Origin of the sequence: Limnohabitans sp. Rim8 (assembly GCF_945869175.1) — a bacterium.
Classification (GTDB): domain Bacteria; phylum Pseudomonadota; class Gammaproteobacteria; order Burkholderiales; family Burkholderiaceae_C; genus Limnohabitans_A.
On record NZ_CAMBNZ010000010.1, the window covers coordinates 1 to 43,979 of the forward strand.

General features: G+C 59.7%; 40 protein-coding genes. 30 read left to right on the plus strand and 10 right to left on the minus strand.

What is annotated here, in order from left to right; genetic code table 11:
• Positions 1-3 precede the first annotated feature (3 nt).
• Complete coding sequence (pyrF, locus tag Q0O19_RS02895; RefSeq protein WP_295519972.1) at positions 4-846, plus strand: orotidine-5'-phosphate decarboxylase; 843 nt, start codon at positions 4-6, stop codon at positions 844-846.
• A gap of 12 nt (positions 847-858) precedes the next feature.
• Here pyrF and Q0O19_RS02900 read toward each other — a convergent pair whose 3' ends face one another.
• The gene (locus tag Q0O19_RS02900; RefSeq protein WP_295519908.1) at positions 859-2,043 is read right to left on the minus strand and encodes an acyl-CoA dehydrogenase family protein; all 1,185 of its coding nucleotides are present in this window, start codon (positions 2,041-2,043) and stop codon (positions 859-861) included.
• A 218-nt stretch (positions 2,044-2,261) separates the two neighbouring features.
• Between Q0O19_RS02900 and Q0O19_RS02905 the strand changes: the two genes are divergently transcribed.
• Positions 2,262-2,882, plus strand: coding sequence for a glutathione S-transferase family protein (locus tag Q0O19_RS02905; protein WP_295519909.1), 621 nt, complete (start codon positions 2,262-2,264; stop codon positions 2,880-2,882).
• On the opposite strand, the gene Q0O19_RS02910 is transcribed toward Q0O19_RS02905, so the two are convergent.
• Positions 2,883-4,502 (minus strand): long-chain-fatty-acid--CoA ligase, encoded by a 1,620-nt coding sequence (locus tag Q0O19_RS02910; RefSeq protein WP_295519911.1) that lies wholly within the window; start codon positions 4,500-4,502, stop codon positions 2,883-2,885.
• Between the two features lie 27 nt (positions 4,503-4,529).
• A complete protein-coding gene (locus Q0O19_RS02915; protein WP_295519913.1) occupies positions 4,530-5,705 on the minus strand; it encodes a serine hydrolase in 1,176 nt (391 codons plus the stop codon).
• A 192-nt stretch (positions 5,706-5,897) separates the two neighbouring features.
• On the opposite strand from Q0O19_RS02915, the gene Q0O19_RS02920 reads away from it, so the two are divergent.
• Complete coding sequence (locus tag Q0O19_RS02920; RefSeq protein WP_295519915.1) at positions 5,898-6,305, plus strand: PaaI family thioesterase; 408 nt, start codon at positions 5,898-5,900, stop codon at positions 6,303-6,305.
• Positions 6,306-6,329: 24 nt separating this feature from the next.
• Here the strand turns inward: Q0O19_RS02920 and Q0O19_RS02925 are convergent, their stop codons facing one another.
• Positions 6,330-6,728: a glutaredoxin gene (locus Q0O19_RS02925; RefSeq protein ID WP_295519917.1), complete on the minus strand. Its 399-nt coding sequence runs from the start codon at positions 6,726-6,728 to the stop codon at positions 6,330-6,332.
• Between the two features lie 55 nt (positions 6,729-6,783).
• The gene (gene uvrA / locus Q0O19_RS02930) at positions 6,784-9,699 is read right to left on the minus strand and encodes an excinuclease ABC subunit UvrA (RefSeq protein WP_295519974.1); all 2,916 of its coding nucleotides are present in this window, start codon (positions 9,697-9,699) and stop codon (positions 6,784-6,786) included.
• 318 nt (positions 9,700-10,017) lie between these two features.
• On the opposite strand from uvrA, the gene ssb reads away from it, so the two are divergent.
• From ssb to tcuB, 6 genes are all read left to right on the plus strand, one after another.
• Complete coding sequence (ssb, locus tag Q0O19_RS02935) at positions 10,018-10,521, plus strand: single-stranded DNA-binding protein (protein ID WP_295519919.1); 504 nt, start codon at positions 10,018-10,020, stop codon at positions 10,519-10,521.
• Between the two features lie 102 nt (positions 10,522-10,623).
• Positions 10,624-11,583 carry a LysR substrate-binding domain-containing protein gene (locus tag Q0O19_RS02940; protein WP_295519921.1) on the plus strand — a complete coding sequence of 320 codons (960 nt, stop codon included), beginning with the start codon at positions 10,624-10,626 and terminating at the stop codon, positions 11,581-11,583.
• Between the two features lie 116 nt (positions 11,584-11,699).
• Positions 11,700-12,455 (plus strand): SDR family oxidoreductase, encoded by a 756-nt coding sequence (locus tag Q0O19_RS02945; RefSeq protein WP_295519923.1) that lies wholly within the window; start codon positions 11,700-11,702, stop codon positions 12,453-12,455.
• Positions 12,456-12,506: 51 nt separating this feature from the next.
• A complete protein-coding gene (locus tag Q0O19_RS02950) occupies positions 12,507-13,499 on the plus strand; it encodes a tripartite tricarboxylate transporter substrate binding protein (RefSeq protein ID WP_295519925.1) in 993 nt (330 codons plus the stop codon).
• 24 nt (positions 13,500-13,523) lie between these two features.
• The gene (gene tcuA / locus Q0O19_RS02955; protein ID WP_295519927.1) at positions 13,524-14,966 is read left to right on the plus strand and encodes an FAD-dependent tricarballylate dehydrogenase TcuA; all 1,443 of its coding nucleotides are present in this window, start codon (positions 13,524-13,526) and stop codon (positions 14,964-14,966) included.
• Positions 14,953-16,119, plus strand: a complete 1,167-nt coding sequence (gene tcuB, locus Q0O19_RS02960; protein WP_295519929.1) for a tricarballylate utilization 4Fe-4S protein TcuB — start codon at positions 14,953-14,955, stop codon at positions 16,117-16,119. The genes tcuA and tcuB overlap by 14 nt, the downstream gene beginning before the upstream one ends.
• Position 16,120: 1 nt before the next feature.
• On the opposite strand, the gene mnmA is transcribed toward tcuB, so the two are convergent.
• Positions 16,121-17,293, minus strand: a complete 1,173-nt coding sequence (mnmA, locus tag Q0O19_RS02965; protein ID WP_295519930.1) for a tRNA 2-thiouridine(34) synthase MnmA — start codon at positions 17,291-17,293, stop codon at positions 16,121-16,123.
• 74 nt (positions 17,294-17,367) lie between these two features.
• Between mnmA and Q0O19_RS02970 the strand changes: the two genes are divergently transcribed.
• A complete protein-coding gene (locus Q0O19_RS02970; RefSeq protein ID WP_295519932.1) occupies positions 17,368-18,096 on the plus strand; it encodes a lytic transglycosylase domain-containing protein in 729 nt (242 codons plus the stop codon).
• Positions 18,097-18,155: 59 nt separating this feature from the next.
• On the opposite strand, the gene Q0O19_RS02975 is transcribed toward Q0O19_RS02970, so the two are convergent.
• On the minus strand, positions 18,156-18,650 hold the full coding sequence (locus tag Q0O19_RS02975; protein ID WP_295519934.1) for an NUDIX hydrolase: 495 nt from the start codon (positions 18,648-18,650) through the stop codon (positions 18,156-18,158).
• 93 nt (positions 18,651-18,743) lie between these two features.
• Between Q0O19_RS02975 and Q0O19_RS02980 the strand changes: the two genes are divergently transcribed.
• From Q0O19_RS02980 to Q0O19_RS02990, 3 genes are all read left to right on the plus strand, one after another.
• On the plus strand, positions 18,744-20,345 hold the full coding sequence (locus tag Q0O19_RS02980; RefSeq protein WP_295519935.1) for a Re/Si-specific NAD(P)(+) transhydrogenase subunit alpha: 1,602 nt from the start codon (positions 18,744-18,746) through the stop codon (positions 20,343-20,345).
• Positions 20,346-20,402: 57 nt separating this feature from the next.
• Positions 20,403-21,821, plus strand: coding sequence for a Re/Si-specific NAD(P)(+) transhydrogenase subunit beta (gene pntB, locus Q0O19_RS02985; RefSeq protein ID WP_295519937.1), 1,419 nt, complete (start codon positions 20,403-20,405; stop codon positions 21,819-21,821).
• A gap of 129 nt (positions 21,822-21,950) precedes the next feature.
• The gene (locus Q0O19_RS02990) at positions 21,951-23,633 is read left to right on the plus strand and encodes a long-chain-fatty-acid--CoA ligase (protein ID WP_295519939.1); all 1,683 of its coding nucleotides are present in this window, start codon (positions 21,951-21,953) and stop codon (positions 23,631-23,633) included.
• 198 nt (positions 23,634-23,831) lie between these two features.
• Here the strand turns inward: Q0O19_RS02990 and corA are convergent, their stop codons facing one another.
• Positions 23,832-24,818 (minus strand): magnesium/cobalt transporter CorA, encoded by a 987-nt coding sequence (gene corA, locus Q0O19_RS02995; protein WP_295519941.1) that lies wholly within the window; start codon positions 24,816-24,818, stop codon positions 23,832-23,834.
• 254 nt (positions 24,819-25,072) lie between these two features.
• On the opposite strand from corA, the gene Q0O19_RS03000 reads away from it, so the two are divergent.
• The 4 genes from Q0O19_RS03000 to hprK all read left to right on the plus strand — a co-directional run bounded on the left by Q0O19_RS03000 (position 25,073) and on the right by hprK (position 28,428).
• Entirely contained in the window at positions 25,073-26,302 is a 1,230-nt protein-coding gene (locus Q0O19_RS03000; RefSeq protein WP_295519943.1) for an MFS transporter, read from the plus strand.
• Between the two features lie 204 nt (positions 26,303-26,506).
• Positions 26,507-26,836: a ribosome-associated translation inhibitor RaiA gene (gene raiA / locus Q0O19_RS03005; protein ID WP_295519944.1), complete on the plus strand. Its 330-nt coding sequence runs from the start codon at positions 26,507-26,509 to the stop codon at positions 26,834-26,836.
• 158 nt (positions 26,837-26,994) lie between these two features.
• Complete coding sequence (locus Q0O19_RS03010; protein WP_295519945.1) at positions 26,995-27,462, plus strand: PTS sugar transporter subunit IIA; 468 nt, start codon at positions 26,995-26,997, stop codon at positions 27,460-27,462.
• A gap of 24 nt (positions 27,463-27,486) precedes the next feature.
• The gene (hprK, locus tag Q0O19_RS03015) at positions 27,487-28,428 is read left to right on the plus strand and encodes an HPr(Ser) kinase/phosphatase (protein WP_295519947.1); all 942 of its coding nucleotides are present in this window, start codon (positions 27,487-27,489) and stop codon (positions 28,426-28,428) included.
• A gap of 13 nt (positions 28,429-28,441) precedes the next feature.
• Here the strand turns inward: hprK and fur are convergent, their stop codons facing one another.
• The gene (fur, locus tag Q0O19_RS03020) at positions 28,442-28,870 is read right to left on the minus strand and encodes a ferric iron uptake transcriptional regulator (RefSeq protein WP_295519948.1); all 429 of its coding nucleotides are present in this window, start codon (positions 28,868-28,870) and stop codon (positions 28,442-28,444) included.
• 85 nt (positions 28,871-28,955) lie between these two features.
• Here fur and Q0O19_RS03025 point away from each other — a divergent pair, with 85 nt between their 5' ends.
• The 10 genes from Q0O19_RS03025 (at position 28,956) to Q0O19_RS03070 (ending at position 40,775) form a co-directional block, all read left to right on the plus strand.
• Entirely contained in the window at positions 28,956-29,495 is a 540-nt protein-coding gene (locus Q0O19_RS03025; RefSeq protein WP_295519950.1) for an outer membrane protein assembly factor BamE, read from the plus strand.
• Between the two features lie 56 nt (positions 29,496-29,551).
• The gene (gene dapB / locus Q0O19_RS03030) at positions 29,552-30,367 is read left to right on the plus strand and encodes a 4-hydroxy-tetrahydrodipicolinate reductase (protein WP_295519951.1); all 816 of its coding nucleotides are present in this window, start codon (positions 29,552-29,554) and stop codon (positions 30,365-30,367) included.
• Between the two features lie 19 nt (positions 30,368-30,386).
• Entirely contained in the window at positions 30,387-31,031 is a 645-nt protein-coding gene (locus tag Q0O19_RS03035) for a MotA/TolQ/ExbB proton channel family protein (protein WP_295519953.1), read from the plus strand.
• A gap of 3 nt (positions 31,032-31,034) precedes the next feature.
• Positions 31,035-31,463 carry a biopolymer transporter ExbD gene (locus Q0O19_RS03040; protein WP_295519955.1) on the plus strand — a complete coding sequence of 143 codons (429 nt, stop codon included), beginning with the start codon at positions 31,035-31,037 and terminating at the stop codon, positions 31,461-31,463.
• A 120-nt stretch (positions 31,464-31,583) separates the two neighbouring features.
• Positions 31,584-34,394 carry a class I tRNA ligase family protein gene (locus Q0O19_RS03045; protein WP_295519976.1) on the plus strand — a complete coding sequence of 937 codons (2,811 nt, stop codon included), beginning with the start codon at positions 31,584-31,586 and terminating at the stop codon, positions 34,392-34,394.
• A gap of 7 nt (positions 34,395-34,401) precedes the next feature.
• Positions 34,402-34,941 carry an LPS assembly lipoprotein LptE gene (gene lptE / locus Q0O19_RS03050; protein WP_295519957.1) on the plus strand — a complete coding sequence of 180 codons (540 nt, stop codon included), beginning with the start codon at positions 34,402-34,404 and terminating at the stop codon, positions 34,939-34,941.
• Positions 34,942-34,963: 22 nt separating this feature from the next.
• Positions 34,964-36,016 carry a DNA polymerase III subunit delta gene (gene holA / locus Q0O19_RS03055; protein WP_295519959.1) on the plus strand — a complete coding sequence of 351 codons (1,053 nt, stop codon included), beginning with the start codon at positions 34,964-34,966 and terminating at the stop codon, positions 36,014-36,016.
• Positions 36,017-36,071: 55 nt separating this feature from the next.
• Positions 36,072-37,352 carry a glutamate-5-semialdehyde dehydrogenase gene (locus Q0O19_RS03060; protein ID WP_295519961.1) on the plus strand — a complete coding sequence of 427 codons (1,281 nt, stop codon included), beginning with the start codon at positions 36,072-36,074 and terminating at the stop codon, positions 37,350-37,352.
• A 125-nt stretch (positions 37,353-37,477) separates the two neighbouring features.
• Entirely contained in the window at positions 37,478-38,773 is a 1,296-nt protein-coding gene (gshA, locus tag Q0O19_RS03065) for a glutamate--cysteine ligase (RefSeq protein ID WP_295519963.1), read from the plus strand.
• Positions 38,774-38,906: 133 nt separating this feature from the next.
• Positions 38,907-40,775, plus strand: a complete 1,869-nt coding sequence (locus tag Q0O19_RS03070; RefSeq protein ID WP_295519964.1) for a potassium transporter Kup — start codon at positions 38,907-38,909, stop codon at positions 40,773-40,775.
• Here Q0O19_RS03070 and asd read toward each other — a convergent pair.
• Positions 40,772-41,629, minus strand: coding sequence for an archaetidylserine decarboxylase (gene asd, locus Q0O19_RS03075; RefSeq protein ID WP_295519966.1), 858 nt, complete (start codon positions 41,627-41,629; stop codon positions 40,772-40,774). The genes Q0O19_RS03070 and asd overlap by 4 nt on opposite strands.
• Positions 41,630-41,699: 70 nt before the next feature.
• Here asd and Q0O19_RS03080 point away from each other — a divergent pair, with 70 nt between their 5' ends.
• From Q0O19_RS03080 to Q0O19_RS03090, 3 genes are all read left to right on the plus strand, one after another.
• Positions 41,700-42,629 (plus strand): ATP-binding cassette domain-containing protein, encoded by a 930-nt coding sequence (locus Q0O19_RS03080; protein ID WP_295519968.1) that lies wholly within the window; start codon positions 41,700-41,702, stop codon positions 42,627-42,629.
• 13 nt (positions 42,630-42,642) lie between these two features.
• On the plus strand, positions 42,643-43,449 hold the full coding sequence (locus tag Q0O19_RS03085) for an ABC transporter permease (protein WP_295519970.1): 807 nt from the start codon (positions 42,643-42,645) through the stop codon (positions 43,447-43,449).
• A gap of 144 nt (positions 43,450-43,593) precedes the next feature.
• A partial coding sequence (locus tag Q0O19_RS03090) for a TorF family putative porin (protein WP_295519971.1) occupies positions 43,594-43,979 on the plus strand: 386 nt, incomplete at its 3' end.

The following is a 43,979-nucleotide window of genomic DNA, read 5'->3' on the forward strand; positions in this document are numbered from 1 at the left end:
GCCATGACCTTCCTCGACATGCTGCGCGCCGCCGAGCGCCAAAACGGCTCCATGCTTTGCGTGGGCCTGGACCCCGAACCCACCAAGTTTCCTGAGCGCTACAAGGGCGATGCCAACAAAATTTACGACTTTTGCGCCGCCATCGTGGACGCCACAGCCGACCTGGTCAGCAGCTTCAAGCCCCAAATCGCCTACTTTGCCGCGCACCGTGCCGAAGGCCAACTCGAACGCCTGATGGAACACATGCGCCGTGTGGCCCCGCATGTCCCCATCATTTTGGATGCCAAGCGGGGCGACATTGGCAGCACCGCTGAACAGTACGCCAAAGAAGCCTTCGAGCGCTATGGTGCCGACGCCGTGACCCTCTCGCCCTTCATGGGCTGGGACTCGGTGGCGCCGTATTTGAAGTACCACGGCAAAGGTGCATTCTTGCTGTGCCGCACCTCCAACCCCGGTGGTGACGATCTGCAAAACCAGCGCCTGGCCTCGGTGCAAGGCCAGCCCCGCTTGTACGAACACATTGCCCAATTGGCGCAAGGCCCTTGGAACCTGAACGGTCAACTCGGTTTGGTGGTGGGTGCGACGTACCCGGCAGAAATCGAACGCGTGCGAGAACTCGCCCCGACATTGCCTCTGCTGATCCCCGGTGTGGGCGCACAAGGCGGCGACGCGGTGGCCACCGTCAAGGCCGGCTGGCGGGCGAATGCCGATGGAAGCAGTGCTGGCTCTGTCATCGTCAACTCATCGCGTGCGGTGCTTTATGCGTCGAGCGCCGACGACTTCGAACAAGCCGCTCGTCAAGTGGCGATGCAGACGCGGGCGACGTTGGAAGCGGCCAAGACATAAAGCCAAGCAGCTTTATGTTTGAGCCGTTTTTGACTGCTGCGCCTTGTAAACCAACTTGCGCGCCATGCTCCAGCGGTGCACTTCGCTGGGGCCGTCATAAACGCGGAAAGCCCGCATGTCCATGAAGATGCGCATCACGGGGGTCTCTGCGGTCACGCCTTGACCCCCCAGAATTTGCACGCAGCGGTCCACCACGCGCCACTCGGCTTCGGAGCAGGCCACCTTGGCCCGGCTTGACTCAAAGCCGCCCTTTTGGCCTTGGTCGAGCAGCCAAGCGGTGTGCCAGATGTGCAGGCGGGCGGTGTGCAGGTCGATGTCGTTGTCGGCCAACATGAAGCCCACGCCTTCGTGTTCGGCCAAGGGTTTGCCAAACGCCTGGCGGCGGCTGGCGTAGTCGAGCGCGATGTCGTGTGCACGGCGCGCCTGCCCGAGCCAGCGCATGCAGTGCGTCAGGCGAGCCGGTGCCAAGCGCACTTGGGCATAGCGAAAGCCCTGTCCCACTTCGCCCAGCACATCGCTGGCGGGCACACGCAAATTGTTCAGGTGCAGCACGCCGTGGCCGCCCGTGAAGCAGTTGTCCATCGCCTCCATGCTGCGCTCAAGCCGAATGCCCGGTTTGTCCATGTCGGTCAAAAACATGGTGGCTGTGCCGTCTTCCATGCGGGCCATGACGATGGCGTAATCCGCCCCTTCGGCGCCTGTGATGAACCATTTGATGCCGCTGATCAGGTAACCGTCCCCGTCGCGTACCGCGGTGGTTTGGAGCATGGACGGGTCGGCCCCTGCGCCTGGAGCAGGTTCTGTCATGGCAAAGCATGAGCGGGTGAGGCCCTGCACTTGAGGGCGCAGCCAGCGCTCTTTTTGAGCCGATGTGGCCACTTCTTCCATCAGGTGGATGTTGCCTTCGTCGGGTGCGTGGATGTTGAGTGCGGTGGGCCCCAAGTTGGAGTAACCGGCTTCTTCAAACACCACCGCTTTGGCGATGTGGCTCAGGCCCAGGCCACCCATCTCCACGGAGGCGTGCGGCGTGAGCAAGCCTGCAGCGCGTGCGCGAGACACCAGTTCTTCGCGCAAAGCTTGGGAGGGGCCGTGTGGGCCATGGCGTGGGTCGCCTTCCAGCGGGATGATTTGCTCGGCGATGAACTGGCGCGTGCGCTCACGCAGCGCAGCAATGTCCGGTGGGATGTCGAAATTCATGGTCAGGCTTTTGGGATGTTTTTATCAAGTTGTGTTGATTGGAAGGCTTGGATCTGTGCCGTGCTGTCCTGCCAGTGACTGCTTGTCGCATGGGTGTCTGGGAGGGTGGTGCGTTGCACACCTGTCATCTGCGTGGCATGCACGTTTTCGGGTCGGTGCTAGTCTGCACACAATGCTGGAGAGACTGTGCATTGATTGCGCTGAACAAAGGACAAGCCATGAAGCTTTACACCGCCCACCGCGCCCCCAGCCCCCGCCGGGTGCTGATGTTTTTGGTCGAAAAAAACATCACGGGCATCGAGATGGTCAACCTCGACCTCAACGGTGGTGAACACCGCAAGCCCGAATACCTGGCCAAAAGCCCGCTGGCCAAAGTGCCCGCGCTGGAGCTGGACGACGGCCGCGTGATCACCGAAACCCGGGCGATCTGCACCTTGTTGGAAGGCCGATTTCCTGAGCCCAACCTGATGGGCGTAGATGGTGACGAGCGCGGTTTCATCGAGATGGCCGACCGGCAGGTGGAGCTGTATTTGCTGGGCGGCATTGCCAACGCGATCCGCCACGGCCACCCGGGATTGGCGGCTTTGGAAAAACCGCAGTTCCCGGAGTTCGGTCGCTCCCAAGCCGAGAAAGTGCGTGAAGTGGCAAGGGGGTTTGACCAGCGCCTGCAAAGCCAGCCCTGGATCGCGGGGGAGCGTTTCACCATCGCCGACATCACCGCGTTTTGTGCGTTGGAGTTTGCCCGAGGCCTGATGAAGTTCGTGCCCGGTGACGAAGGCATGCCCGCCTTGCAGGCTTGGCGCGACCGCATGAACGAGCGGTCCAGCGCCAAGGTGTGATCAGCTGAACACGCCGCCGTAATCTTTGCGCAGGTCGTTCTTTTGCACCTTGCCGGTACCGCCCACGGGCAACGATTCGAGGAAGACCACATCGTCGGGCACCCACCACTTGGCCACTTGTGTGACCAGGAAATCGAGGATTTCCTGCTTCTCGAGGCTCTGGCCCGGCTTGCGCACGATGAACAGCAGGGGCCGTTCGTCCCATTTGGGGTGCTTGACGCCAATCACCGCGGCCATGGCCACAGCCGGGTGACCGATGGCGGCGTTTTCCAGATCGATCGAGCTGATCCATTCGCCGCCGGTTTTGATCACGTCCTTGGTGCGGTCGCGTATTTGCATGATGCCGTGCGCGTCGATGGTGGCGATGTCACCTGTGGGGAACCAACCGTCCACCAAGGCGGTTGTGTCGGCCTTGAAATAGCGCTCGATGATCCACTGGCCACGCACCATCAACTCGCCTTGTGAGCTGCCGTCACGGGGCAAGGTGACGCCGTGTTCATCGACGATCTTGATCTCGATGCCCGAGACGGTTTTGCCCTGCTTGGCCACGATGGCGTGTTGCTCGGCAGCGGGGCGCAAGCGATCAGCACGGCTCAGGTTGCTCATGGTGGCCACGGCGGTGGTCTCGGTCATGCCCCAGCCGTGGCGCACTTCCACGCCGTAGTTGTCCATGAACTTGGCGATCAGCGCCATGGGCATGGCCGAGCCACCCACGCAGGTGCGCTTCATGTGGGCAAAGCGCAAGTTGTTTTGCTCGACGTGTTGGATCAGCCCCATCCAGATGGTGGGCACGCCCGCGCTGATGGTGACCTGTTCGGTCTCCATCAATTCAAACAGGCTGGGGCCGTCGAGTTTGGGGCCAGGCAAGACCAGCTTGGTGCCCGCCACCAACGCGGCATAGGGGATGCACCAGGCGTTGACGTGGAACATGGGCACGACGGGCAAGATGGTCTCTTGGGTGGAGAGGCCGAGCACATCGGGCATGCAGGCGGTGGTGGCGTCCAGCACGATGGCGCGGTGCGTGTACAAAACGCCCTTGGGGTTGCCCGTGGTGCCCGAGGTGTAGCACAGCGCAGCGCCGGTCTGATCGTCCAACTCGGGCCAGTGGAGGGTGTCGCTGTGGCCGGTGATCAGGCTTTCGTAATTCATCACGCTCACTCCGTCGATGGCGGGCGTGTTGGCCGCATCGGCCAGGCACACCCAAGCGCGCACCTTGGGGCAATGCGCGGCAATGCCTTTGACCAGCGGTGCAAAGGTGGCGTCAAACAGCACCACCTCGTCTTCGGCGTGGTTGATCACATAGATCAGCTGCTGCGGGTGCAGGCGCGGGTTGCAGGTGTGCATGACCATGCCGCTGCCCGAAACCGCGTAATACGCTTCCAGATGGCGGTGGTTATTCCAGGCGATGGAGCCGACCGCGCTGCCCGCGTTGAGGCCCATGTGTGCCAAAGCGTTGGCCAACTGGCGAGCGCGTTGGGCGGTTTCGGCGTAAGTGGTGCGGTGCAGCGGGCCGTGCGTCTCGCGTGAGACGATTTCCTGGTCGCCAAATTGCGCAGCGCCGTGTTCGAGGATGCCCGAAATGAGCAGCGGACGGTTCATCATGAGGCCGGATGTGGTCATGGTTTTGTCTTCAGTGGTTTGAAATGTTTACAACAAGGCCGCGTACACCAAGTCGCGGAACAAGGGCCGATAGTAATCTCTTTGGTTGGGTGCCTGAACCATCAACATGGCATGCATGTCGAGCGCTGGGTCCACAAAAAACGTGGTGCCTGCGATGCCGCCCCAGTAATACAAGCCCACCGAGCCGGGCACAGGCGACAGCCCCAAGTGGGTGCGTACTGCAAAACCGAGGCCAAAGCCATGGCCGGGTGGCAGCAAGGTGCCGTCGGACGGTGTGCCGCCCAGGTGGTCGGCCGTCATGTAGTCCACCGTGTGGGGGCCGAGCAGGCGCACGCCATCGAGCGCACCCCGGTTGCGCAGGCAATGCAAAAAGCGGGTGTAGTCCATGGCGGTGGACATGAGGCCACCGCCGCCGCCCTCCATGGCGGGCACTTGGCGCGGCTCCAGAACTTTCATGGGCACACCACCGTCGGGGTCGTGCGCAAAGGGCTCGGCAATGCGGTGGTGTTGCTCGGGTGGCACGGCAAAGCCGGTATCGACCATGCCCAATGGGCCGAAAATCTCCGCCTGCAAAAATGCGCCCAAGCCTTGTCCACTGACCACCTCGACCAGCCGCCCCAACACATCGGTGGCGCGGCTGTAGGCCCACATGCTGCCGGGCTGGAATTGCAAGGGCAGTGCCGCCAGCGTTTGAGAAAACGTGGCATTGCTGCGCTCGCGTGAGTCGATTTTCACTTCACGGTATTGGCGTTGCACGGGCGAATCACCCAAAAACTCATAGGTCAGCCCCGCCGTGTGGCGCAGCAGGTCTTGCACCGTGGCTTCTTGCCGCACAGGCTGCAGACCTTGGGCCGTGGCTACCTGTTGCTTGGCGTACTCGGGCAGCCAACGGCTGACCGGGTCGTTCAAGAGCAACTGCCCACGCTCGACCAACATCATCACCGCCACCGACACGACCGGCTTGGTCATGGAGTAAATGCGGAAGATGCTGTCGGTTTTCATCGGCGCACCGGTGCTGGGGTCCTGCTGGCCCACGGCCTCGAACAAGCCGATTTTCCCGCGCCGGGCGATCATGGCCACCGCGCCGGGCAGTCGGCCGCTGGCCACTTCGCGGCGCAGCACGTCCATCAGGCGCTGCGTGCGCTCGGGACACAGGCCCACATCTACTGGGTTGGCGTGGGGCAAGGCGGTGTGCATGGTCATCGGGGGGCTCCGGTTGAAGGGTGTTTTGTACACCAGCCTTGTGGGGTGGGGTATCACCTGCGGCGCAGCAGCCGATTGGGCTTGTCGCTCATGTGTCAAAAGCCACGACCAGCTCATGAACAAGCAACAAACACTTCGTCAAAAATGGATGGACCACAGCGGGTGGTCCCAAACCCAAACCAGGAGAAAACCATGAGCCCATTGGAGATGCTGAAAAAAATCAACGCCATGGCCGAATTCAACCGCTGGTGCGGCATCGAGGTGACAGTGGCCGAACCCGGCTTTGTGGAAATTCAGATGCCTTGGCGTGCCGAGGTGGGGCAGTATTCGGGCTACTTGCATGCGGGCCTGATCGGCTCACTCATCGACACCGCGTGCGGCTTTGCAGCCGGTACCGTGGCGGGGCCGAATTTGCTGGCCGCCAACTTTTCGGTCAATTGTTTGCGCCCCGCGGTGGGCCACAAGTTCATCGCTCGGGCGCGTGTGGTCAAGCCCGGCAAAGCACAGGTGTTCACCAGCTGTGATTTGTTTGCGGTGGATGCAGAGGGTGAAAAGTTGGTGGCCAACGGTCAGACCTTGCTCACGGTGATCGCCGTGTGACCGGTTCAGCCGGGCAAATGGCCCTCAAGCTTGAGGCGCTGCAAAGCGCTGGCGCAAATACGCCACGATCGCGTCCGAGTCTTGCAGCCAACGGGTTTGGCCATGGGCTTCGGTGATCTTCAGGCACGGTACCTTGCTCGCGCCACTGCCTTCTTGCAATTCATTTCGGTTTGCTGCATGGTGCTGCGCGTCGCGTTTTTCAATGGGCAGCGACAGGCGTCGCATTTCCTGGCGCACTTTGATGCAAAAAGGGCAGGTGCTGAATTGGTACAGCGCCAGGCTTTGGCACTGCTGGTTCACGTTGGCTTGCGCCGCAGCTTCGCGCACCACGCCGGTGGGCTGGCTCAGGCGCTCTTTGAGCAGCATGACGGGGCCCAGCACGACGCGCAGGGTTCGGAAGAAGGCACGGATGACGGTTTTCATGGCGGTTTGAATTCTCAAAAAAGTGATGAATGAAGCGGGCGATGGCGCAGGGCCCTCAAAGCAAACGCGCCAAATAATGGCCCGTGAAGCTGGCCTTGTTCTTGGCCAATTGCTCCGGCGTGCCTTCGCCCAGCACGGTGCCACCGCCAGCGCCGCCTTCGGGGCCCATGTCGATCAACCAGTCGGCGGTTTTGATCACGTCGAGGTTGTGTTCGATGATGACGATGGTGTTGCCCGCGTCGCGCAACTGGTGCAGCACTTTGAGCAGCAGGTCGATGTCGGCAAAGTGCAGGCCGGTGGTGGGCTCGTCCAAGATGTAGAGCGTGCGGCCGGTGTCGCGCTTGGACAGTTCGAGTGCGAGCTTGACACGTTGCGCTTCGCCACCCGACAAGGTGGTGGCGCTTTGGCCTAAGCGAATGTAGGTCAGGCCCACGTCGAGCAGCGTCTGCAACTTGCGGGCAATGTTGGGCACGGCGCTAAAGAACTGGTGCGCGGCTTCCACCGTCATGTTCAAAATTTGCGCGATGTTCTGGCCTTTGAATTGGACTTCGAGCGTTTCGCGGTTGTAGCGCATGCCGTGGCAGACGTCGCAAGGGACGTACACGTCGGGCAAAAAGTGCATCTCCACTTTCACCATGCCGTCGCCTTGGCAGGCTTCGCAGCGGCCTCCGCCAGACGATGCACTCACGTTGAAGGAAAAGCGCCCTGGGCCATAACCGCGTTCGCGAGCCGCAGGCACCTCGGCCATCAGTTCGCGGATGTGCGTGAAAAGGCCGGTGTAGGTCGCGGGGTTGCTGCGCGGTGTGCGTCCAATGGGCGACTGGTCCACGTTGATGACTTTGTCGAAGTGTTCCAGGCCATTGATTTCTTCGTGCGTTGCGGCATCGCCCTGGGCGCGGTGGATTTGGTGCGCGGCGGCGGTGTACAGCGTGTCATTGACCAAGGTCGATTTGCCGGAGCCAGAGACGCCGGTCACGCAGGTGAGCAAGCCTACGGGAAACTTCACATGCACGTTTTTCAGGTTGTTGCCGCTGGCACCGATGATCTCGATGCAATCCTTGCCCGCTTGGTGCCGCTTGGGAATTTCGATTTTTTTTCGGCCCGACATGTACTGGCCGGTGACCGAATCGGGTGCGGCCAGAATGTCGGCGCAAGTGCCTTGCGCCATCACGCGCCCGCCGTGCACGCCCGCGCCGGGCCCCATGTCGATGACGTGGTCGGCCACGCGGATCATGTCTTCGTCGTGCTCGACCACCAACACACTGTTGCCGATGTCCCGCAGGTGCTGCAGTGTGCCGATCAGGCGGTCGTTGTCGCGCTGGTGCAAGCCGATGCTCGGCTCGTCCAGCACGTACATCACGCCCGTGAGCCCAGAACCAATTTGGCTGGCCAGGCGGATGCGTTGGGACTCGCCACCCGAGAGGGTGTCGGCGCTGCGGTCCAGGCTCAGGTAATTGAGGCCCACATCGTTCAGGAACTTCAGCCGCAAGGCAATTTCACGCACCACCTTGTCGGCAATTTCGGCCTTGGCGCCGTGCATTTTCAGCCCCTGAAAATACTGCTGCGACTCGCCCAGTGTGATGTGGCTGATCTCGTAAATGGCGCGGGCTTGCGCGCCTTCACCAATTCGGACATGGCGAGCCTCGCGCTTGAGGCGGGTGCCTTGGCAATCGGAACAGGCTTGCATGTTGCGGTAGCGTGCCAGGTCTTCGCGCACCACGGCCGAGTCGGTCTCGCGGTAGCGACGTGTCATGTTGGGGATGATCCCCTCAAACGGGTGCTTTTTGCTGATCTTCTTGCCCTGCGAGGCACCGGACTCCATCACGTAGCTGAACTTGATCTCTTCCAGCCCCGAGCCATGCAGCAGCACCTGTTGGTGCGCGGGCGCGAGTTTTTCAAAAGGCGTTTCGATGTCGAACTGGTAATGCTTGGCCAGGCTTTCCAGCATGCTGAAGTAAAAGCCATTGCGCCGGTCCCAGCCCTTGATGGCACCGCTGGCCAGGCTGAGCGAGGGGAAGGCCACCACCCGATCCGGGTCAAAAAACGCCATGGTGCCGATGCCGTCGCAAGTGGGGCAAGCGCCCATGGGCGAGTTGAACGAAAAAAGCCTGGGTTCCAATTCGCTGATGGAATAGGTGCACACCGGACAAGAGAACTTGGCATTGAACAGGTGTTCTTTTCCCGTGTCCATCTCCAGCGCCACGGCGCGATGCTCGGCCAGGTGCAGCGCGGCTTCAAAGCTTTCGGCCAGGCGCTGGCGCAGGGCGTCTCTTGCCTTGGCGTCCTCTTCAGAACGAACCTTGATGCGGTCCACTACCACGTCGATGTTGTGTTTCTCGGTTTTTTTGAGCGACGGCAGGTCTTCCACTTCATGAATCTGACCATTGATGCGAAAGCGCACATAGCCCAGCGCCTGCATCTGTTCGAAGACTTTTTCAAACTCGCCTTTTTTCTCTCGCGCAATCGGCGCAAGGACCATCAGCTTGGTGTCTTCGGGCAGGGCCAACACGGCGTCCACCATCTGGCTCACGCTCTGCGCTTGCAGTGGCAGTTGGTGGTCTGGGCAGTAGGGGGTGCCTGCCCTGGCAAACAGCAGGCGCAGGTAGTCGTGGATCTCGGTCACCGTGCCCACGGTGGAGCGCGGGTTGTGGCTGGTGGCCTTTTGTTCTATGGAAATCGCAGGCGACAGGCCCTCGATCAGGTCCACATCGGGCTTGTCCATCAGTTGTAAAAATTGCCGCGCATAAGCCGACAGGCTTTCCACATAGCGGCGCTGACCCTCGGCGTACAGCGTGTCAAAGGCCAGGCTCGACTTGCCCGAGCCCGACAAGCCGGTGATCACGACCAGCTGGTTGCGCGGAATGTCGAGGTCGATGTTTTTGAGGTTGTGCGTGCGCGCCCCCCGCACGCTGATGTGGGTTTGCCTGAGCGCCGACGCCAAATACCGCGCTGCATCGGGTTCTTCGGGCAAAAGTGAGGAGTCAACAAGTTTCACGGTGGGCGGCCAAGTCAGCAAAACCTTCGATTATCCCTGTCAACGCTGTTTTTGCACTTGCGCCAGACCAATCAGGGAGAATCCGGCTTGGGCTTGATGCCGCTGGCAAAAATCGTTGTGGGCGGGAAGGCGCAGGGGCTCTGTTGGCTTGGGTGCCGAAGGCTTGGGTCCATGCAAACTCCGGGCTGGGGTGGTGAGCTTGAGCGGGTGGGCTGGGGTGCCGGGATGACACTCGGCCTGGGCTTGCTGGGGGTCGGATTGGCCCCATAATTCGCACAACATTGAGGAGTTTTCATGGCATCCGTCAACAAAGTCATCATCGTCGGCAACCTGGGTGCCGATCCCGAAACCCGTTATTTGCCATCAGGCGATGCCGTCACCAGCATCCGCGTGGCCACCACCGACCGCTACAAAGACAAGCAAACCGGTGAGATGAAAGAGGCCACCGAGTGGCACAGCATCAGCTTTTTTGCCAAGCTGGCCGAAATTGCGGGCCAGTACCTGCGCAAGGGCAGCCAGGTGTATGTCGAAGGCAGCCTGCGCACCCGCAAATACACCGACAAAAACGGCGTTGAGAAATACGCCACCGACATCCGCGCCGACAGCATGCAAATGCTGGGCAGCCGACAAGGCATGGGCGGACCTTCCGAAGACGGCGGCGGCGGCGGTGGTGGTGCTTATGCGCCTCGTCCAGCGCCGGCGCGGCCTGCTACAGCCCCTGCACAACGCCCATCAGCGCCAGCGCCCAAGCCTGCGGCCAGCAGCTTCGACGACATGGACGACGACATCCCGTTCTAAAGACCAGGCCATAACGCCACGCAGTCCCGCTGCACTGGCGTGGCTTATAGCAAACCCGTTGCACCACCCCGGCTAACCTCAACTTGCGGGTGAACTGAACTTATGGAACTACGACAGCTGCGCTATTTTGTGAAAGTGGTGGAGGTGGGCAGCATCAGCCGCGCAGCGCTGGAATTGGATTTGGTGCAGTCGGCACTGAGCCAACAAATCACGCGCTTGGAGGGTGAATTGTCGACGCGTCTTTTGCAGCGCACCCCCCAAGGCGTCACGCCCACAGAAGCAGGCGTGGCCTTTTTTCGGGAAGCCCAGCTGACCTTGAGACACGCCGAGCAGGCTGTGCGCTCGGCCCAGCAGGCCCGCCTGATCGGCTCTGTCAGTGTGGGCTTGGCCCCCACGACCGCCGCAGTGTTGGGCTTGCCCTTGATGCAAGCCATGCGTGAACGCTACCCGGATGTGCGCCTGCACATGGTGGAAAGCATGTCGGGCCATTTGTCGGGCATGCTCAATGCGCGGCAGCTGGATTTGGCGGTCTTGTTTGACTCGCCCATCCGCGACAGTCAACACCTGCAAACCGCGCGCCGCTGGAGCGTTTGGCCATTGATCGAAGAAGATATTTTCCTGATCGCAGCGCGATCGACGCGTTCGTCCAAGGCACCGCAGAGCTTGTGCATGGCCGACTTGGCTCAAGAGCCTCTGATTTTGCCTACCGGGCCGCATGGCTTGCGCAGCACCCTCAATTCGGCTTTTGCCCGTGCCAAGGTCACGCCGCAAGTCATGCTGGAGATCGACTCCTTGACCATGCTGATGGATGCGGTCAGGTCGGGTTTGGGCGGCACTTTGCAGCCTTGGGCAGCCGTGTCCCGCTTGGGCCCAGAGCGTGACCATTTGTACATGGCCCGCATCACCGACCACCAAGTGCAGCGTGTGAACTTGCTGTGTGGGTTGTCCGACGAAGAGCTGTCGCCGGCCGCATTGGCCACCCGCGTGGTTTTGGCCGATTGCGCCCGATCGTTGGTGCAAGGCGGCGCTTGGCGGGGTTCGTCCATCAGCTCAACGAGATAGACGAGGGTTTGGCTTTGGGTATCACAAAAAGTGATGGCCCCATGCCCTGAAGGGCCTGCACAATCCTTAGCTATGTCTCTAAAGTCGGTTTTTTACAAACAAGAAGGGGACACACCATGGACTTGCAACTCCAACACAAAACCGCCTTGGTCACGGGTGCCAGCGTTGGCATTGGCCGGGGCATTGCCAAAGCCCTGGCCGCTGAAGGTGTGCGGGTGGCGGTGTCGGCGCGGCGTGTGGACAAACTTCAGGAATTGGCCGCTGAGATCGTGGCCGCAGGCGGTCATGCCCCGGTGATCATCGAGTCGGACCTGTATGCCGAAGACGCGGCCAAGCGCTTGTCAGAAGCCGCATTGGCCGGTTTGGGCAGCGTCGACATTTTGGTCAACAACGCCGGAGGCTCGCGCAGTTTCAAGGACTTGCATGTCAGCGAAGAAGCCTGGCAAGAGGCCATGACATTGAACTTTCACCGCCCACGTCAAGTGGCCGACGCTTTGATGGACCAGATGATTGCGCGCAAATGGGGCCGCATCATCAACATCACTGGCAAGAGCGAGCCCGAGCACACCAATGGTGCGTTTTGTGCCAAAGCCGGCCTACACAGTTGGGCGAAGGGCCTGTCGCGCATGGTGGGTAAGCATGGTGTCACGGTCAACTGTGTGCCGCCTGGACGCATCCATTCCGAGCAAATTTTTCGCAACTACACCCCTGAATACCGCCAGTGGCAGTGCGATAACGAAATCCCGATGGGCCGTTATGGTGAGCCTGAAGACATGGCCAATCTGGTGACTTTTTTGGCTTCGCCTTTGGCCAGTTACATCACGGGCGCGGTCATTCCGGTCGATGGTGGCCTGCGCAAGTACCAATTTTGAAGGCACACTGTGTCTGGCAAATTCCAATGGTTGAATAAAACGGAGACACCCATGAACCATCCTCCTCGCCGCTGGGTCCTCAGTGTATGTTTGTCAGCCTTGGCCTTTTGCACATGGCCTTCTTTGGCTCAGTCCCAGAGCGCGCCATGGCCCAGCAAGGCGATTCGTTTCGTCGTGCCGTTTGCTCCGGGAGGGACCAGTGAAATCGTGGCCCGTTCAGTGGCTGCCGAGTTGACGAAGCAACTTGGACAAAGCGTTTACGTCGAAAACAAACCCGGTGGTGCTGGTGTGAGTGCCATGCAAGACGTGGCCAAAGCTGCACCCGACGGTTACACCATGATCCTCACGCATGTGGGGACGCTGGCTGTGAACCCTTACATGCTCAAAAACCAGCCTTACGATGTGAACAAGGATTTCGTGCCCGTGACCTTGTTGGCCAAGGTGCCCAACGTGTTTGTCATCCACCCGGACTTGCCGGCCAAAAACTTCAAAGAGTTTGTGGCTTATGCCAAAGCCCATCCGGGGCAACTCAATTACGGCTCTGCGGGCAATGCCAGCGCAGGTCATCTGGCCATGGAGTACCTCAAGCTGGTCACGGGCATGTACATCACCCACATTCCTTACCGTGGCACGGGCCCGCAATTGACCGATTTGCTGGCTGGCCGCACGCAAGCCTCCTCTGCAGGCATGCCGGCCTTGGGTGCACACATCCGAAGCGGTAAATTGCGTCCCATTGCGGTGGGTACCCAGCAGCGCATCGCGGCCATGCCCAATGTGCCGACCGTGGCCGAACTGGGTTTCAAAGAATTCGAAACCTCGCAGTGGTATGGGATCCATGTGCCCGCAGGCACACCGCCGGAGATCGTCAAGCGCTTGCAAGAAGAGTCGCTCAAAGCCCTCAAGTCGAGTGCCGTGACGGAGCGTTTTGCCACCGACAACGCGGTGGGCGGGGGCGGTCCTTCCAGCGACTATGCGGCCTTCATCAAGAACGAGCAGCGCATCTGGAGCGACATCGTCAAACGTGCGGGCATCAAGCCGGATTGAATTTTCACGGGTATTGGAGTGGGCATGGGCTTGGATGTTTTGGTGATTGGCGGCGGCAACGCGGCCCTGTGCGCGGCCTTGATGGCCCGCGAAGCGGGGGCCAGCGTGATGCTGCTGGAGTCGGCACCGCGTGAATGGCGCGGTGGCAATTCGGGCCACACGCGCAATTTGCGCTGCATGCACGACGCGCCGCAAGACGTGTTAGTCGATGCCTACCCGGAGGAAGAGTTCTGGCAAGACCTGCTCAAGGTCACCGGTGGTTTGACCGACGAGCATTTGGCCCGTCTAGCCATTCGCCACTCGGCGACGTGCAGGCCCTGGATGGTCAAGCATGGCGTGCGTTTTCAGCCGTCTTTGTCTGGGGCTTTGCACACGGCCCGCACCAACGCGTTTTTCATGGGCGGGGGCAAGGCCTTGGTCAATGCTTTTTACCGCAGTGCCGAAAAATTGGGCGTGCAGATCCACTACAACGCCGAGGTGGATACCGTCGAATTGGACGAGGGCCGCTTTGTGGCCGCATCGGTCATGCACAAGCAGGCCGATGGCAGCGTTCGGCGCGAACGCATCGAGGCCCGTGCCTGCGTGATGGCGGCGGGGGGCTTTGAATCCAACCGCGAATGGCTGCGCGAGGCCTGGGGCCAAAACGAGCGGGGCGAATACCCGGCCGATCAATTCCTGATTCGGGGCACGCGTTACAACCAGGGCGTCTTGCTCAAACACATGCTGGAGCAGGGGGCTGACCGCATTGGCGACCCGACGCAGGCGCACATGGTGGCCATCGATGCCCGCGCGCCCTTGTACGACGGTGGCATTTGCACCCGCATCGATTGCGTGTCCCTGGGCGTGGTGGTCAACCGCGAGGGGCGCCGTTTTTACGACGAGGGCGAAGACTTCTGGCCCAAACGCTACGCGATTTGGGGCCGTTTGGTGGCGCAGCAGCCCGGGCAGGTGGCGTATTCCATCATCGATGCCAAGGCCGTGGGCCGATTCATGCCGCCCGTGTTTGAAGGCACGATGGCGGACAGCCTGCCCGAGTTGGCCCGCAAGCTGGGCTTGGATGAAGCGACCTTCATGCAAACCCTGAACGATTACAACGCGGCTTGCCGCGAAGGCAAGTTTGACCACACGGCGCTGGACGACTGCCACACCGAAGGGGTCACACCCGTCAAAACCCACTGGGCCCGGCCGCTGGACATTGCGCCTTATTACGCTTACGCCGTCAGGCCTGGCGTGACCTTCACCTATTTGGGATTGAAAACCGATGAGACCACCGCTGTGCGATTCAACAACCAACCCAGCCCCAACCTGTTTGTGGCGGGCGAAATGATGGCGGGCAACGTGCTGGGCAAGGGCTACACCGCCGGGGTGGGCATGACGATTGGCACGGCCTTTGGCCGCATCGCGGGCGAGCAGGCGGCCAAAGCGGTCATGGCCCAGAAGGAAGGAGCTTCGCATGCAAACGCTTGAAGCCCTGACCCAGGATGCCCGTGCTTTGGCGCGTGGCGAGATGACCGCGCCCGAAGCCGAAGTGGCCCGCCAAATGCAAATTTGCAACGGCTGCCGCTACTGCGAGGGTTTCTGTGCAGTGTTCCCGGCCATGACGCGGCGGCTGGAGTTTGGCAAGGCCGACATCCATTACATGGCCAATCTCTGCCACAACTGCGGCGCTTGCCTGCATGCCTGCCAGTACGCACCCCCGCACGATTTCGCCATTAACGTGCCCAAGGCGATGGCCCAGGTGCGGGGGCAGACCTATGCAGACTACGCTTGGCCACCCGCATTGGGCAGCTTGTACCAACGCAACGGCCTGACCCTGTCGGTGGCCTTGGCGTTTGGGTTGGCCTTGTTTTTGGCCCTGGCCATGTTGCGCCAAGGCACGCTGTGGTCAACCCCAGTGGCAGGTGGTTTTTATGCGGTGTTTCCGCACAATTTGATGGTCAGCTTGTTTGCGCCCATCTTTTTGTTTGCCGTGCTGGCGCTGGCGATGGGGGTGATGCGTTTTTGGCGTGATGTGACACCCGCCACCAGCGGGGCCGGTTTGACCACACCCGCTGCGGCCGAAGCCACAAATGCCGCTTTGCGCCTGAAGTACCTGGACGGTGGACACGGCGAAGGCTGCCACAACGAGGACGACGCCTGGACGCATGCCCGCAAGCGCTACCACCACCTGACGTTTTATGGCTTCATGTTGTGCTTTGCGGCCACCAGCGTGGCCACGCTGTACCACTATGTGCTGGATTGGCCCGCGCCTTACGATTTGACCAGTTTGCCCAAGCTGCTGGGCGTGATCGGTGGGGTGAGCTTGACGCTGGGCACGGCTGGTTTGTGGCGTTTGAACCTGCGCCGTCACCCGGACCACGGCGATGCGGCGCAAAAGCCCATGGACCGCGGGTTCATTGCCTTGCTCTTCTTGGTCAGTGTGACGGGTTTGCTATTGTGGTTGATGGGTCAAACCGCGGCCATGCCTTTGATGTTGGCGGTGCATTTGGGCGCGGTGATGGCCTTGTTCCTGACGTTGCCCTATGGCAAGTTTGCGCACGGTGTTTTCCGCACAGCGTCTTTGCTGCGCTTTGCCATCGAAAAGCGCCAACCCAACCGACTGGGGCTGGGCGGGGAGTAATTCAGCCGGTGGTCTGTGGGCAGGCGCTGGCCGACTGGATCACGCCGCCGCCCAAACACACCTCACCGTCGTACAGCACGGCGCTTTGGCCAGGCGTGACCGCCCATTGGGGATCGCTGAATGACAGCTCAAAGCCCCTTGACCCATCGGGCATGCCCAGCGCTTGCAGGTCGCAGGCTGCATCGGTTTGACGGTAGCGGGTCTTGGCGGCATAAGCGCCCGGCGCCGGGGCCTCGCCGGTGCACCAGCTCACATCGGTGGCTTGCAATTGGGGTGACAGCAGCCAGGGGTGTTCATGGCCTTGCACCACCCACAAGGTGTTGTTGGGAATGTCTTTGCGGGCCACAAACCAAGGGGTGTGTTCGCCCGCGCCCCGCAAACCGCGTGCTTGCAAGGCTTTCATGTCTGCGCCTTTGGCCTTGAGGCCGCCAATGCCCAGGCCCTGGCGCTGGCCCAGGGTGTAAAAGCTCAGGCCCACATGCTGGCCAATGGTGCGCCCTGATGGGTCTTTGATGGGGCCGGGTTCTTTGCTGATGTAGCGGTTCAAAAACTCGCGGAAGGGCCGCTCCCCAATGAAGCAGATGCCGGTCGAGTCTTTTTTCCGGGCGTTGGGCAGGCCAATCTCTTCGGCGATGCGGCGCACCTCGGTCTTGTTCAGTTCACCCACCGGAAACAGTGTGTTGGACAACTGCGCCTGGTTCAGGCGGTGCAAAAAGTAGCTTTGGTCTTTGCTGGGGTCCAGACCCTTGAGCAGCTCGTGGCGACCTGTCGTTGTATTGAGCCGTACCCGCGCGTAATGGCCGGTGGCGATTTTTTCAGCCCCCAAGCGCATGGCGTGGTCCAGGAATGACTTGAATTTGATCTCGGCGTTGCACAGGATGTCCGGGTTGGGCGTGCGCCCTGCTTGGTACTCGCGCACAAACTCCGAAAAAACCCGATCTTTGTAATCGGCTGCAAAATTGACATGCTCGATCTCGATACCCAGCACATCCGCTACGGCAGCAGCATCCACAAAGTCGATGTTGGACGCGCAGTATTCGCTGTCGTCGTCGTCTTCCCAATTTTTCATGAAGATGCCCACGACGTCATGGCCCTGTTGTTTGAGCAAATGGGCAGTGACAGCGGAGTCGACGCCGCCGGACAAACCGACGACCACACGGGTGGAATGGGACATGGCACCATTATCCCGCGATGGCTTGGATGGCCCGACAGGGGTGCAAATTTATAATGCCCAATGGATCCACATCAATGAATCAAAACTGCACTTGGTGCCATTACGGCAGAACTTTCCTGCGCGATGTCGCGCAGGGGATGTTCATCATCACCCACAGTGGATTGGCCATGGTGGGTTTGACCGCGCTCGCATTGGTGCTGGCCTTGTGGCTCCATCCGCAATGGCTGCATTCGGCAGAAGGGGCGGTTGTCAATTGGTTGCGCGATCGCCAAGTGCTGCTGTCCTGGCTGCCCCAAGACACGACAGAGCGTGCCACCGCCATGCGTTTGCAAGATCTGCCCAAGCCCCAGGCTGCGGTGGCCGAGTGGCTGGCCCGCAAATACAAAGTGGCCCCAGAGCCTTTGGCCGCTTTGGTGGCCGAGTCCTATGCTTTATCGAAAAAAACCAAGTTGGCCCCCCATTTCATCTTGGCGGTGATCGCCATTGAGTCGAACTTTCACCCCTATGTGCAAAGTCAAGCCGGGGCCCAAGGCCTGATGCAGGTGGTGACCGAGATCCATGCCAAACGCTACGAAGCATATGGTGGACGCCTCGCCGCCTTCGATCCGATTGCCAATGTGCGCGTGGGTGTGGCCGTGCTCGCCGATGCCGTCAAGATAAGAGGGGGCTCAGTGGAAGAGGGCCTCAAATTCTATTTGGGGGGTTATGCCCTGACACAAGATGGCGGTTACGTGGCCAAAGTGTTGGCCGAGCAGGCGCAATTGGATGGGGTGGCCGCCGGGAACAAACCGGTTTTACCTTGAAGGCGCAAAAGCGGTGGTCACCGTCAGAATGAACGGGGCTTCACTCCTTGATAAGGCGTTCAGGCCTGTAAGGGTGGCAAATGGGCGACAGCCGGGTCGGTGTGGATCACGGTCAGTGGAAAGCGTTGTCCAGCCAAGTGGTCTTCCATACAACGCAAAACCAAGGGGCTGCGGTGTTGGTCGGCACTGGCACGCACTTCGTCAGGGGTCATCCAGAGGGTGCGCACAATGCCGTGGTCGAGCTTCAGGTGGGCTTGCAAGGCCCCGATATCGCCGCAAAAGGCCATGCGCAGGTAGGTGATGTCCTCGCCAGTGGTGGGGCGCTGAAAGCGCGACAAGTAAATACCCACTAACGCTGTAGGCCTGAAAGGATGGGCTGTTTCTTCCAGGGCTTCACGGGCACAGCCCTCAGCAGGCGATTCACCCGGGTCCAGATGACCGGCCGGGTTGTTCAGGCGCAAGCCTTCTGGGGTGTGTTCTTCGATCAACAGGTATCGGCCCTCTTTTTCAATGATGGCGGCGACCGTGACATTGGGTTTCCAGCGTGTGTCCATGCTGGTGATTATCGATGTTCTTGCCAGAAAAACCTTGACATCGGTTAAGCTGGAGGATTGGTTATTTTTGATGGATTGAGCGAGGAGACAAACATGCAATCAGGCGATACCGCCGCCACGCCTCAGCGCATTGGCGTGCCCAAAGAGATTTTCATGGGCGAAAAACGGGTGGCCACGGTCCCCGATGCGGTGACCAAACTGGTCAAACTTGGCTTTGCCGTGGTGGTGGAGCAAGGTGCGGGCGAGCTGGCCGACCTCTCGGATGCGGCTTATGTCGAAGCCGGCGCCACGATTGCGCCCAGCGCAGCGGCCCTTTGGAGCGGCTGCGACATCGTCTTCAAGGTGCGCGCGCCAACGACCGAAGAAGTGGCCTTGATGCACGAAGGCCAGACGCTGATCGGCTTTTTGTGGCCCGCCCAAAACCCCGATTTGATGCAACAGCTCGCGGCCAAAAAGGTCACAGCCCTGTCGATCGACGCCCTGCCCCGCACACTCAGCCGCGCCCAGAAAATGGACGCGCTGACCTCGATGGCCGGTGTGAGCGGTTACCGCGCTGTGGTCGAATCGGCCAATGCCTTTGGCCGTTTCTTCAACGGCCAGATCACGGCCGCAGGCAAAGTGCCCCCAGCCAAAGTGTTTATCGCTGGTGCCGGTGTGGCCGGTTTGGCCGCGATTGGCGCGGCTGCCAGTTTGGGCGCCATTGTGCGCGCCAACGACACCCGTGCCGAAGTGGCCGACCAGGTCGTGTCGCTCGGCGGTGAATTCGTCAAAGTGGACTATGAAGAAGAAGGCTCGGGCGGCGGCGGTTACGCCAAGGTCATGAGCGAAGGCTTTCAGGCCGCACAGCGCGAGATGTACGCCAAACAAGCCAAAGAATGCGACATCATCATCACCACCGCGTTGATTCCCGGCAAACCCGCCCCCAAACTGATCACCGCCGAGATGGTCAAGAGCATGAAGCCAGGCAGCGTGATCGTGGACATGGCCGCCGAGCAAGGCGGTAACTGCGAACTGACCGAGCCGGGCCAGTCGGTGGTCAAGCACGGCGTGACCATCGTGGGCTTCACCGACTTGGCCTCGCGCATGGCACGCCAGTCTTCCACCTTGTATGGCACCAACCTGTTCCGTTTGACCGAGGAACTGTGCAAGACCAAAGATGGCGTGATCAACGTCAACATGCAAGACGACGCCATCCGGGGTCTGACCGTGATCAAAAACGGCGAAATCACCTGGCCTGCGCCGCCTTTGGTCGCTGCGCCCAAGCCTGCGCCTAAGCCCGCTGCTGCGCCTGCAGCCAAAAAAGGCCACGGCCATGGAGAGCCCTCAGGACCCATGCCTTTGGGCCAATTGCTCACCGTTTCGGCCGTGGCCGCTGTGTTGCTGGTGCTGGTGGGTGCCTATGCGCCGGCTGCTTTCCTGTCGCACTTCACGGTGTTTGTGTTGGCCTGTTTTGTGGGCTACATGGTGGTCTGGAACGTCAAGCCTGCGCTGCACACCCCGTTAATGAGCGTGACCAACGCCATCAGCTCCATCATCGCCATTGGCGCTTTGGTGCAGATATCGCCCCTGGCTGCGGCTGGGCGTCCCAACACACTGATCGCCATCTTGGCTGCTTTGGCTTTGGTGCTCACCGCCATCAACATGTTTGGCGGCTTCGCCGTGACCCAGCGCATGCTGGCCATGTTCCGAAAATAATGATTTTGGGGACAGATCTTCAGCTCTGTCCCCAGCTGATTGAGAAAAGAGACCTTCATGACCTCTAGCCTTTCAACGGTCGCCTACATTGGCGCAACCATTCTCTTCATCCTCAGCCTGGGCGGTTTGTCCAACCAGGAAACCGCACGCCGCGGCAACTTCTACGGCATGATCGGCATGAGCTTGGCCGTGCTGGCCACGGTGTTTGGCCCGCAAGTTACAACCGAGGGCATCCCCATGATTTTGGGCGCCATGCTGTTGGGCGCGATCATTGGCCTGTATGCGGCGCGCAAAGTGCAGATGACCCAAATGCCCGAGCTGGTGGCACTCATGCACAGCATGGTCGGCATGGCGGCGGCGCTGGTGGGTTATGCCACGTATGTGGACCCTGAAGCCGCCAAAAATCTGGACAGCGCAGCGCATGCCATCCACGCAGGTGAAATTTACATCGGCATCTTCATTGGTGCTGTGACTTTTTCCGGCTCGGTGGCGGCATTTGGGAAGTTGTCTGGCCGCATCGGCGGCAGCCCTTTGTTGTTGCCCGCTCGCCACTGGCTCAACTTGGCGGGTTTGATTGCGGTGATTTACTTTGGCCGTGAGTTCATGAATGCCCATACGGTGCAAGAAGGCATGCTGCCCTTGGTCATCATGACCGCCATCGCTTTGCTGTTTGGTATCCACATGGTCATGGCCATTGGCGGCGCCGACATGCCGGTGGTGGTGTCCATGCTCAACAGCTATTCCGGCTGGGCCGCCGCGGCCACCGGCTTCATGCTGAGCAACGATTTGCTGATCGTGATCGGGGCCTTGGTCGGCTCCAGCGGTGCCATCTTGTCTTACATCATGTGCAATGCCATGAACCGCAGTTTCATCAGCGTGATCGCTGGCGGCTTTGGCACCACCGCTGCTGCGCCCAAGGCTGCAGGTGATGCGGCTGAACCGGTGGGCGAGGTCAACCCCATTTTGGCTGCCGAAACAGCCGAGATGCTGCGCGAGGCCAAGAACGTGATCGTGGTGCCCGGTTACGGCATGGCGGTGGCGCAGGCCCAACACACGGTGTTTGAAATCACCAAGCACCTGCGCGAAAAAGGCGTGAACGTGCGCTTTGGCATCCACCCCGTTGCCGGCCGCATGCCTGGCCACATGAACGTGTTGCTGGCCGAAGCCAAAGTCCCTTACGACATCGTGTTCGAAATGGATGAACTCAACGACGACTTCCCGGACACCGACGTGGCCATCGTCATCGGTGCCAACGACATCGTGAACCCGGCCGCGCAAGACGACCCGACCAGCCCGATTGCCGGCATGCCGGTGCTCGAAGTCTGGAAGGCCCGCACCAGCATCGTGATGAAGCGCTCCATGGCCAGCGGCTATGCCGGTGTGGACAACCCGCTCTTTTACAAAGACAACAACCGCATGTTGTTTGGCGATGCCAAAAAGATGCTCGACGAGGTGCTGATGGCCCTGAAGTCCTAAGACATCCGCGCATCGGTAAAAACGAGGGGGTGAACATTGTTCACTCCCTTTTTTGGGCGTAAACCCCGAGGTTTTCAATGTCAGTCAGGCGTCAGATTTACGGTAGACTGAACCGCAGGAGAACCCGATATGAACGCAAATCCGATTTGGCTCAAGAGTTACCCCGAAGGTGTCCCCGCCGACATTGACCCGACCCAATACAGCTCCTTGGTCGGTTTGCTCGAAGAGAGTTTTTCCAAGTATTCAGAACGCGTCGCTTACAGCTTCATGGGCAAAGATTTCAGCTTTGCCCAGGTCGACCAAGAAAGCTTAGGCATGGCGGCTTACCTGCAGTCTTTGGGCATGAACAAAGGCGACCGGGTGGCCATCATGATGCCCAATGTGCCGCAGTACCCGGTGGCGGTGGCCGCTGTTTTGCGTGCGGGTTTTGTGGTGGTGAATGTCAACCCTTTGTACACCGCCCGGGAACTGGAGCATCAGCTCAAGGATTCGGGTGCCAAAGCGATCGTGATCATCGAAAATTTTGCAGCCACACTCGAAAAATGCATCGCGCAAACCCCCGTGCAGCACGTGGTGTTGGCCGCGATGGGCGACCGTTTGGGCCTGCTCAAAGGCAGCTTGGTCAATTACGTGGTGCGCAGTGTCAAGAAGTTGGTGCCCGCCTTCAATTTGCCGCAAGGCGTTCGATTCAACGAGGCCTTGAGCAAGGGGCGGCAACTGGCATTTCGCAAACCCGAACTCTCGGCCGATGACATCGCTGTCTTGCAGTACACCGGGGGCACCACGGGTGTGTCCAAAGGCGCTGTGCTGTTGCACCGCAATGTGATCGCCAACGTCTTGCAGTCGGAGGCCTGGAACGAGCCCGCGATGAAACGCCTGCCAGCGGGCCAGCAACCCACCTCGGTCTGCGCCTTGCCGCTGTACCACATCTTCGCGTTCACGGTGAACATGATGCTGGGTTTGCGCATGGGCGGTAAAACGATTTTGATCCCCAATCCGCGCGACTTGCCTGCGGTGCTCAAAGAACTGTCCAAGCACACCTTCCACAGCTTCCCTGCTGTCAACACCTTGTTCAATGGCTTGGCCAACCACCCTGACTTTGGCACGGTGAATTGGTCGAATCTCCTGGTGTCTTTGGGCGGTGGCACGGCTGTCACTCCCAATGTGGCCAAGTTGTGGTTAGAGAAAACCGGTTGCCCTGTTTGCGAAGGCTATGGCCTGTCTGAAACCAGCCCCTCGGCCAGTTGCAACCCCACCATCAGCAAGTCGTTCACGGGCACGATTGGTGTGCCAATTCCTGGCACCTTCATGAAGCTGCTGGACGATGAGGGTCAAGAGGTGACGACACCTGGCATGCCTGGCGAGATCGCCATCAAAGGCCCACAGGTCATGGCCGGTTATTGGCAACGCCCAGACGAAACCGCCAAGGTCATGACGGCCGATGGCTTCTTCAAATCGGGTGATGTGGGCACCGTCGATGAGCGTGGCTACTTCAAGATTGTGGACCGCAAGAAAGACATGATTTTGGTCAGCGGCTTCAACGTCTACCCCAACGAGGTGGAAGAAGTGGCATCGGCTTGCCCTGGCGTGCTCGAGTGCGCGGCCATTGGTGTGCCCGACGAAAAAACCGGCGAGACGGTGAAGTTGGTGGTAGTCAAAAAAGATCCCGCCTTGACCGCCGAGCAGATCATGGCCTACTGCCGCGAAAACATGACCGCTTACAAGCAGCCTCGCGTGATCGAGTTCCGTGATGAGCTGCCCAAGACTCCCGTGGGCAAAATTTTGCGGCGCGAGTTGCGCAACAAAGTTTGACTTTGATCTGACCCGGATGCGCCGGGACAACCTCCAGCGGCCACCATTTCAATGTTAGCCGTTTTCAATGGGCGGCCTGTTTTGAGACAAGCACCAAGGAGTGACCCCCAGTGCAACGTGGCTTGACGGTCGGCGGTGACCGCTTTGACTCGACCACTGCCGAAAGCTTGGCCCTGCGACCACGCAACTGCGTTCGCTTTACTTGAGCCAGCCGCGACGGCGGAAATACCACATGGGCACCACGGCACTGGCCACCATCAGGGCCAATGCGTAAGGGTAGCCCCAGGTTTGCGACAGTTCGGGCATGTACTGGAAGTTCATGCCATACAGGCTGGCAATCAAGGTGGGGGGCAACAAGGCCACGCTGGCCACAGAGAAGATTTTGATGATCTTGTTCTGGTTGATGTTGATGAAACCCACGGTCGCGTCCATCAAGAAGTTGATCTTGTCGAACAAAAAGGCCGTGTGCGAGTCCAGCGAGTCGATGTCGCGCATGATCTGTCGCGCGTCTTCAAACTGTTCGGCGTTGAGCATCTTGGAGCGCATCATGAAGCTCAGAGCACGGCGCGTGTCCATCACGTTGCGACGAATGCGCCCGTTCATGTCCTCTTGGCGAGCAATGGCGCCCAGCACTTCGCTGGCCATGGCGTCGGTCACGTCGCCAGACAGCACGGTATTGCCCACTTTTTCAAGTTGGTCGTAAATGCCTTCCAGCGTGTCAGCCGAATATTCGGCATCGGCGTCAAACAGCTTGAGCAGCACTTCTTTGGCGTCTTCGATCAGCCCGGGCGCTCGGCGCGCACGCATGCGCAGCAGGCGAAAAACCGGCACGTCTTCGTCGTGGATAGAGAACAGCACGCCCTGGCTGCGCAAGTTGGCGTTGTGCTGGTTCAAGATGAAGGCGCAGCGGACGGTGCGGGGCTCGTCATCGTCGGCGATCAAAAAGTCGGAGCGGATGTGCAACTCGCCGTTGTCTTCTTCGTAAAAGCGGGCCGATTCTTCAATGTCCTCGTCCATCGCATCTTCCGGGATGGACAAGCCGAAGTATTGTTTGATCCACCGTTTTTCTTCTACGGTGGGCGACTCCAGGTCGACCCAGATGGGCTGAAAGCGGGAAAGTTCTTCCAGTGACTCGATCTCTTCTTGAAAGAGACGGCCGTTGGCGAGGGTAAAGATGTTGAGCATGGCGAATCCGAAAAATGGCCAAGTGCCAAAAGTTCAAAGGGGCGGCGAAGTGTTCTTTGCAGCTTTCGAACGATGGGCAGGGTGCTCAATGCGTCCGAAAGCTACCGACTCGGGGTAGTTTCCACAGCGTTATGTCTCCAAAAAATAGCTGTTGAATTATCGCACCGGATAGCCCGCCGGTGGGCTTTGCGGGCTGCGATTTCGTGGCCCTGGGCCTCAGGTGTTAGGTTCAGTTCATTCATCTGCACCGACCCATGACCCCTCATTTGACCCCGCGGCGAGAGCGCTGGCTGCTCTTCACGCTGGCTGGCATCCAGTTCACCCATATTCTCGATTTCATGATCATGATGCCATTGGGGCCGCAATTCACGGCCTTGTTTGACATCAGCAATGCCCAATTTGGTTTGTTGGTCTCGGCCTACACCCTGTCGGCAGGCCTGTCAGGCTTGATGGCCTCCACCTACATTGAGCGTTTTGACCGCAAGCCATTGCTGTTGAGCATGTACACCCTGTTTGGGCTGGCCACGCTGGCGTGTGGACTGGCGCCCGACTATGTTTGGTTGATGGTGGCGCGTGTGGCGGCGGGTTTGTTCGGCGGGGTGCTGTCTGCTTTGTCCCAGACCATCGTGGCCGATGTGATCCCTTTTGAGCGACGGGGCCGAGCCATGAGCGTGGTGATGACTTCGTTTTCGGTGTCCACGGTGGCGGGCGTTCCTTTGGGTCTGTTTTTGGCAGCCAACCTGAGCTGGCATGCGCCTTTCTTTGGCATTGCTGTGTTGGTGGGCTTGCTGGCGTTGGGTGCTTGGCAAACCTTGCCCCGGCTGGACGCCCACTTGCACCATCCCGAGCGGGTGAGCGTGTGGCGGGGCATTGGCCAAGTGCTGGTGGAGCCTAACCACCTGAAAGCCTTTGGTGTATCGGGCCTGATGATGTTTGCCGGCTTCACGGTCATTCCTTACATCACGATTTACCTGCAATCGAATGCTGGCATGCAAACCCATCAAGTGCCTTGGATTTACCTGTGTGGTGGCGTGGCCACTTTGCTCAGTGCCCGTTATTTCGGCCGCCTGACGGACCGGGTGGGCAAGGTGAAGGTGTTTCAGCGTTTGGTTTTGGCGGTGACGCTGCCGTTGATGGCCAGCACCCTGTCTCAGGGCTTGCCTCTTTGGGGCTTGCTGGTGGTTTCGACCTTGTTATTTACCATGATGAGTGGCCGCATGATCCCCGGCATGGCCATGATTTCTTCTGCTGTGGAACCGCGTTTGCGCGGGACCTTCATGACCCTCAACTCGGCGGTTCAGTCTGCTTCGATGGGCTTGGCGGCCTTGATCGGCGGACTCATCATTGGTCGCGATTCGCAAGGTCAGCTCACTGGGTACTGGATCGCCGGTTTGTTGGGCGTTGCCGCCAGCTGCCTCAGTGCCTGGCTGGCCGGGCGCTTGCGGATGCACAGTGCGCCCGTGGCATCGAGCAACGTGACTTGACGCAACTCCTGTTTGGTTTCAAACAGCACGATAGCACCAAAAACAGTCTGCAGGCCCAATCGTCATGGTCTTTTCGGGTTTAACCCGCGACGCCTTGCTTTTCGAGTCGACGGGGCGCATAGTGGGCTTGAGCCACCCCGACGGTGGTTTCGGAGCCCTGCTCAGGCAGGGCTTTTTCACCCTGAATCCATGGAGACGACGACTATGAACTTGATCATCAGCGGGCATCATCTCGAAGTGACCCCAGCTTTGCGCCAATACGTCACGGGGAAACTCGACCGAATCACCCGGCATTTCGACCAAGTGGTGGACGTCAAAGTGCTTCTGACCGTCGAAAAGCAAAAAGAAAAAGAAAAACGCCAACGTGCTGAATGCAATATCCATGTCAAAGGCAGCGACCTGTTCGCTGAAAGTGCCCATGAAGATTTGTATGCTGCCGTGGATGAGCTGGTGGACAAACTGGACCGCCAAGTCGTGAAACACAAAGACCGCATCACCGAACACCACCACAGTGCCCCCAAACGCATGATGTGAGAGCGTTGGCTTTGTGTCCAAACCGGGGCCACAATTTGTGGCCCTTTTATATGGGCGAAAAAAATGGGCCAAGGCGCTTCAAATGGCGAGGCAAAAAGTCGCGTCCGGTCACGAAAAAGTGGGGGCCCTTGGACAAGGTGCATAATCCGGCCTCGAACATGAACCGTCTTTCATCCATATTGCCAGTTGCCCAAGTTCTTGTTGGTGTGGAAGCCACCAGCAAGAAACGCGCATTTGAAGAAGCCGGACTTCTCTTTGAGAACCTGCACGGTTTGTCTCGCGCGCTGGTCACCGACAGCCTTTTTGCCCGGGAGCGATTGGGCTCCACCGGTTTGGGTCATGGCGTGGCCATTCCGCATGGTCGCATCAAGGGCCTGAAAGCCCCCATGGCTGCCGTTTTTCAGTTGGCTCAGCCCATTGGTTTTGACGCCCCTGACGAGCAACCGGTCAATTTGTTGATTTTCTTGTTGGTCCCTGAGGCCGCCACACAAAAGCACCTGGAAATTCTCTCGGAGATCGCCGAATTACTGAGCGACACTGTTTTGCGTGACAACATCAAGAACAGCACCGTTCAAGCCAACCTTCACCAATTGATTGCGCAGTGGCAGTCTGCCCAAACCGTCTGATCGACTGAGCACGGTGTTTTGGCGATGAAACCGACCGTCATCAGCGCAGACCTCTTGTTTGAAGACCACCGACACAGCCTCAAGTGGCAATGGGTGGCGGGTTTGGGGGCTTCCGAGCGCCGGTTCGACGAGGTGGCTGTGCGCGAAGCCCGATCGGGTGCCGATTTGGTGGGTTATCTCAATTACATCCACCCGTACCGGGTTCAGATTTTGGGGCCACGCGAAGTGGCCTACTTGAGCAATGCCACGCCCGAAGACTGTGCAAGGCGCATTGCCCGCATCGTCACGTTGGAGCCGCCGATGTTGGTGTTGGCCGATGGCCAAGCAGCGCCCGACGCCCTGCTCTCGATGTGCGAGCGCGCACAAATTCCGATGTTTTCGACCGACCAGTCCTCGGCGTTTGTCATCGATGTGCTGCGGGCCTACTTGTCCAAACACTTTGCCGACCGCACGACCATGCATGGCGTGTTCATGGACATTTTGGGCATGGGGGTCCTGATCACTGGCGAATCCGGCTTGGGTAAAAGCGAGCTGGGACTGGAGCTGATTTCGCGTGGCAATGGCTTGGTGGCCGATGATGCCGTGGACATGTACCGCATCAACCAAACCACCATCGAGGCGCGGTGCCCCGATTTGCTGCAAAACTTGCTCGAAGTGCGTGGCATTGGTTTGCTGGACATTCGGGCCATTTTTGGCGAGACGGCGGTTCGCCGCAAGATGCGCCTGAAGCTGATCGTTCACTTGGTGCGCAAAGAAACGCTGGAACGTGACTATGAGCGCTTGCCTTCGGAGCCCTTGGTCCAGGATATTTTGGGGATTCCGGTTCGGAAAGTGGTGATTCAAGTGGTCGCGGGCCGCAACATCGCGGTGTTGGTGGAAGCCGCTGTGCGCAACACGATTTTACAATTGCGCGGCATTGACACCTACCAGGAATTCATTGATCGGCAGCGGCGCGCCATGGAGTGAGCGCCGCCGGCCCTCAGCGTTGGTGATGAGGGCAGGGTTTTCGTGTGCAATGCGCGTACAGACTCAAGGCGTGGTCGGCGATCACAAAACCTTTGGCTTCGGCCACGGCTTGTTGGCGTGACTCGATCTCAGGGTCGTAAAACTCTTCTACCCGTCCGCAATCCAGGCACACCATGTGGTCGTGGTGCTGGCCTTCGTTGAGTTCATAAACCGCTTTGCCGCTTTCAAAGTGGTTGCGGCTCAAAATTCCGGCTTGCTCAAACTGCATCAGCACCCGGTAAACCGTGGCCAAGCCCACGTCGGTGTTGTCCAGCAACAGGTGCCGGAAAACATCTTCCGCCGTCATGTGCCGTTGCGCGCCACTTTGGAATATTTCCAGAATTTTCAGGCGCGGCAATGTGGCTTTCAGACCATTGTTTTTCAGTTCGTCAATTTGGCTCATGGTCTAGGGCGTCTGGGTGGTTGCCAACGGCGCAGGCTTGGAGCTACCGCTACAATGAGCTGATCATATCGGCCAGTCCTCAACCATGACAGCATCCCTGACTTTCCCTGCGACAGGCGCTCGCCTGGCCATGCTCTACATGTGCGCCGGTTTGGCCGGTTGTGGCAGCATCGCCAACTTCAGCCAGGACACGTTCAAGCCCTATGTTCCTGAGGTGGTACAGGGCAATTTTGTTTCCAAAGAGCAGCGACAGGCCATCGTTGCCGGCATGTCGCGTGCACAGGTCAAGGACATTTTGGGCACGCCTTTGGTGACCAGTCTGTTCCATGCTGACCGTTGGGATTACACCTTCAGCATCCGGCGCCAGGGTGTATCCCCTCAGAGTTTTCAGCTCACTGTCTTTTTCAAGAACGATGTCGTGAGTTCGGTGGACAGTGGCGACTTGCCCAGTGAGTCCGAGTTTGTCGACCGCTTGCGTGTGCAACGCAAAGCGGCTCCCGCGACCAACTTGCAGGCCAGCGAGGAAGACTTGAAGAAATTCCCGGTCAATCCAGCCCCAACCAGTCCCCAGCCTGCGGCCAGCTTGCCCGCCAGTTACCCCCCCTTGGAGCCAGCACCCCGCTGAGGGGTGTATTGCCTTTCTTGGTGTCCGAGGGTGTGCCCCATTTTCATAGAAACGACATGACTCAATTGACTCGCTTGCCCATCGCCGTTGCTGGAGCCTCTGGCCGCATGGGGCATATGCTCATTGAAGCCATCATGGCCACTGAAGACTGCCAACTGGCCGGTGCGCTCGACATCGCCGCCAGCCCAGCGCTTGGGCAAGATGCGGCTGCCCATTTGGGCAAGTCCAGTGGTGTGGTGGTCACCTCGGACTTGCACGCAGGCCTGCAGAACGCCGGTTGTTTGATTGACTTCACCCGGCCAGAAGGCACACTGGCCCATTTGAAGGTTTGCCGCGAATTGGGCGTCAAAGCCGTGATTGGCACGACCGGTTTCACCGATGCGCAAAAAGCCGAAATTGCCGAAATCGCCAAAGACATCGCCATCATCATGGCCCCCAACATGAGCGTGGGCGTCAACGTCACGCTCAAGTTGTTGCAAATGGCCGCCAAAGCCATGTCCACAGGCTACGACATCGAAATCATCGAAGCCCACCACCGCCACAAGGTGGACGCGCCATCTGGCACGGCCCTCAAAATGGGTGAAGTCATGGCGGAGGCACTTGGCCGTGACTTGAAAGAGTGCGCCGTTTACGAACGCTACGGCCACACCGGTGAGCGGGATCCTTCCACCATTGGTTTTTCCACCATCCGTGGCGGCGACATTGTGGGTGACCACACGGTGTTGTTTGCCGGCATTGGAGAGCGCATCGAAGTGACCCACAAATCGTCGAGTCGCTCAACCTACGCGCAAGGCAGTTTGCGGGCTGTGCGTTACCTGGCCACCCAGCAGCGCGGTTTGTTTGACATGTTTGATGTGTTGAACTTGCGCTGATGGCACCACCAAGGCTGCCATGAACCTCAACGACTTTTTGCTCCACAGCGACCTGGTCAGCCGCGTTCTGGCCCTGATTTTGTTGGTTTTGTCTGTGGGCAGCTGGGTGGTGATGGTCTGGAAATGGCGCTTGCTTTCTCGTGTGGGCGTGGACATGCGCCGAAGCATCGCCGCTTTTTGGCAAGCCCCGGCGTTCGATGACGCCCGACAACGGGTGGCTCAGTTTGACCGTGACAACTGCCTTTCCCCCTTGCTCGAAGCCACATTGCTGCCCGTGGGCGGGACGTTGGCTTGTGCCGGTGAACGCCAAGCCCAACTGACCCGGGTGTTGCGCGATGCCCTTCAAACGGTGGTGAAACGCCTGCAGTGGGGGCAGCTTTGGTTGGCTACCGCTGGTTCCATTTCGCCTTTTGTGGGACTTTTGGGCACCGTCTGGGGTATTTTTAACGCGCTCACCGGCATCGCCGATGGCGGCCAATTGACCATCGACAAAGTGGCGGGCCCTGTGGGCGAAGCCCTCATCATGACGGCGGCAGGCTTGGCTGTGGCCATTCCCGCCGTCTTGGGCTACAACGTTTTGGGGCGGCAAGTGAACCAGGTCGAGGCCGAGCTGGAAGGCTTCGCCCACGATTTGCGTGGTCTGCTGTCTGACCCGCAGGACTGAGCCATGGCCTTTGGACGACTGCACACGCACAAACCAGACGCCCCCATGAGCGAGATCAATGTTACCCCCATGGTGGACGTGATGCTGGTTTTGCTGGTCATTTTCATCATCACAGCGCCCTTGATGACCAGCGCGATCCGACTGGATTTGCCCCAAAGCGAGGGTGCAGAGACCGGCGCAGCGCCTTTGGCTGTCACTTTGGTGGTGGACGCGCAAGGGGACTTGTTCTTGAACGACAAGCCCATCACCCCCGAAGCCCTGCGTCAGCGCCTGTCCGATGCGGCCCGGCGCAACCCCAACACCGAGCTGGAACTGCGGGCTGACCAGTCGGTGCCTTACGGCCGGGTGGTGGAGGCCATGGGCCTGGCCCAAAAAGCGGGCCTGTCGCGCATCGGTTTTGTTGCCCAGACGCCGTCCGTCCCCAAGCGCTGACCGGTCAAGCCCGCGAACCAAGACACACGATGCCACCAAGGCGGGTCACCCGTCCTGCGGGTCACCAACGCCGATCAACCCATCCAGAACAACATGCGCGCCAGCCTACAATTGCAGGCTATGCAAGACAAGTACAACCACCTCGAAGTCGAACCCGCAGCGCAGTCCCGCTGGACGGCCCGCGATGCCTACCGCGTCACCGAAGACGCCAGCAAAAAGAAGTTTTACGCCTGCTCCATGCTGCCTTACCCCAGCGGCAAGCTGCACATGGGCCATGTGCGTAACTACACCATCAACGACATGCTCACGCGCAGCCTGCGCATGAAGGGCTTCAACGTCTTGATGCCCATGGGCTGGGACGCGTTTGGCTTGCCGGCCGAGAACGCCGCCTTGAAAAACGGCGTGCCCCCCGCCAAGTGGACCTGCGACAACATCGCCTACATGAAAAAGCAGATGCAGGCGATGGGTTTGGCGGTGGACTGGTCGCGCGAAGTGGCGACTTGCGATCCGACCTATTACAAGTGGAACCAGTGGTTGTTCCTCAAAATGCTGGACAAAGGCATCGCTTACCGCAAGACCCAAGTTGTGAACTGGGACCCGGTGGACCAGACGGTGCTGGCCAACGAACAGGTGATCGACGGCAAGGGTTGGCGCACGGGTGCCCCGGTGGAAAAGCGTGAAATTCCGGGCTATTACCTGAACATCACGGCTTATGCCCAAGAGTTGCTTGACCATGTGCAGATCGGCAACGACAAGGCGACGCTGAACGGTTGGCCCGACAAGGTGCGCCTGATGCAGGAGAACTGGATCGGCAAAAGTGAAGGCGTGCGTTTTGCATTTCCGCACAGCATTGCAGGCGCTGACGCTGCTTTGATCGGTGACGGGAAGATGTACGTCTTCACCACCCGCGCCGACACGATCATGGGTGTGACCTTTTGCGCGGTGGCCGCCGAACATCCGCTGGCGCTGCACGCGGCCACACACAACGCCGCCCTGGCTGCATTCCTCGAAGAATGCAAAACCGGTGGCACCACGGAAGCCGAGTTGGCCACCCAAGACAAAAAGGGCATGGCCACAGGCCTGTTCGTCACGCACCCCTTGACTGGCGCGAAGGTCGAGGTCTGGGTGGGCAATTACGTGCTGATGAGCTATGGCGACGGCGCTGTGATGGGCGTGCCGGCGCACGATGAGCGTGACTTCGCTTTTGCTTTGAAGTACGACTTGCCTATTCGTCAGGTGGTTGGCCTGGCTCCGGCCGTGGCGGGCTTGGCCTCCGGTTCGTCAGTCGCAGGCTCCGATTCCTCTGCGGCGGCCAGCCCTACAACGGCCTCCGTTTTGGGTGCAGGTGGTGCTGCATTTGATGCGAGTGCCTGGCAGGAGTGGTACGCGACCAAAAACGGTGTTTGTGTCAACTCTGGTGCGCTCGATGGTCTGAGCTTCAAGGCAGCGGCCAACAAGGTGGCTGAACTGCTGGCCGCCAAAGGTTTGGGCGAGAAGAAAACCACCTGGCGTCTGCGCGACTGGGGCGTGAGCCGCCAACGCTACTGGGGCACGCCGATCCCCATCATCCATTGCGAAGAACACGGCGCGGTGCCGGTGCCTGAAAAAGACCTGCCTGTGGTGCTGCCGCAAGACTGCATTCCTGACGGTTCGGGCAATCCGTTGCACAAGCACGAAGGCTTCCATGCGGGGGTCACTTGCCCTGTTTGCGGCAAAGCAGCCCGGCGTGAGACCGACACCATGGACACCTTTGTGGATTCGTCCTGGTACTTTATGCGCTATTGCGACCCGACCAATGCCGAGGCCATGGTGGCAGGCGGCACCGATTACTGGATGCGGGATCAGCACCAAGCCAAGGGCGGCAGCGGCATGGACCAGTACATCGGTGGTATCGAGCACGCCATCTTGCACCTGCTGTACGCGCGTTTTTGGACCAAGGTCATGCGCGACCTGGGTTTGGTCAAGGTCGATGAGCCTTTCACCAAGCTGCTCACGCAAGGCATGGTGCTGAACCACATTTATTCGCGCCGCACGGCCAAGGGTGGCAAGGATTATTTCTGGCCGCACGACGTCGAGCATGTGCTCGACGAGACCGGCAAGGTCATCGGTGCCAAGCTGAAGAACGAAGCGGACAGTGGCGATGGCCGTTTGCCCGTGGGCACCGCCATCGACTATGAAGGCGTGGGCACCATGTCCAAGTCGAAGAACAACGGCGTGGATCCTCAAGACCTGATCGAAAAATACGGTGCCGACACCGCACGTCTGTACACTATGTTCACCGCACCGCCCGAAGTGACGCTGGAGTGGAACGACGCGGCCGTGGAAGGCAGCTACCGCTTTTTGCGCCGCGTTTGGAACTTCGGATTCAAACACCACGCGCTGCTGCGCTCGGCCACAGCCCTAAACCTGAGCCAAGCGGTTTTGGGTGACTCGGCCAAGACCTTGCGCCGCGAAATGCATCTGGTGCTCAAGCAAGTGGGCTATGACTACGAGCGCATGCAATACAACACCGTGGTCTCGGGTTGCATGAAGCTGCTCAATGCATTGGAAGACTTCAAACCCGATGGCAGCGCAGGGGACACTGCCGTCCTGTGCGAAGGCGTTTCGCTCTTGATGCGCATGCTGTACCCCGCCTGCCCACACATCACCGATGCCCTCTGGCAAGAGCTGGGCTATGCGCAAGCTGTGGGTGAGTTGCTCGATGCGCCTTGGCCCACGGTGGACGAGTCGGCTTTGGAGCGCGATCAGATCGAATTGATGCTGCAGATCAACGGCAAACTGCGCGGTGCCATTTGGGTACCGGCCGCCGCCGACAAGGCACAGATCGAAGCCGCGGCCTTGGCCAGTGAAGCCTTTGTCAAGCAAGCCGCAGGCGCTGCCCCCAAAAAGGTCATCGTCGTGCCCGGTCGCTTGGTCAACATCGTCGTTTAACGCCAGCATGCCACCCGCACGCCGATCTTTTTTGAGTGCTTTGAGCTTCGGGCTGGTTTCAGCCGGCTTGGCGGGCTGCGGGTTTCAGTTGAGACAAACCAACGATTTTGCGTTCAAGACCTTGTACGCGAACTTCTCGACCACCTCCCCTTTGGGGGTGGAGCTGCGGCGCAATTTGTTGGGTACGGGACGCGTCGTGCTGTTGACCGAGCCCCAAGACATGCAAAAGGCCGATGCCATTCTCGACATCCTGAGCGAAGAACGCCAGCAGGTGCCCGTGAGTGTGAGCGCTACAGGCCAGGTGCGCGAGTTGCAACTGCGCTTGCGTGTGCGGTTTCGTTTGCGCACGCCGCAGGGTGTCGAACTGATCGAGTCCGTTGAGCTTTTTCAACAACGCGACTTGAGTTTCACCGAGTCAGCGGCGCTGTCGAAAGAAATCGAGCAAGGCATTTTGTACCGCGACATGCAGACCGACATCGTGCAGCAGATCATGCGCAGGTTGTCTGCGGCCAAGTTGCGCAGCCTGCCTTCGGTACCCAAGCCTTGACGCAGGCGCACTGAGCAGTCTCATGCAATTGGCCCTTCCCCAGTTGACGGCGCACCTGCAAAAAGGTTTGCGCAGCTTGTACGTTTTGCACGGTGATGAGGCCTTGCTGATCCAGGAGGCCGCCGACGCCATCCGCGCGAGCGCACGGGCGCAGGGCTACACCGAGCGCAGCGTGCACACCGTGTCCGGTGCGCATTTCGACTGGAGCGAGGTGCTGGCCGCAGGCGGTTCACTGAGCTTGTTTGCCGACAAACAAATCGTGGAGCTGCGCATCCCATCCGGCAAGCCCGGCAAAGAGGGCAGCACCGCTGTCCAGCAAATCGTCGCGTCTGCACAGGGCAACGACAGCACGCTGACCCTGGTGTTGTTGCCACACTTGGACGCCCCCACCCGCAAAGGAGCCTGGTTTGGTGCACTCGAAAACGGCGGCGTGTCGATCCAGGTCGATCCTGTGGCGCGCAACGCCTTGCCCCAGTGGATCGCGCAGCGCTTGCAGCAGCAGGGCCAGCGTGTGGTGGCGGGCGAAGAGGGCCAGCGCACCTTGCATTTTTTTGCCGACCGCGTAGAGGGCAATTTGCTCGCTGCCCACCAAGAGATTCAAAAACTCGGTTTGCTTCATCCCCCCGGCGAGCTCAGCCAAGCGCAAGTCGAGTCTGCCGTGGTCAATGTGGCCCGTTACGACGTGTTCAAGCTGTCCGAGGCGGTGTTGTCTGGTCAGGTCGCTCGGGTGCAACGCATGCTCGATGGTTTGCAGGCCGAGGGCGAGGCCGCAGTGTTGGTGCATTACACCTTGGCCGAAGACATCCGCGCCTTGAAACGCGTGAAAGACGCCATCGCCAACGGCAAACCCATGCCCATGGCCTTGCGCGAGCAGCGGGTCTGGGGACCTCGTGAACGTTTGTTTGAGCGCGTGTTGCCCCGCATGACCGAAGCCCGTCTGAATGGCCTCTTGCAAGCGGCCCACCAGGTGGATGGGATCGTCAAAGGCCTGAAAGTGCCCGAATGGCCGAGCGACGGCTGGCAAGCCCTACAGCGTCTGGCCGTGCGCTTTTCCCGCTTTTGCGTTGTCCGCTGATTCGGCCGAAGGGCGCCCCTGCACCCACCCGGTTGGCATCTGCGAAAATGATCAAATGACTGAAATGAACACTGCCGAACATGTCCGGGCCCTGGGCCAGCAGGCCAAACAGGCCTCTGCCTTGATGGCCAAGGCGTCTGCGGCCACGAAAAAAAAGGCTTTGCGCCATTTGGCCGCTTTGCTGCGTGAGAACACCCAAGCCCTGCAGCAAGACAACGCCCAAGATCTGGTCCGAGCCCAGGCCAATGGCCTGGCCGAACCTCTGGTGGACCGCCTGCGCCTGACCCCCAAGGTGCTGGAAACCTGTGCCCAAGGCTGCGAGCAGTTGGCGGCCATGCCCGATGTGATCGGTGAGGTCCTGGGCATGAAGCAAATGCCCAGTGGCATCCGGGTGGGCCAGATGCGGGTGCCCATTGGTGTGTTCGGCATGATTTTCGAGAGTCGCCCCAATGTGACGATCGAGGCGGCCAGCCTGTCGATCAAGAGCGGCAACGCCTGCATTTTGCGCGGTGGCTCCGAGGCGATTGAATCGAACAAGGCATTGGCCAAACTGGTGCAGCAGGCCTTGACCGAAAGCGGCTTGCCCGTGCAGGCGGTGCAACTGGTGCAAACCACCGACCGCGCCGCCGTGGGCCAACTCATCACCATGCCGCAGTTTGTGGACGTGGTCATCCCACGCGGCGGCAAGGGCCTGATCGCGCGCATCAGCGCCGAAGCCAAGGTGCCTGTCATCAAGCATCTGGACGGCAATTGCCACACCTATGTCGACGATCCGTGTGACATTGACATGGCCGTGAAGGTGGCCGACAACGCCAAAACCCAAAAATACAGCCCCTGCAATGCGAGCGAAAGCCTGTTAGTGGCGCGTGGCGTGGCGGCAGATTTTTTGCCCAAAATCGGTGTCATCTATGCCGTCAAAGGTGTGGAAATGCGCTGCTGCCCCAAGGCCAAGGCCATCTTGAGCCAGGTCACCGGAGCCAAGCTCCAAGACGCCACCGAGCAGGACTGGTTTGAGGAATACCTCGCGCCCATCATCAGTATCAAGGTGGTCGAGGGCTTGGACGAGGCGATCGCGCACATCAACCACTACAGCAGCCACCACACGGACGCCATCCTGACGCGCGACCACATGCACGCCCAGCGCTTTTTGCGCGAGGTCGATTCGGCCAGCGTCATGGTCAACGCCAGCACCCGCTTTGCCGATGGTTTTGAATACGGGCTGGGTGCCGAAATTGGCATCAGCACCGACAAATTCCACGCCCGGGGCCCGGTGGGCATCGAGGGCCTGACCTCGCTCAAGTACGTTGTGCTGGGCGAGGGCGAGGTGCGTTCTTGACCGTCCAAGCCTGTGTGTTGCGGCACACAGCGCCTTCGCAGGTATCGGCTGGGTGCTTGCAAAGGCTTTCACCCGCCGCCTATGATCCCTTTGTTTCAGTTATTTCTGCCCCATAAAGGTCGCCCATGGTTCCCCATCTCGTCACTGCCCTGACCGGCCCCATCAATGAGCTGGAGCAGCGCATTTTGGACTCTATGCCCGCCATTGAGCGCTGGTTCCGTCTGGAGTGGATGGAGCACACCCCGCCCTTCTACACCTCGGTCGACATCCGCAACGCAGGCTTCAAGCTCGCACCTGTGGACACCAACCTGTATCCCGGTGGCTGGAACAACCTGACGCCCGAGATGCTGCCTTTGGCGGTGCAGGCGGCCCAAGCGGCCATCGAAAAAATTTGCCCCGAGGCCAAAAACCTGCTGATCATTCCGGAAAACCACACGCGCAACACCTTCTATTTGGCCAATGTGGTTCAGCTGCAGCGCATCTTCCACATGGCCGGTCTGAACGTGCGCCTGGGCTCGATCAATCCCGACATCAAGGAAGCGACCACCATCGAGCTGCCCAACGGTGAGAGTGTCACCCTGGAGCCAGTGGTGCGCAGCAAGCACCGCTTGGGCCTCAAGGATTTTGACCCCTGCACGATCTTGCTCAACAACGACCTTTCGGCCGGTGCCCCGGGCATTTTGGAAGAACTGCATGAGCAGTTCTTGCTGCCGCCTTTGCACGCCGGTTGGAGCGTGCGCCGCAAAACCAAGCACTTTGAGTGCTACGAAGAGGTGGCCAAACGGTTTGGCAAGCTGCTGGGCATTGACCCCTGGCTCATCAACCCGATGTTCAGCCAGTGCGGCGATGTGAACTTTGCCGAAGGCACAGGCATGGATTGCCTGCGCAGCAATGTGGATGCCTTGCTCACCAAGATCAAGCGCAAGTACAAGGAATACGGCATCAACGAAAAGCCGTTTGTGGTGGTCAAGGCCGACAACGGCACTTACGGCATGGGCATCATGACCGTGCGCGATGTGGCCGATTTGGATATCCTGAACCGCAAAACCCGCAACAAGATGAACGTCATCAAGGACGGCCAGACTGTCAACGACGTGATCATCCAGGAAGGTGTGCTGACCAACGAACGCATCAACGACGCCGTGGCCGAGCCGGTGGTCTACATGATGGACCGCTATGTGGTGGGCGGTTTTTACCGCGTGCACGCCGAAAGAGGCGTGGATGAGAACCTGAACGCGCCGGGTGCCAGCTTTGTGCCTTTGGCCTTTGCCGACACCCCGCACCTGCCCCAGCCGGGCGTGAAGCCCGGTGCCAGCGTGCCCAACCGCTTTTATATGTATGGCGTCATTGGCCGTTTGGCCATGCTGGCCGCCAGTTATGAGCTGGAAGCGACCGATCCTGAAGCCGAGGTTTACGACTGAGGGGCGGGTGGGGATGGCCGCCAAAGTTGCTGCAGTGCAACATTTTTCCGATCCCGTCCATGACAGATGAGCGGTACAGGCGCAAAATAGCGGTCTTCAAGTCTTCTGGTCCGACTCGATCGGGCTGTCCTTTGTGTCCTCTTCAAAATCCCCACTCTTTGCATTGACTCTCGGCGCCATTGGCGTGGTGTATGGGGACATCGGCACCAGTGTGCTGTATGCCATGAAAGAGGTCTTTGGCTCTGGCCATGTGCCGTTCACGCCCGATAACGTCTACGGCATCCTGTCCATCTTTTTTTGGACCTTGACCACCATCGTGTCGGTCAAGTACGTGGTGTTGGTCCTGCGGGCTGACAACCACGGTGAGGGCGGTTTGGTGGCCATGTTGGCGCTGGCTTCCCAATCGGTGAAAGACAAGCCTCAGTTGCGCAAAGTGTTGCTGATGGTCGGCATCTTTGGCACCTGCCTGTTTTATGGTGATGGGGTCATCACCCCGGCGATCTCGGTGCTCTCAGCTGTAGAGGGTCTGGAGATCATCTCCCCCACTTTCAAAAAGGCAGTCATCCCGCTGACTCTGGTGATTCTGTTCCTGCTGTTTTGGGTGCAAAAGCGCGGTACAGCGGGCATTGGGAAATTCTTTGGCCCCATTACGCTGGTCTGGTTTCTCGCCATCGCGGTCTTGGGTATATCGCACATCGTGCAGCGCCCCGAAATCCTCTTCGCCATCAGCCCGCATTACGCCTTGAGCTTCATGTGGAACGAGCCCGGTACCACCTTCATCATTTTGGGCGCGGTGGTCTTGTGTGTCACGGGCGGAGAAGCCCTGTATGCCGACATGGGTCATTTTGGCAAAAAACCGATTCGACTGGCCTGGTTCAGTGTGGTCATGCCTTGCTTGGTGCTCAATTATTTTGGGCAAGGCGCTTTGTTGCTGGCCGAGCCTGAGGCGGTGAAAAATCCGTTTTACATGATGGCCCCCGATTGGGCCTTGTTGCCCTTGGTGGGCTTGGCCACCATGGCCACGGTGATCGCTTCGCAAGCCCTCATCTCTGGTGCGTTCAGTGTTACCAAACAGGTGATCCAACTGGGTTACCTGCCGCGCTTGCATGTTCAGCACACCAGCGAAACCGATACGGGTCAAATTTACATGCCGTTTGTGAATTGGGGCTTGTTTGTGGCCATTGTTCTGGCCGTGGTCATGTTCAAGTCGTCCAGCAATTTGGCGGCTGCTTATGGCATTGCGGTGTGTACCGACATGTTGATCACCACGGTGCTGACTTTCTTTGTGATCCGCTATGCCTGGAAACTGCCGCTGGCATTGTGCATTGCAGCGACCGGCTTTTTCTTGATCGTCGATCTGGCGTTCTGGGCCTCCAATATGCTCAAGTTGTTGGACGGCGGCTGGTTCCCGTTGTTGATAGGTGCGGCGATTTTCACCCTGATGCTCACCTGGAACGACGGCCGACGCCTGCTCAATGAATCGCTGCGCTCCGATTCCTTGCGCTTGACCGACTTTCTGGACGCTGTCTTCATCGCCCCCCCCACAAGGGTGGAGGGCACGGCGGTGTTCTTGACGGCCGAGACGGGCACAGTGCCCAATGCCTTGCTGCACAACCTCAAGCACAACAAGGTGTTGCACCAACGCAACCTGTTTGTCACCGTGCGCAGCCACGAAATCCCCCGCATGGACGTTGACAAACGTCTGAACGTCACGCCCTTGGGTCATGACTGCTGGCAAGTCATCGTCAATTACGGCTTCAAGGACAACCCAGACCTGCCTTCGGCATTGGCCACCATCCAGGGCGATGGTTACAAGCTCGATCCGATGATGACCAGCTATTTCCTCTCGCGTGACATCGTGATCCCCACCATCGGCGGCGGCATGGCCACTTGGCGTGAAAAATTGTTTGCCAACATGCACCACAACGCCAGCGGCGCAGCCGAGTTCTTGAACCTGCCCACCAACGGCGTGGTCGAGTTGGGCTCCAAAATCGAAATTTAAACCAGCGAACCCATCGCTTCGCCCATGACGATAGGGCGTGTCGGCGTCCAGTCGGCCTTGAACTGCATCATCCCTTGGGGGAACAGCATCACCACGGTGGAGCCGAGCAAAAAGCGGCCCATCTCTTCGCCTTGGGTCAAGGCGATGTTGCCCATCTCGTAGGACCACTCCCGCACTTGGCCGGGGCGCGGTGGGTTGACCACGCCGTGCCACACGGTGGCCATGCTGCCCACAATGGTCGCGCCCACCAGCACCATCACAAAAGGGCCGTGATCGCCTTCAAACACGCAGACCACCCGCTCGTTGCGGGCAAACAAGCCCGGCACGCCGCGGGCTGTGGTTGGGTTGACCGAGAACAAATCGCCTGGCACATGAATCATGCGGGTCAGGCGACCGGCGCAAGGCATGTGGATGCGGTGGTAATCGCGTGGGCTCAGGTAAAGCGTGGCAAATTCGCCGTCCTGAAACTGCGCCGCCAACGCCGCGTCGCCACCCACCAAGGCGAGTGTGCTGTAGCTGTGGCCTTTGGCCTGAAAGACCTGATCGCCTGCAATCGGGCCGCACTGGCTGATGGCCCCGTCCACCGGGCTGACAAAAGCTGCAGTGGCCCATGGCCTGGCATCGTCACGCAAGGGGCGTGTGAAAAACTCGTTGAAACTCTTGTAGCTGGCCGTGTCCGGGTTGGCCGCTTCGGCCATGTTCACCTTGTAGCGGCGAACAAAGCGGTCGATGATGCCGGTGGTCACGCTCCCCCACTGGCTGCCCGCCACCCAGCCCGCAAAGACGGTCAGGGCTTGTTTGGGGATCAGGTATTGCGGCAAAACCGCCAGGCGGTCAGAAAAGGAGCTGGACATGTGGTGGCCGCAGGGGCGGATCAAAGGAAGACACTGATTTTATCGGCCCGCCCGCAGGCACAATGCGGCCATGAACTCCCCATTGCTTTCGGTCGACCACCTGGTCAAACGCTACGGCGACACCACGGTGGTCAATGACCTGTCGTTCCACATCAACCCCGGCGAATGTCTGGGCGTGATCGGCCCCAATGGCGCAGGCAAAACCACCACGCTGCGCATGTGCTTGGGCTTGGCGACCCCCGACAGTGGCCGCATGTCTTACTTTGGGGGCCTGCAAATGCCTCAGGACGCCTTGGCCATCAAGGCCCAGTTGGGCGTGGTCGCGCAGATGGACACGTTGGACCCGGATTTCACCGCCGAAGAAAACCTGCTGGTCTTTGGTCGCTACTTTGGCCTGCCCGATGCGGTGATCCGCGAGCGCATTCCGCCTTTGCTGGAGTTTGGCGCGCTCAGCCACAAAGCCCAAGCCAAGCCCGGGGAGTTGTCGGGTGGCATGAAGCGGCGCTTGAGCTTGGCCCGCGCCCTGATCAACCAGCCTCGCCTTTTGATGCTGGACGAGCCCACCACGGGTCTCGACCCGCAGGCGCGCCACCTGTTGTGGGAGCGCCTGCAGGTGCTGCTGCAAGAAGGCAAATCCATTTTGCTGACCACCCACTTCATGGACGAAGCCGAACGCCTGTGCTCGCGCCTCTTGGTGCTGGACCAAGGTCGCAAGATCGCCGAAGGCAAACCCCGGGATTTGATCGCTGAACACCTGGAGCCCGAAGTGGTCGAGGTGTTTGGCCAAGGCGCCGTGGCGCTGGCGCAAGAGGCCAGCTTGAAAGCGCTGACGGGCCGGGTGGAAGTCAGCGGCGAGACCGTGTTCTTTTACACCCAAGACAGCCGCGCCTTGATGCATGCATTAGAGGCCTGGCCTGCGCTGCGCACCTTGCACCGCCCTTCCAACCTGGAAGACCTGTTCCTGAAGTTGACCGGACGCCAGATCCGCGAAGAAGGTTGAAGGCCAGCACACCATGAGTCAAATTCAAAACAACATCTGGGCCGCGCCTCGCCTCTCGATGCGTTGGTGGCCTGTGTTTCAACGCAACTGGCTGGTCTGGAAAAAGTTGGCCCTGCCCAGCTTGGTGGGCAACATCGCCGAGCCGCTGATGTGGCTGGTGGCCTTTGGCTACGGCATGGGCTCTCTGATCGGCCAGGTTGAGCAGGGCGGCGAAAAGGTGCCGTACATCCTGTTTTTGGCCAGCGGCAGCATCTGCATGAGTGCCATGAACGCGGCGACCTTTGAGGCGCTGTACTCGGCGTTTTCGCGCATGCATGTGCAAAAAACCTGGGACGGCATCATGAACGCCCCAGTTCGCCTGGACGACGTGGTGATGGCCGAAATGCTCTGGGCCGCTTTCAAGTCCTTGTTCACCGTAACGGCCATTCTGGGTGTGATGCTGGTGCTGGGTATCAGCCACAGCTGGAAGCTGCTGGTCGCCTGGCCCGTGCTGTTGGGTGTGGGCATCACCTTCAGTTGCATGGCGCTCATTTTCAATGCGCTGGCCAAGGGTTACGACTTTTTTACCTACTACTTCACCTTGTTCCTCACGCCCATGATGTTCCTCTCGGGCATCTTTTTCCCGCGTGAACAACTGCCAACCTTTGTGCGCGTGATCGCCGACTGGCTGCCGCTGTCGGTGGCCGTCGATTTGGTGCGCCCGCTGTTCTTGGACCGCTGGCCAGACCAGCCGCTGCGCCATGTTCTGATGCTGGCGCTGTTTGCGGTGGTGTCGTTTTGGGTGGCGCTGGCGCTGACCCGCAAGCGGTTCAGGAGCTGAAGCCTGGCCCCGTGAGGCCTTGGATGCCTCGTTGGTTTAATGCAACATTTCAAAGCGGCAAGGTGGAAAGCCACCAAGATCAGGTAAAAGCCTGATGTTGGTATTTTTGTCAAAAACCTGTTTTTGATCCTTTTAGAGTTATCCATGAAAAAAATCCTCGTTCCTACCCTGATCGCAGCCGCCATCGGCGCCATGGCTTCTGCGGCCCAAGCCCAGACGGCGCCCGCAGCGCCTGAAAGCACCTTGTCTTACAACGTGGGTGTGACCACCGATTACCGCTATCGCGGTATTTCCCAGACCCGTCTGCAGCCCACCTTGCAAGGCGGTGCAGACTACGCCGACAAGAGCGGTTTTTATGTGGGTGCTTGGGCCTCGGGCATCCAGTGGATCAAGGACACGGGCACCACCGTGGGTGTGGGCGGCATCAAAGGCGGTTTGGAGTTGGACCTTTATGCGGGCTACAAAGGCGCTGTGGGCGATGTGGCCTATGACGTGGGTTTCCTGCGCTACCAGTACCAAGGCAACAACCT

Bases quoted from the DNA above. Each gene is read 5' to 3' on its own strand.
- Q0O19_RS02920 (WP_295519915.1), top strand. From the start codon at position 5,898: ATGAGCCCATTGGAGATGCTGAAAAAAATCAACGCCATGGCCGAATTC.
- fur (WP_295519948.1), bottom strand. From the start codon at position 28,870: ATGAGCCAAATTGACGAACTGAAAAACAATGGTCTGAAAGCCACATTG.
- Q0O19_RS02900 (WP_295519908.1), bottom strand. From the start codon at position 2,043: ATGAATTTCGACATCCCACCGGACATTGCTGCGCTGCGTGAGCGCACG.
- Q0O19_RS03000 (WP_295519943.1), top strand. From the start codon at position 25,073: ATGACCCCTCATTTGACCCCGCGGCGAGAGCGCTGGCTGCTCTTCACG.
- Q0O19_RS02980 (WP_295519935.1), top strand. From the start codon at position 18,744: ATGCAATCAGGCGATACCGCCGCCACGCCTCAGCGCATTGGCGTGCCC.
- Q0O19_RS02940 (WP_295519921.1), top strand. From the start codon at position 10,624: ATGGAACTACGACAGCTGCGCTATTTTGTGAAAGTGGTGGAGGTGGGC.
- lptE (WP_295519957.1), top strand. From the start codon at position 34,402: ATGCCACCCGCACGCCGATCTTTTTTGAGTGCTTTGAGCTTCGGGCTG.
- Q0O19_RS02970 (WP_295519932.1), top strand. From the start codon at position 17,368: ATGAATCAAAACTGCACTTGGTGCCATTACGGCAGAACTTTCCTGCGC.
- hprK (WP_295519947.1), top strand. From the start codon at position 27,487: ATGAAACCGACCGTCATCAGCGCAGACCTCTTGTTTGAAGACCACCGA.
- Q0O19_RS02950 (WP_295519925.1), top strand. From the start codon at position 12,507: ATGAACCATCCTCCTCGCCGCTGGGTCCTCAGTGTATGTTTGTCAGCC.
- Q0O19_RS02990 (WP_295519939.1), top strand. From the start codon at position 21,951: ATGAACGCAAATCCGATTTGGCTCAAGAGTTACCCCGAAGGTGTCCCC.
- Q0O19_RS02910 (WP_295519911.1), bottom strand. From the start codon at position 4,502: ATGACCACATCCGGCCTCATGATGAACCGTCCGCTGCTCATTTCGGGC.
- ssb (WP_295519919.1), top strand. From the start codon at position 10,018: ATGGCATCCGTCAACAAAGTCATCATCGTCGGCAACCTGGGTGCCGAT.
- Q0O19_RS03035 (WP_295519953.1), top strand. From the start codon at position 30,387: ATGAACCTCAACGACTTTTTGCTCCACAGCGACCTGGTCAGCCGCGTT.
- pyrF (WP_295519972.1), top strand. From the start codon at position 4: ATGACCTTCCTCGACATGCTGCGCGCCGCCGAGCGCCAAAACGGCTCC.
- corA (WP_295519941.1), bottom strand. From the start codon at position 24,818: ATGCTCAACATCTTTACCCTCGCCAACGGCCGTCTCTTTCAAGAAGAG.
- Q0O19_RS03025 (WP_295519950.1), top strand. From the start codon at position 28,956: ATGACAGCATCCCTGACTTTCCCTGCGACAGGCGCTCGCCTGGCCATG.
- Q0O19_RS02975 (WP_295519934.1), bottom strand. From the start codon at position 18,650: ATGGACACACGCTGGAAACCCAATGTCACGGTCGCCGCCATCATTGAA.
- Q0O19_RS02925 (WP_295519917.1), bottom strand. From the start codon at position 6,728: ATGAAAACCGTCATCCGTGCCTTCTTCCGAACCCTGCGCGTCGTGCTG.
- asd (WP_295519966.1), bottom strand. From the start codon at position 41,629: ATGTCCAGCTCCTTTTCTGACCGCCTGGCGGTTTTGCCGCAATACCTG.
- Q0O19_RS03060 (WP_295519961.1), top strand. From the start codon at position 36,072: ATGACTGAAATGAACACTGCCGAACATGTCCGGGCCCTGGGCCAGCAG.
- tcuB (WP_295519929.1), top strand. From the start codon at position 14,953: ATGCAAACGCTTGAAGCCCTGACCCAGGATGCCCGTGCTTTGGCGCGT.
- Q0O19_RS03010 (WP_295519945.1), top strand. From the start codon at position 26,995: ATGAACCGTCTTTCATCCATATTGCCAGTTGCCCAAGTTCTTGTTGGT.
- pntB (WP_295519937.1), top strand. From the start codon at position 20,403: ATGACCTCTAGCCTTTCAACGGTCGCCTACATTGGCGCAACCATTCTC.
- mnmA (WP_295519930.1), bottom strand. From the start codon at position 17,293: ATGTCCCATTCCACCCGTGTGGTCGTCGGTTTGTCCGGCGGCGTCGAC.
- Q0O19_RS02915 (WP_295519913.1), bottom strand. From the start codon at position 5,705: ATGACCATGCACACCGCCTTGCCCCACGCCAACCCAGTAGATGTGGGC.
- Q0O19_RS03045 (WP_295519976.1), top strand. From the start codon at position 31,584: ATGCAAGACAAGTACAACCACCTCGAAGTCGAACCCGCAGCGCAGTCC.
- Q0O19_RS02905 (WP_295519909.1), top strand. From the start codon at position 2,262: ATGAAGCTTTACACCGCCCACCGCGCCCCCAGCCCCCGCCGGGTGCTG.
- Q0O19_RS03080 (WP_295519968.1), top strand. From the start codon at position 41,700: ATGAACTCCCCATTGCTTTCGGTCGACCACCTGGTCAAACGCTACGGC.
- raiA (WP_295519944.1), top strand. From the start codon at position 26,507: ATGAACTTGATCATCAGCGGGCATCATCTCGAAGTGACCCCAGCTTTG.
- Q0O19_RS02945 (WP_295519923.1), top strand. From the start codon at position 11,700: ATGGACTTGCAACTCCAACACAAAACCGCCTTGGTCACGGGTGCCAGC.
- tcuA (WP_295519927.1), top strand. From the start codon at position 13,524: ATGGGCTTGGATGTTTTGGTGATTGGCGGCGGCAACGCGGCCCTGTGC.
- Q0O19_RS03040 (WP_295519955.1), top strand. From the start codon at position 31,035: ATGGCCTTTGGACGACTGCACACGCACAAACCAGACGCCCCCATGAGC.
- gshA (WP_295519963.1), top strand. From the start codon at position 37,478: ATGGTTCCCCATCTCGTCACTGCCCTGACCGGCCCCATCAATGAGCTG.
- holA (WP_295519959.1), top strand. From the start codon at position 34,964: ATGCAATTGGCCCTTCCCCAGTTGACGGCGCACCTGCAAAAAGGTTTG.
- Q0O19_RS03085 (WP_295519970.1), top strand. From the start codon at position 42,643: ATGAGTCAAATTCAAAACAACATCTGGGCCGCGCCTCGCCTCTCGATG.
- dapB (WP_295519951.1), top strand. From the start codon at position 29,552: ATGACTCAATTGACTCGCTTGCCCATCGCCGTTGCTGGAGCCTCTGGC.